Origin of the sequence: Bradyrhizobium sp. SZCCHNS3002 (assembly GCF_032377435.1) — a bacterium.
Lineage (GTDB): Bacteria > Pseudomonadota > Alphaproteobacteria > Rhizobiales > Xanthobacteraceae > Bradyrhizobium.
The window spans coordinates 1-57,144 of the sequence record NZ_JAUHHY010000026.1 but is presented as its reverse complement, the minus strand read 5'-3'; the positions used below and the strand labels follow the sequence as shown (position 1 = coordinate 57,144).

General features: G+C 65.5%; 53 protein-coding genes (1 of these 53 only partly in view). 22 read left to right on the top strand and 31 right to left on the bottom strand.

The window, feature by feature from the left end:
• Positions 1-491, bottom strand: partial view of a cell division ATP-binding protein FtsE gene (ftsE, locus tag QW845_RS33165; protein WP_315805713.1) — the 5' portion only. It extends 169 nt beyond the left edge of the window; the window shows 491 of its 660 coding nt (coding positions 1-491); its start codon is at positions 489-491; its stop codon lies off the left edge, out of view.
• Positions 492-705: 214 nt separating this feature from the next.
• Between ftsE and QW845_RS33160 the strand changes: the two genes are divergently transcribed.
• The gene (locus tag QW845_RS33160; protein WP_315805712.1) at positions 706-1,563 is read left to right on the top strand and encodes an MJ0042-type zinc finger domain-containing protein; all 858 of its coding nucleotides are present in this window, start codon (positions 706-708) and stop codon (positions 1,561-1,563) included.
• A 54-nt stretch (positions 1,564-1,617) separates the two neighbouring features.
• Positions 1,618-1,998: a response regulator gene (locus QW845_RS33155; protein WP_315805711.1), complete on the top strand. Its 381-nt coding sequence runs from the start codon at positions 1,618-1,620 to the stop codon at positions 1,996-1,998.
• A gap of 833 nt (positions 1,999-2,831) precedes the next feature.
• Here the strand turns inward: QW845_RS33155 and QW845_RS33150 are convergent.
• A complete protein-coding gene (locus QW845_RS33150; protein ID WP_315805710.1) occupies positions 2,832-3,701 on the bottom strand; it encodes a LysR family transcriptional regulator in 870 nt (289 codons plus the stop codon).
• A 456-nt stretch (positions 3,702-4,157) separates the two neighbouring features.
• On the opposite strand from QW845_RS33150, the gene QW845_RS33145 reads away from it, so the two are divergent.
• From QW845_RS33145 to QW845_RS33125, 5 genes are all read left to right on the top strand, one after another.
• Positions 4,158-5,234, top strand: coding sequence for an LLM class flavin-dependent oxidoreductase (locus QW845_RS33145; protein ID WP_315805709.1), 1,077 nt, complete (start codon positions 4,158-4,160; stop codon positions 5,232-5,234).
• A complete protein-coding gene (locus QW845_RS33140; protein WP_315805708.1) occupies positions 5,231-5,743 on the top strand; it encodes a flavin reductase family protein in 513 nt (170 codons plus the stop codon). The genes QW845_RS33145 and QW845_RS33140 overlap by 4 nt, the downstream gene beginning before the upstream one ends.
• 17 nt (positions 5,744-5,760) lie before the next feature.
• Complete coding sequence (locus tag QW845_RS33135; protein WP_315805707.1) at positions 5,761-7,251, top strand: sodium:solute symporter family transporter; 1,491 nt, start codon at positions 5,761-5,763, stop codon at positions 7,249-7,251.
• Between the two features lie 61 nt (positions 7,252-7,312).
• Positions 7,313-7,603 carry a hypothetical protein gene (locus tag QW845_RS33130; RefSeq protein ID WP_315805706.1) on the top strand — a complete coding sequence of 97 codons (291 nt, stop codon included), beginning with the start codon at positions 7,313-7,315 and terminating at the stop codon, positions 7,601-7,603.
• 61 nt (positions 7,604-7,664) lie between these two features.
• On the top strand, positions 7,665-8,993 hold the full coding sequence (locus tag QW845_RS33125) for an LLM class flavin-dependent oxidoreductase (protein WP_315805705.1): 1,329 nt from the start codon (positions 7,665-7,667) through the stop codon (positions 8,991-8,993).
• Between the two features lie 108 nt (positions 8,994-9,101).
• Here QW845_RS33125 and QW845_RS33120 read toward each other — a convergent pair whose 3' ends face one another.
• The 7 genes from QW845_RS33120 to QW845_RS33090 form a co-directional block, all read right to left on the bottom strand.
• Positions 9,102-10,271 (bottom strand): mandelate racemase/muconate lactonizing enzyme family protein, encoded by a 1,170-nt coding sequence (locus QW845_RS33120; RefSeq protein WP_315805704.1) that lies wholly within the window; start codon positions 10,269-10,271, stop codon positions 9,102-9,104.
• 34 nt (positions 10,272-10,305) lie between these two features.
• On the bottom strand, positions 10,306-11,013 hold the full coding sequence (locus tag QW845_RS33115; protein WP_315805703.1) for an SDR family oxidoreductase: 708 nt from the start codon (positions 11,011-11,013) through the stop codon (positions 10,306-10,308).
• Entirely contained in the window at positions 11,010-12,080 is a 1,071-nt protein-coding gene (locus tag QW845_RS33110; RefSeq protein WP_315805702.1) for an ABC transporter substrate-binding protein, read from the bottom strand. Before QW845_RS33110 ends, QW845_RS33115 begins: the two co-directional genes overlap by 4 nt.
• A gap of 21 nt (positions 12,081-12,101) precedes the next feature.
• Positions 12,102-12,941, bottom strand: a complete 840-nt coding sequence (locus QW845_RS33105) for an ABC transporter permease (protein WP_315805701.1) — start codon at positions 12,939-12,941, stop codon at positions 12,102-12,104.
• Positions 12,934-13,761 (bottom strand): ABC transporter ATP-binding protein, encoded by an 828-nt coding sequence (locus QW845_RS33100; protein ID WP_315805700.1) that lies wholly within the window; start codon positions 13,759-13,761, stop codon positions 12,934-12,936. Before QW845_RS33100 ends, QW845_RS33105 begins: the two co-directional genes overlap by 8 nt.
• 70 nt (positions 13,762-13,831) lie before the next feature.
• A complete protein-coding gene (locus tag QW845_RS33095; protein ID WP_315805699.1) occupies positions 13,832-14,776 on the bottom strand; it encodes a dihydrodipicolinate synthase family protein in 945 nt (314 codons plus the stop codon).
• Between the two features lie 25 nt (positions 14,777-14,801).
• Positions 14,802-15,617: an IclR family transcriptional regulator gene (locus QW845_RS33090; protein ID WP_315805698.1), complete on the bottom strand. Its 816-nt coding sequence runs from the start codon at positions 15,615-15,617 to the stop codon at positions 14,802-14,804.
• Positions 15,618-15,836: 219 nt separating this feature from the next.
• Between QW845_RS33090 and greA the strand changes: the two genes are divergently transcribed.
• Both greA and QW845_RS33080 read left to right on the top strand, forming a co-directional pair.
• A complete protein-coding gene (greA, locus tag QW845_RS33085) occupies positions 15,837-16,313 on the top strand; it encodes a transcription elongation factor GreA (RefSeq protein ID WP_315805697.1) in 477 nt (158 codons plus the stop codon).
• A gap of 29 nt (positions 16,314-16,342) precedes the next feature.
• A complete protein-coding gene (locus QW845_RS33080) occupies positions 16,343-16,807 on the top strand; it encodes a metallophosphoesterase family protein (protein ID WP_315805696.1) in 465 nt (154 codons plus the stop codon).
• A gap of 57 nt (positions 16,808-16,864) precedes the next feature.
• Here the strand turns inward: QW845_RS33080 and QW845_RS33075 are convergent, their stop codons facing one another.
• A complete protein-coding gene (locus QW845_RS33075) occupies positions 16,865-19,213 on the bottom strand; it encodes a phosphocholine-specific phospholipase C (RefSeq protein WP_315805695.1) in 2,349 nt (782 codons plus the stop codon).
• 199 nt (positions 19,214-19,412) lie between these two features.
• On the opposite strand from QW845_RS33075, the gene QW845_RS33070 reads away from it, so the two are divergent.
• Positions 19,413-20,255: a MurR/RpiR family transcriptional regulator gene (locus QW845_RS33070; RefSeq protein ID WP_315805694.1), complete on the top strand. Its 843-nt coding sequence runs from the start codon at positions 19,413-19,415 to the stop codon at positions 20,253-20,255.
• Between the two features lie 19 nt (positions 20,256-20,274).
• Here the strand turns inward: QW845_RS33070 and QW845_RS33065 are convergent, their stop codons facing one another.
• Positions 20,275-22,917 (bottom strand): TIGR02302 family protein, encoded by a 2,643-nt coding sequence (locus tag QW845_RS33065; protein WP_315805693.1) that lies wholly within the window; start codon positions 22,915-22,917, stop codon positions 20,275-20,277.
• Positions 22,918-23,996: 1,079 nt separating this feature from the next.
• On the opposite strand from QW845_RS33065, the gene QW845_RS33060 reads away from it, so the two are divergent.
• Positions 23,997-26,642, top strand: coding sequence for a hypothetical protein (locus QW845_RS33060; protein ID WP_315805692.1), 2,646 nt, complete (start codon positions 23,997-23,999; stop codon positions 26,640-26,642).
• Between the two features lie 203 nt (positions 26,643-26,845).
• On the opposite strand, the gene QW845_RS33055 is transcribed toward QW845_RS33060, so the two are convergent.
• The 9 genes from QW845_RS33055 to argH form a co-directional block, all read right to left on the bottom strand.
• Positions 26,846-27,823 (bottom strand): ATP-binding protein, encoded by a 978-nt coding sequence (locus QW845_RS33055; RefSeq protein ID WP_315805691.1) that lies wholly within the window; start codon positions 27,821-27,823, stop codon positions 26,846-26,848.
• A gap of 337 nt (positions 27,824-28,160) precedes the next feature.
• Positions 28,161-29,135, bottom strand: a complete 975-nt coding sequence (gene argC / locus QW845_RS33050; RefSeq protein ID WP_315805690.1) for an N-acetyl-gamma-glutamyl-phosphate reductase — start codon at positions 29,133-29,135, stop codon at positions 28,161-28,163.
• 49 nt (positions 29,136-29,184) lie between these two features.
• Positions 29,185-29,478, bottom strand: coding sequence for a hypothetical protein (locus QW845_RS33045; protein WP_315805689.1), 294 nt, complete (start codon positions 29,476-29,478; stop codon positions 29,185-29,187).
• Between the two features lie 135 nt (positions 29,479-29,613).
• Positions 29,614-29,937, bottom strand: coding sequence for an addiction module antidote protein (locus QW845_RS33040; RefSeq protein ID WP_315805688.1), 324 nt, complete (start codon positions 29,935-29,937; stop codon positions 29,614-29,616).
• A gap of 2 nt (positions 29,938-29,939) precedes the next feature.
• On the bottom strand, positions 29,940-30,236 hold the full coding sequence (locus QW845_RS33035; protein ID WP_315805687.1) for a type II toxin-antitoxin system RelE/ParE family toxin: 297 nt from the start codon (positions 30,234-30,236) through the stop codon (positions 29,940-29,942).
• Positions 30,237-30,460: 224 nt separating this feature from the next.
• Entirely contained in the window at positions 30,461-31,615 is a 1,155-nt protein-coding gene (locus tag QW845_RS33030; protein ID WP_315800429.1) for an IS4 family transposase, read from the bottom strand.
• A 176-nt stretch (positions 31,616-31,791) separates the two neighbouring features.
• Positions 31,792-33,057: a diaminopimelate decarboxylase gene (lysA, locus tag QW845_RS33025; RefSeq protein ID WP_315805686.1), complete on the bottom strand. Its 1,266-nt coding sequence runs from the start codon at positions 33,055-33,057 to the stop codon at positions 31,792-31,794.
• A 302-nt stretch (positions 33,058-33,359) separates the two neighbouring features.
• Positions 33,360-33,653 carry an LPS translocon maturation chaperone LptM gene (gene lptM / locus QW845_RS33020; RefSeq protein WP_315805685.1) on the bottom strand — a complete coding sequence of 98 codons (294 nt, stop codon included), beginning with the start codon at positions 33,651-33,653 and terminating at the stop codon, positions 33,360-33,362.
• Positions 33,654-33,735: 82 nt separating this feature from the next.
• Entirely contained in the window at positions 33,736-35,127 is a 1,392-nt protein-coding gene (argH, locus tag QW845_RS33015) for an argininosuccinate lyase (protein WP_315805684.1), read from the bottom strand.
• 98 nt (positions 35,128-35,225) lie between these two features.
• On the opposite strand from argH, the gene tlpA reads away from it, so the two are divergent.
• On the top strand, positions 35,226-35,915 hold the full coding sequence (gene tlpA, locus QW845_RS33010; protein WP_315805683.1) for a thiol:disulfide interchange protein TlpA: 690 nt from the start codon (positions 35,226-35,228) through the stop codon (positions 35,913-35,915).
• Positions 35,916-36,105: 190 nt separating this feature from the next.
• On the opposite strand, the gene QW845_RS33005 is transcribed toward tlpA, so the two are convergent.
• From QW845_RS33005 to QW845_RS32980, 6 genes are all read right to left on the bottom strand, one after another.
• Entirely contained in the window at positions 36,106-36,303 is a 198-nt protein-coding gene (locus QW845_RS33005) for a putative motility protein (RefSeq protein ID WP_315805682.1), read from the bottom strand.
• A gap of 80 nt (positions 36,304-36,383) precedes the next feature.
• A complete protein-coding gene (locus QW845_RS33000; protein WP_315718147.1) occupies positions 36,384-37,262 on the bottom strand; it encodes a 3-hydroxybutyryl-CoA dehydrogenase in 879 nt (292 codons plus the stop codon).
• Positions 37,263-37,361: 99 nt separating this feature from the next.
• Complete coding sequence (locus QW845_RS32995) at positions 37,362-38,306, bottom strand: electron transfer flavoprotein subunit alpha/FixB family protein (protein ID WP_315805681.1); 945 nt, start codon at positions 38,304-38,306, stop codon at positions 37,362-37,364.
• Positions 38,306-39,055 (bottom strand): electron transfer flavoprotein subunit beta/FixA family protein, encoded by a 750-nt coding sequence (locus QW845_RS32990; protein ID WP_315805680.1) that lies wholly within the window; start codon positions 39,053-39,055, stop codon positions 38,306-38,308. The genes QW845_RS32995 and QW845_RS32990 overlap by 1 nt, the downstream gene beginning before the upstream one ends.
• Positions 39,056-39,172: 117 nt before the next feature.
• On the bottom strand, positions 39,173-39,745 hold the full coding sequence (locus tag QW845_RS32985; protein ID WP_315805679.1) for a cob(I)yrinic acid a,c-diamide adenosyltransferase: 573 nt from the start codon (positions 39,743-39,745) through the stop codon (positions 39,173-39,175).
• A 45-nt stretch (positions 39,746-39,790) separates the two neighbouring features.
• Positions 39,791-39,985 (bottom strand): twin transmembrane helix small protein, encoded by a 195-nt coding sequence (locus QW845_RS32980; RefSeq protein WP_015664263.1) that lies wholly within the window; start codon positions 39,983-39,985, stop codon positions 39,791-39,793.
• Between the two features lie 130 nt (positions 39,986-40,115).
• Between QW845_RS32980 and QW845_RS32975 the strand changes: the two genes are divergently transcribed.
• A complete protein-coding gene (locus tag QW845_RS32975; protein WP_315805678.1) occupies positions 40,116-41,009 on the top strand; it encodes a YihY/virulence factor BrkB family protein in 894 nt (297 codons plus the stop codon).
• Here the strand turns inward: QW845_RS32975 and QW845_RS32970 are convergent.
• A complete protein-coding gene (locus tag QW845_RS32970; protein ID WP_409998000.1) occupies positions 40,936-42,078 on the bottom strand; it encodes an ATP-binding protein in 1,143 nt (380 codons plus the stop codon). The genes QW845_RS32975 and QW845_RS32970 overlap by 74 nt on opposite strands.
• 572 nt (positions 42,079-42,650) lie before the next feature.
• Positions 42,651-43,520, bottom strand: coding sequence for a tRNA glutamyl-Q(34) synthetase GluQRS (gene gluQRS, locus QW845_RS32965; RefSeq protein ID WP_315805676.1), 870 nt, complete (start codon positions 43,518-43,520; stop codon positions 42,651-42,653).
• Between the two features lie 121 nt (positions 43,521-43,641).
• Between gluQRS and QW845_RS32960 the strand changes: the two genes are divergently transcribed.
• The 5 genes from QW845_RS32960 (at position 43,642) to QW845_RS32940 (ending at position 49,537) form a co-directional block, all read left to right on the top strand.
• The gene (locus QW845_RS32960) at positions 43,642-44,295 is read left to right on the top strand and encodes a DNA-3-methyladenine glycosylase 2 family protein (protein ID WP_315805724.1); all 654 of its coding nucleotides are present in this window, start codon (positions 43,642-43,644) and stop codon (positions 44,293-44,295) included.
• Between the two features lie 108 nt (positions 44,296-44,403).
• Positions 44,404-45,495: a DUF2855 family protein gene (locus QW845_RS32955; protein WP_315805675.1), complete on the top strand. Its 1,092-nt coding sequence runs from the start codon at positions 44,404-44,406 to the stop codon at positions 45,493-45,495.
• A 75-nt stretch (positions 45,496-45,570) separates the two neighbouring features.
• Complete coding sequence (locus QW845_RS32950; protein ID WP_315805674.1) at positions 45,571-46,545, top strand: peptidyl-alpha-hydroxyglycine alpha-amidating lyase family protein; 975 nt, start codon at positions 45,571-45,573, stop codon at positions 46,543-46,545.
• Between the two features lie 232 nt (positions 46,546-46,777).
• Positions 46,778-47,335 (top strand): HNH endonuclease, encoded by a 558-nt coding sequence (locus tag QW845_RS32945; RefSeq protein ID WP_006610584.1) that lies wholly within the window; start codon positions 46,778-46,780, stop codon positions 47,333-47,335.
• 240 nt (positions 47,336-47,575) lie between these two features.
• Complete coding sequence (locus tag QW845_RS32940; protein WP_315805673.1) at positions 47,576-49,537, top strand: putative bifunctional diguanylate cyclase/phosphodiesterase; 1,962 nt, start codon at positions 47,576-47,578, stop codon at positions 49,535-49,537.
• An 11-nt stretch (positions 49,538-49,548) separates the two neighbouring features.
• Here the strand turns inward: QW845_RS32940 and QW845_RS32935 are convergent, their stop codons facing one another.
• Both QW845_RS32935 and QW845_RS32930 read right to left on the bottom strand, forming a co-directional pair.
• On the bottom strand, positions 49,549-50,826 hold the full coding sequence (locus QW845_RS32935; RefSeq protein WP_409997998.1) for an MgtC/SapB family protein: 1,278 nt from the start codon (positions 50,824-50,826) through the stop codon (positions 49,549-49,551).
• A 25-nt stretch (positions 50,827-50,851) separates the two neighbouring features.
• Positions 50,852-52,081: an APC family permease gene (locus QW845_RS32930; RefSeq protein ID WP_315805671.1), complete on the bottom strand. Its 1,230-nt coding sequence runs from the start codon at positions 52,079-52,081 to the stop codon at positions 50,852-50,854.
• Positions 52,082-52,928: 847 nt separating this feature from the next.
• Between QW845_RS32930 and QW845_RS32925 the strand changes: the two genes are divergently transcribed.
• From QW845_RS32925 to QW845_RS32910, 4 genes are all read left to right on the top strand, one after another.
• Positions 52,929-53,912 carry a phosphotransferase enzyme family protein gene (locus QW845_RS32925; RefSeq protein ID WP_315805670.1) on the top strand — a complete coding sequence of 328 codons (984 nt, stop codon included), beginning with the start codon at positions 52,929-52,931 and terminating at the stop codon, positions 53,910-53,912.
• A gap of 479 nt (positions 53,913-54,391) precedes the next feature.
• The gene (locus QW845_RS32920) at positions 54,392-55,531 is read left to right on the top strand and encodes an RNA ligase RtcB family protein (protein WP_315805669.1); all 1,140 of its coding nucleotides are present in this window, start codon (positions 54,392-54,394) and stop codon (positions 55,529-55,531) included.
• The gene (gene prfH, locus QW845_RS32915) at positions 55,528-56,151 is read left to right on the top strand and encodes a peptide chain release factor H (RefSeq protein ID WP_315805668.1); all 624 of its coding nucleotides are present in this window, start codon (positions 55,528-55,530) and stop codon (positions 56,149-56,151) included. The genes QW845_RS32920 and prfH overlap by 4 nt, the downstream gene beginning before the upstream one ends.
• Positions 56,152-56,237: 86 nt before the next feature.
• A complete protein-coding gene (locus tag QW845_RS32910; RefSeq protein ID WP_409997997.1) occupies positions 56,238-56,420 on the top strand; it encodes a hypothetical protein in 183 nt (60 codons plus the stop codon).
• 226 nt (positions 56,421-56,646) lie between these two features.
• Here QW845_RS32910 and QW845_RS32905 read toward each other — a convergent pair whose 3' ends face one another.
• Complete coding sequence (locus tag QW845_RS32905) at positions 56,647-56,907, bottom strand: hypothetical protein (RefSeq protein WP_315805667.1); 261 nt, start codon at positions 56,905-56,907, stop codon at positions 56,647-56,649.
• Positions 56,908-57,144: the final 237 nt, after the last annotated feature.

The following is a 57,144-nucleotide window of genomic DNA, read 5'->3' as shown; positions in this document are numbered from 1 at the left end:
GGCTCGTCCGCGAGCAGCAGCTGCGGCCGCGAGATCACGGCGCGCGCGATCGCCGCGCGCTGCTTCTCGCCGCCCGACAGGATCGGCGGCAGCGCATCCATGCGCTCGCCGAGACCGACCCATTTCAGGAGGTCGATGACCTCCTTGCGGTAGCTCGACTCGTCGCGGCCCATGACCCGAAACGGCAGCGCCACGTTCTCGTAGGTCGTCATGTGGTCGAGCAGCCGGAAATCCTGCAGCACGATGCCGATGCGCTTGCGCAGATCGGCGATCTCCTCCTTGCTGAGCAGCGAGATGTCGTAGCCGAACAGATTGACCAGGCCGCGGGTCGGCCGCAGCGACAGGAACAGCAGCTTCAGCAGCGAGGTCTTGCCGGCGCCCGACGGGCCGGTGAGAAACTGGAAGGAATGGGCCGGAACCTGGAAACTGAGGTCGCGGAGGATCTCCGGCCCCAGTCCATAGCGCAGCCCAACATTTTCGAACCGAACCAAAGCGTCAGCTCCGTTCGACCGCGTGCGCGGCAGACCCGCACGCTCCAAGCTCAGCGGTACGATGGCCCGATTGAGCGCCCGTTATGGTTTCCGGTTCGTTAACGGTCGCCGTGTACCATTGGCGCGATTGAGTTCCGAAGTTCGTCGACATGGCGGTCCTTGTAGCACGAACTGTCGGAAACAAAGCGGCAATGGCCGTTGGAGAACCGGCGCGATGTTCATCGTTTGCCCTCATTGTACGACATCTTATGCCATCGACTTGGCAACCCTGGGTATGGCCGGCCGCAGCGTACGCTGTTCCCGTTGCAAGGAGGTCTGGCTGGCGCGACCGGAGGATGCGGTCGAGGCGCCCGCCCCCATGCCTGCCATGGCGGAGGCCGGCGCGGCCGCCGCGCCGCGTGACGCCGCCGACGAGTGGGAAGCCCTCGCCCGCCAGGAAGACGACGACGACGGACGCCAGCCCGAGGTGGAAAGTCCGCCGCTGGCCGCCGGCTGGCCCGAGGACGCGCTCGCCGAGCCCGAGGACGACACCGAAGAGGCCGAGCAGCCGGTGCAGAGCGGGGCTTCGCGCCTCGCCGGTCTCCGCACGCTCATCAGGCGCCCGAAATTGCCGGATGTCCCAGGCAATAGGCTGTTGAACCTGCCGGTGCTGACGGCCGCCATGGCGGCGCTCACGATTGCGCTGGTGGTGTGGCGCGCCGACGTCGTCAGGCTGCTGCCGCAGACGGCGTCGTTCTACAAGCTGGTCGGGCTCGAGGTGAACCTGCGCGGCCTGAGCTTCAAGGACGTGAAGGTCGCGACCGAAACCGTCGACGGCAAGCCGGTGCTGGTGATCGAGGGGACGATCGTCAGCCTGACGAAGAAACCGGTCGACCTGCCGCGGCTGCGCTTCAGCGTCCGAGACGCGCACGGCACCGAGATCTACGCCTGGAACACCCTGCTCGAGCAGACCGCGCTCAAGCCCGGTGAGCGCACGACGTTCAAGTCGCGGCTCGCCTCGCCCCCTCCCGAAGGCCGCAATATCGATATACGGTTCTTCAACCGGCGCGATCTCGCCGCCGGCAGTGCATGATGGTTCCGGTCTCGTGGGTCGCCCGCGGGGCCCACGACACGGAGACGAAACGACATGTCGCGCGTGCTGATCGCCGACGACGAAGATTCGATGCGGACCTTGGTCGCGCGCGCCATTGCCATGGATGGACATGAGATCGTGACGGCGCAGGACGGTGCCGAGGCACTCGACATCCTGACGCGCGAGGCCGGCGCCTTCGACCTGTTGCTGACCGACATCCAGATGCCCATCATGGACGGCATCGCGCTGGCGCTGTCGGCAGCACGCGATTTTCCCGACCTGACCATCCTGCTGATGACCGGCTTTGCCCATCAGCGCGAGCGGGCGTCGAATCTCAGCGCAATCGCTCACGACGTCATCACCAAGCCGTTCTCGGTCGCCGACATCCGCACCGCGGTGGCCGATGCGCTGGCGTCGAAGGCGGCGAAGGCGTAGGCGCCTGCGCGAAGCGTCGCCTGCCAGACGCCGGATGGCTCGCGCATTGGGATCTGCCCTTAGCTGCGATCCGTGGTCTTCCTGCATTCCTTCGCTGCCGTCCCTGCGAACGCAGGGCCCCATAACCACCGGCGGCTGTTGAAGCACGACGCTGGTCCCCCATCGTGTGCAATGACATCGTCCTGTGGCTATGGGTCCCGAGTCGGCACCACGCCGTCGCTTCGCGTCGTCGTGGCTTGCCCGGGACGACAGTTACATTTTGGCGCACGCCTGCATTCCCGCGGCGTATCTCGCCCGAGCTCTGCCGGTCGTCGTCGCCCTCAACAGGTCGGAGGGCGCAGGGAATGCCGGGTGAAGGCCTCACCCATGGCCCGCCTGCGAAAAAAATGCAGGCGGCAGGTACCACAGGTGCTGCCGATCATCCGGCATTCCCTGCGCGATGGGTTTAACGCTTACTTCGCGCTCTCCCCGGGGACCGGCTTGATTGCCCCCGTCATCAACGCAGCGCGTCAAGCGCTGGCGTCGACTTGACCTCGGCACCGGGAGGTCAGGACCACACGACTTCACGTCCGCAAGCTGCCGTTCGTCCGCGCAGCAAGCTACGCTGCGGCACCTCGCGGCCATCGCCTCCCCGCCTCGCGTGTCGTGACGATCGCGCGCAACGCCCCTCCGAGTGAGGCGGGATGCGTGGGAACATCGTCCTGATTTGCCCGACGACACAAGGCCGCAACGGTGCGGCAAACTGGCTCGACGGGCAGTTCACGCAGAGCTGTCATGAGCAGATTGCCCGTCGGGCAGTCATCGCCCCTCACCGCGCAGGCGCGCGGCCGGAGCTATTCCACGCGCGCACCGAACAGCGCCACGAACCTGTCGATGTCGTGCTCACGCAGGCCGAACAGCCAATAGCGCACGGGAATCTCCGGCGTTCCGATCCGCACGAGCCGCCCCGACGCCAGCCACGGCTGCGCGGCGCGATCCGACACGAAGCCGATATGGCGGCCGCCAAGCAGCGCCGAGATCACCGCCGTGCTCGACGACAGCTTGAGGACGGGATGCGCCACACGCTCGGGCTCGACCCGGTGAGAGACGAGCGCCGCGGTCAGCGTCTGCGTCAGTTCGCCGTGCTCCCACAACAAGGGCGCCTGCTCGGCCAGCGACTTCCAGCTCAGATCGGCCGGCACGTGCTGCGCCCGCTCGGGATGAGCGCATAGCACCAGTCGGTCGGCGAACACGGCGACCTGGCGGAACTGCGGGTGGCTCGGCATGGCGCTGGTCACCCCCGCATCCGCCGTTCCCCGCATCACATAAGCCGCTACCTCGTTGACGCTGCCACGGACGAGATCGACACCGAACGCGCCGGGACCATTGTCCCGCGCCAGAAGATGCGGCATCCAGAAGTCGTAGGCACTGGCGGTGCATGCCACCAGCGCGGACGGTGAGGCGGGACGCCGGCCTTCGACACGGCGCATCGTCAGCTCGATGTCACGCAGGATCCGCTCGGCCTCGTTCAACAGCACCTGTCCGGCCTCGGTCAGCATCAGCCGGCGCCCGGAGCGGTCGAACAGCGGGACGTCGAGCTTCTCCTCCAGCTTCTTGATCGAGACGCTGACCGCCGATTGCGTGAGGCCCAGCCGCTCGGCAGCATGGGTGAAGCTGCCAAAATGAGCGGCTTCGAGGAAGATCCTCATTTGCTCGAAGGTCATGGACTCTCCTGGGCCTCGGCGACGTCCGGCTCGCCGCCGAATGCGCTCCCACGGACAAATTCGAACCAGTTCCCGAGCCGGCCTGCCGTCAAACCAGTCACTCCCATCGCTTTCGATGAATTCGTTTCATCCTCGCAGGGACCAGCATCAAAAGCGGCGCCGCATCATTCATACACTTCAGTGCGCATGAACTGAATGAATAAGTAGTTCCGATCTGCTTTCGCCGCAGGCACTTCAGGACGTTTTATCGATCAATCACGCCGCTATTTTCAGCACCGACCGCATACGCCTGCGCGCGACCCGGTTTGGCAAGACGCTTGCTAATTACTTCGCACGAAGGCTTTCGAGCGAGGACAGCGAGGATATGCCGCCTGCACCTTCTGCGACACCCACCGACGAGGCACCGATCCATGATCGTGCTCCGCGCGCCTCCTTCGCAGCATGCGGGGTCGCGTGATGGAGTTCGGCATCTGGCTTCCCGTCTATGGCGGCTGGCTGCGTTCGCTGGACGCACCGACCGGCCCTGACGTTGCCGCCTGTCTCGCGATCGCCCAGCAGGCCGAAGCGCTCGGGTTCGACTTCCTTTACGCCTCGGAGAACCTGCTCAACTGCATCCATGGCCCGAGCGAGAGCGTCGCCGACGCCTGGAGCATTCTGGCGGCGATCGCCGCCGTCACCAGCAAGGTCGGGCTTTGCGGCGCCATCAAGCCCGGCTTCCGCTCGCCGTTCCTCGTCGCCCGGATGCTCGACACGCTGTCGAAGATCGCGGAGCGCAGGCTCGGCATGAATATCGTCTGCGGCTGGTGGAAGGAGGAGTTCGACCTGTCCGGCGTCGACTGGCTGGATCATGACGGACGTTACGACCGCGCCGGCGAATTCCTGCGCACGCTCTATGGCCTGTTTCAGCCGCCTGCCGAAATTGCCGGGACGGACGCTCCGCCTGGAGAGGCGCAGCCGGTCGAGCTCAAGCAGCCACCGACCTATGGCCTGGACCAGAACGCCCTGCCGGAGGTGTGGATCGCCGGCCACTCCGGCCGCGCCATGCAGATGGCCGCGGAATGGGGCCATTGCCTGTTCCTCAATGGCATGGGCGACGAGGAGCTGAAACGGCGCATCGAGGCGGTGCGTCAGGAGGCCAACAGCTGGGGCCGGACCATCCTGATCGCGGCGAATGCCTACGTCATCGCGACCGAGACGACCGAGCAGGCAAGGCAGCGCTGGAAGACGGTCGTAGGTCGCCGCAATTCACAGACGATCGACTTCTTCCGCAAGGTGATCGGCAGCTCCGGTGCCGCCGCCTGGGCCGCGCTCGGCGAGGAACAGATGGTCGATTCCAACGCCGGCTTCGAGCTCGGCCTGATCGGTTCCTTCGAGGACATCCGCAACCGCATCCCCCAGCTGCAGGCCTTGGGCCTCGATCGCATCGTCTGTCAGTTCGACGACCCGATGCGTGACGCCGGTCCGTTCATGAAGCAGGTGATCCGCCCGCTCAGGGACAATCGCACACTCGCTTTCGAAGGTCAGATGTCATGAGCGCGCTCGAAGCCACGATCACTTCCGCCGGCGACATACGACAGGGCTTCAAGGACGTGTTCAGCCAGCTCGCATCCGGCGTCTGCATCGTGACGTTCCGGCGCGGCGGACAGCTCCATGGCTTCACAGCCACCTCGGTCACGTCGGTCTCGTTGCAGCCGCCACGGGTGTTGTTCTGCGTCGCGCAGAACAGCCAGAGTTACGCCTGCCTCGGCGTCGGTATGAGCGTTGGGATTTCCGTCCTCAGCGCCGGCCAACGGGCATTGTCCGATCGCTTCGCGAGCAAGCTCGCACCCGGCTCCTATGATGACGTGGCGACGATCGAAGGCGCCGGCCAGGCGCCGCTGATCGCGGGCGCTCTCGGACAGCTGGGCACTGCCATCGTCGACCTGATCCCGTCCGGTGACCACGCCATCGTGCTCTGCAACGTGACCTCCGCCCATGCGGGCGGCGGCGCGCCGCTGCTCTACCACGCCCGCAACTATCACACGCTTCACCAGAGTTCCTGAACCCCGGAGAAATCGCAATGGACAAATCGATCTTTGCCGCGATGCCGAGCCTGACGCCGACCCTCGGGTATGCGTCGATGATCGGACTAGGCCTGTTCTCACTCGCCCTGTCCTATGCCGTGAAGACCCTCCTCGTTCGAAACACTCACGACTTCATCATCGCCGACCGCCGAGTCGGCTTCGGTTTCGGCGTCGGTTCGGTGATCGCCGTCTGGACCTGGGCCATGGCGGTGATGATGAGCTCGGCGATGACGTATCAATGGGGCCTCTCCGGCCTGTTCTGGTTCGTGGTGCCCAACGGCTTCGCGGTCATGGCGATGATCCCGTTCGCCCGCATCCTGCGCAAGAACATGCCGGAGGGCTACACGATCTCCGAGTTCATCGAGTACCGGTTCGGCAGGTCGAAAGCCGCGACCGCAATCGTCACCGTGACGATGGTCTTCGGAATCATCCTGGAGATCCTGATCAATCTCAAGGGCACCTCCGTCGTCGTCTCGACGGTGTTCGGGATCGACTGGAAGGTGGCGACCGTCGTCGGCATCATCTGCGTGCTCGCCTATTCATACTTCGGAGGCTTGTGGACGAGCGTGATGACCGGAACGCTCAACACGCTGATGATCACCGTGCCGGCGGCGATTGTCGTGGCCGCGGTGTATGCCGCGATCCCGGGCGGATCGGAAGCGGTCTTCAACGCCGCCGGCGCGGCCGATGCCCGCAACCTGTCGGTGCTGCGTCCCGATGCCGCCGCGGGCTTCGGCATCACGCTTGCGTTCGGCCTCCTCGCCGCAACGGTCTCGGACCAGACATTCTGGCAGAAGGTCTGGGCCATCAAGAGCCGCGACGTCGGCCGCGTGTTCCTCTGGTCGGGCGCGCTGTTCTATCCGATCCCGATCTGCCTGGGCATGCTCGGCCTGGTCGGCATCGCCTATGGCCTCAAGCCGGCCGATTTCGGCGGCGACATCGTCGCGGTCGGCCCCTACATCGTCTCCCATATCGGCCTCGGTCTGACCCTGGTCCTGCTTTACGTGCTCGTCATCCTTGCCGCCTGCTACTCGACCATCGACGGCGCCAGTGCCGCGCTGTCCTCGGTCGTCGCCGTCGACATCGTCAAGCGCTACTTCCCGCAGACCTCCGAGAGCAGCCTGTTCGTGATCACCAAGCTTTCGGTCCTGCTCGGCGGCATCATCGCGACCCTGATCGTGCTCTCCGGCCTCGACTTCACGACATTGGTGCTGACGACCTATGCGCTGAAGACCTCGATCCTGCTGCCGCTGGTGCTGTCCATCCTGTGGCCGAAGACCAACATGATCGGCTTCGTCGGCGGCATCGCGCTGGCGATCGGCGTGGGCATGCCGATCTACGCCACGGCCGGCGAGCTGATCGGAACGCTGTCGATCGTCGCGATCAGCGGGCTGACCGTCGTCATCGCGGGTCTGATCGGCGGCGAGAACTTCGACCTCACCGGCCTGCAGCGTATCGGCGACGAGGTCTCTGCCCCGGCCGAATAGCTGCGCGAGGCGCGCCGGTCCTCGGCGCGCCCGTCCCTCTGACATCCCAAAGGAGCCAACCATGTACGTCCTGATCACCATCGTCGGCATTCTCGTCACCCTGTTCTTCCTCGCTGGATTCTGGCGCGGCCTGCAGAACGCCATCGCCGAATATCGCAGCGGCGCCGCCGAGCCGACCGACGTGCCCGACTATGGCTATGGCGGGCTGGCAGCGATCTCGGTGATCGCGTCCGCCGTCATCATTGCCGGCGTCGGCTTCACCCCCGCGATGATCTATGCCGGCCCGCTGCTTGCGCTGGTGACGGCGGCTGGATGCGGGCTCGCCTTCTTCGTCGAGCAGAAGAGCGCCTGATCACCGACCACCCGAAGTTCATGACGGACTGGACGAGTTTCGGACGCAAGGAGAGCATTGCATGACGACGACCACGAGGAAGAAGGCTCATCTTCTGGGATTCATCCAGCACGGCGTGAACAGTCACGCCACCGGAATGTGGCGCCACGTCAAGGACAAGATCGGCTGGGATTTCGCCCGGCCGGAATACTGGCAGCACATGGCCCGCACGATGGAACGCGGGATGTTCGATGCCATGTTCATCGCCGATGAGCTCGCGCCCTACAACACACACGAGGACAGCTCCGACGCGATCGTGAAATGGGCTGTGCAGTGCCCGACCCACGAGCCGTCGACGATCGTGCCGATCATCACCACCGCGACCAAGCATCTCGGCGTCGGCGTCACCCTGTCGACGGCGTTCGAGCATCCCTATTCGATGTGCCGCAGGCTCTCGAGCCTGGATCACCTCTCGGGCGGCCGCGTCGCCTGGAACATCGTGTCGTCCTACTCCAAGAGCGAATGGGATGCCTATGGTCACACCATGACCGAGCGCAGCGGCCGCTACGACCGGCTCGAGGAATACATGGAGGTCTGCTACCAGCTGTGGGATTCCTGGGAGCCGGATGCGATCATCGCCGACAAGGTGTCCGGCATCTATGCTGATCCCGCCAAGATCAAGGTCGTGAACCACGAGGGCAAGTACTACAAGTGCCATGGCCGGCATTTTTGCGCGCCCTCCCCGCAGGGACGGCCGGTGCTATGGCAGGCCGGCTCATCCAACCAGGGCCGCGACTTCGCCGCCAAGCATGCCGAGGCGATCTTCGCCGTGCATCCGAACGTCGACCGCATGAGGCAATATGCCGGCGATCTGAACGAGCGGCTCGCCGGCAAGTTCGATCGCAAGCCGGGTTCGGTGAAGCTGATCTACGGCCTGCAGACCGTGGTCGCGGAAACACGCTCGGAGGCGCAGGAGAAGTACGCGCGAATCAAGGAGTGCATTCCGCCGGAGGGCGCGCTGGCCTGGATGTCCGGCCATTTCGGGCTGGATTTCTCCAAGTTCGACGGCAATGCCATCGTGCAGAACATCGAGGTGCCGGGCATTCAGGGTCTGTTCGAGTCGATCATCTACGCCAAGGGCGGCGCGCCGGTGACCGTGAAGGAGGCGGCGATGATCTACGCGCAGGGCATGGGCATGCCGGTCGCGGTCGGCACCGCCAAGGACATCGCCGACCAGATCGAGCACTACATGGATGACGGCGGCGCCGACGGCTTCATGCTGGCGGCGACCTACACGCCCGGCTGCTTCGAGGAGTTCGCCGATCTCGTCGTTCCCGAGTTGCAGCGGCGCGGCCGGTTCAGGACGCGATATACGGGCACGACCTTGCGGGAGAATCTGCTGGAAGATTGAGTCTGGTGAGCCCCGCCGCCGGGCCGCCCTTCGAGATGCCAGCTTCCGTCATGCTGAAGAGTGCGGCTTGCGGCGCGTCTCGAAGGCCCCTGCTCAACGGCGCGCGGCTCAAGCGCTCAGCGCGCGCATCTCCGCATGCAGATCCGACTTGCCCTCGAAGCCGATGCCGGGGAGTTCGGGCATGGTGATGTGGCCGTCGATGACGTCAACGCCGTCGGGGAAGCCGCCATAGGGCTGGAACAGGTCGGGATAGCTCTCATTGCCGCCGAGGCCGAGGCCGGCGGCGATGTTGAGCGACATCTGGTGGCCGCCATGCGGGATGCAGCGCGACGGCGACCAGCCGTAGGTCCTGAGCACGTCGAGCGTGCGCAGATATTCGCACAGGCCGTAGGACAGCGCGCAGTCGAACTGCAGCCAGTCGCGGTCCGGACGCATGCCGCCATAGCGGATCAGGTTGCGGGCGTCCTGGTGGCTGAACAGGTTCTCGCCGGTCGCCATCGGGCCGGGATAGAAATCGGCGAGCGTCGCCTGCAGATGATAGTCGAGCGGATCGCCCGCCTCCTCGTACCAGAACAGCGGATAGTCGCGCAGCATCTTGGCGTAGGCGATCGCTGTCTCCAGGTCGAAGCGGCCGTTGGCGTCGACGGCGAGCTGGTTGCTCGGACCGATCTCGTCGAGCACGGCCTCGATGCGCTGGCGATCCTCCTCGATCGGCGCGCCGCCGATCTTCATCTTGACGACGGTGTAGCCGCGCTCGAGATAGCCGCGCATCTCCCGGCGCAGCGCCGAGAGATCCTTGCCGGGATAGTAATAGCCGCCGGCGGCGTAGACGAACACGCGCGGATCGGCCTTGCGGTTGTGGCGCTCCGCGAGCAGACGGAACAGCGGCTTGTCGGCGATCTTGGCAACCGCGTCCCAGATCGCCATGTCCAACGTGCCGACCGCGACCGAGCGCTCGCCGTGACCGCCGGGCTTCTCGTTCGTCATCATCGCCGTCCAGGCCTTGTCCGGATCGATGTTGTCCTTGGTGGCATCGAGCAGCGAGGCGGGATCCGCCTCGATGAGTCGCGCGCGAAACCGCTCGCGAATCAGGCCGCCCTGGCCGTAGCGGCCGTTGGAGTTGAAGCCGTAGCCGACCACGGGATGCCCGTTGCGCTCGACATTGGTGATGACCGCAACGAGGCTCGACGTCATCTTGGTGAAATCGATATAGGCATTGCGGATCGGCGATGAGATCGGCTTCGTCACCTCGCGGACGTCGACGATACGAACGGTCATGGTCAATCTCCTGATCGTGGTCGCGAGCGCCGCGTCAGAGCGAGGCGCCGGCGCAGATGGTGATGGTCTGTCCGGTGATGGCAGCCGCTTCCGGCGACAGCAGGAAGGCGGTGAGCGCGGCCACTTCGCCTGGATCGACGTAGCGGCCCATCGGCGGCAGCACCGGCGCGGTGCCGGCGCGGCTGCGGTCGCGCAGGAACGGCGTGTCCGTGGCGGCTGGCGCGATGACGTTGACGGTGACTTGGCGCGGCGCCAGCTCGATCGCCCAGGAGCGCGCGAGGCCGGTGAGTGCCGCCTTGGTCGCGGCGTACTGGCTGCGGCCGGCCGCGCCGTTGGCGGTGCGGCTGCCGATCAGCACGATCCGCCCGCCCTCGCGCATATCAGGCGCCAGCGCATTGGCCAACGCCTCCGCAGCGCCGACATGGACGCGCCACATGCCCTCACTGTCGTCAGGTGCGAGCTCGCCGAGCCGGCCGACCCGCATGTAGCCTGCGGCATGGACGAGCGCGGTGACCGTACCAACCTCAGCCAGGACCTCGATGAGCACAGGCGGGTCCGACAGATCAGCCTGCAAGCTCGCAAAACGCGGATGCGACAGCGCCGAGGCTGCACGGTCGATGCCGGTTACGCGCCAGCCGCCGGCAAGCAGGCGCTCGGCAACCGCGCGGCCGATGCCGGAGCTGGCTCCGGTCACCACGGCATGGCCGCGATCGGTGCTGCTGTCGTGGCTCTCCCCCGTCATCCCTTGTACGCAGCCGCCTCGGTCTTCACCTTCACGGCGTCGAAATTGTTGATCTTGTCGATCAGCTCGTTGGTGTAGAGCGCATCGTAGTCCTTGATGTCCAGCCCGTTCATCGCGGCCTCGGTGCGGAACTCCTGCTCGTTGATCGCGCCCATCTTCGTATCGGCATAGGGCGGCGCGTAGAGCTTGATCCGGCGGCTGATCGACTGCAGCACGGCCTTGACCGCCGCGTCCTCGCTGGCACCGCGCGGCGCCGTCTCCGGGTACATCTTGAGAAAGGCCCTGGCGCCGGCGGTCGGATTGGCGAGCAGGAATTGCGACGCCTTGCACACCGAGCGACCAAAGCCAACCAGGAGATCCCTGTCCTTCTCGAACGTCTGCGGCATCGCCATCAGGAACTGACCGCCGACCATCGGGATCGTGGTCGGACGCGGCAGATAGGCCAGCTCGATGCCAGCCGCCTCGATCTGGCCGAAGCCCGTATCGAAATAGGCGAGCGCATCGATCACGCCGCGCTGCAGGGCGACGCCCGCCGGCGTGCCGTTGCCGACCGCGACCCAGCTCACATCCTTGTCCGGATCGAGGCCGAGCGCCTTCAGCACGTTCTTGGTCACCGGATATTCGGTGGCGCCGAAGTCGGACACGCCGATCTTCTTGCCCTTGAGGTCCGTGTAGCTCTTGAGCGCGGAGCCGGGCGGGACGGCGATGTCCCATTTGTACGGATAGGTATATTGATAGAACAGTTTCGCGCCACCCCATTCGCCCTTGGCGAGCAGCGGCAGCGCCGTCGACGGCACGCCGACGCCGATGGTGACGGAGCCGCGGTCGGTCGCGACCTGGACGTTGGCATTGGTGCCGAGCGCCTGGACATCGAGCGAGAACCCTTCCTGCGCGTTGTAGCCGAGCGCCTCGCCGATCACGCAATTGATGATGGTGGCGTTGAGCGCCTTGAGCCCGACACCGAAGCGAATCTTCTTGGCGTCCGCCGCCATCAGGCCGGCCGGGGCGCCGCTCACCAGCAGCGCCGCGCTGGCGCTGCTCTTCAGGAATGACCTGCGCGAAACCATCCTACGTTCCTCCCTGCTGTCCTATTTTTTCCGATTGGCGCCCCAGTGCACGACCTTGGCCTCGCACCAGCGCACGATCCCGTGCAGCACGATGCCGAGCACGCCGAGAATGATCAGCGCGGCGAACACGCCGGCGACATCGGAGACGGCTTGCGCCTGGGTGATGACCACCCCCATGCCGCGCTGAGCGCCCAAGAACTCGGCGACGATCGCGCCGAGCAGCGCGTACACCACCGCCATGTCGAGGCCAGCGAAGATGAAGGGCGCGGCGTTGGGCAGCTTGACGATGCGATAGGTCTCGAACCGCGACGCCGACAGCGAGCGCATCAGGTCGATGCGCTCCGGCTCTACGGCGCGCAGCCCGGTGAAGCTGTTGATCAGCACCGGGAAGAACGACAGCAGCGCCGAGATCGCGATCTTGGAGCCGTCGCCGAAACCGAACCAGATCACGATCAGCGGTGCGATCGCCACCTTCGGCAAGCTCTGCAGCGCGAACGCATAGGGCATCACCAGCCGTTCGATGGCCTCGACCTCGGCCATCAGCGAGCCGATGACGAGGCCGAGCCCGACGCCGATGGCGCAGCCGACAGCGGCGTTGCTGAGCGTGCTCCACAGCGGCAGGTAGTAGCCGAGCGGACTGGCCGGGCTGACCGCGAGCCCCGACCAAAGCGCGCGGACCACCGCTTCGGGCTTCGGCAGGATGTAGGACGGGATGTTCAGCAGGTTGACCGCGGCGATCCAGCTCAGTATCAGCACCGCGAGACCGGTCCAGGCGATCGGCGATCCCAGGCTGATGCCGCGGCGTGGACTCGCTGGCTTCTGCGACATGGCTGACACGGCGACGTTGGCAAGATCAGTCATGGCCATGCTCCTGCGCATTGAGCAGCCCGCGGACCTCCCTTGCGAGCCGCGCATAGTCCGGGTGCAGCACGATGTCGTCGAACGACCGCGGCCGCGGAATGGGAACGGCGAGATCGGCCAGGATGCGGCCGGGACGCGCCGACATCACGATGACGCGGTCGGCGAGGAAGATGGCTTCCGAGATCGAGTGGGTGATCAGCAGGATGGTCTTGCGGTTCTCCTGCCAGATGCGCTGCAGCTCGAGGTTCAGACGCTCGCGGGTCAGCGCATCGAGGGCGCCGAACGGCTCGTCCATCAGCAGGATCTCGGGATCGCGCGCCAGGGCGCGGCAGATCCCGGCGCGCTGCTGCATGCCGCCGGACAGCTCATAGGGATATTTGTCGCCGAAATCGCCGAGACCGGTGACGGCGAGCAGACGTTCGATGCGATCGCCGGCCGGCGCATGTTTGCCGCCGACGCGCAAGGGCAGCCCGACATTGTCGCGCACCGTCATCCACGGCAGCAGGTTGGCGGCCTGGAACACGACGCCGACCTTGCGCGAGGGACCGGCGACGGGCTCGCCATCGAGCAGCAGCCGGCCATCGCTGTAGCCGTCGAGACCGGCGAGCAGACGCAACAACGTGCTCTTGCCGCAGCCGGACGGGCCGACCACGCACACGAACTCGCCCGGCTTGATATCCAGCGAGACGCGGCTCAACGCATGCACCGCCGCACCGGAGGCCGAGACATAGGTCTTCGAGACCTGGTCGATCGCGATCAGCACATCGTCGGGCGTGTCAGCAGCGCGCCGTTGCGCATCGTCGACATCCATCATCAGCATGAGCGTCCACCCGGTCTCTTGTTTTTATGATCACAGGCAGCGGCCGTCACCGGCCGTCGCCTCTCGTTGCTCAGGCTGCAGCCTGCACCGTCAGCCCGGCCGCGGCCACTGCGGCGCGGATCGCGGCCATCTCCTCGGCGCTCGGCGCATGCGTCGGCGGCCGCACGGTGGCATCGCGGATCACGCCGGCGACCTGCATCGCCGCCTTCATGCGGCCATGCGCCTCTCCGGTCGGCTCGCCGCCGCCATACACCGCGTCCTTCAACGGATCGATCATGGCCTGCAACTTCATCGCCAGCTTGAGATCACCGGCCGTCACCGCGGCGAACAGATCGTAGATGAGATCCGGAATCAGCGACGCGAAGCCGACCAACGCGCCGTCGACGCCCTGCACCATCGACGCCAGCAGGTATTCGTCGTGGCAGGTCAAGAGCGCCTTGTCCGGGGCCGCCGCGCGGATTGCCTTGAGGTCGCGGGCATATTTGTTCATCTCGCGGGTGCCGATCTTGAACGCCTGGACGTGGTCGAGCCGGGCGAGCTCGGCGAGCAGCTCGGAGGAGAACGAGGCGCGGGTCCAGGCCGGATAGACGTGCACGATCAGCGGCAGCCTGGTCGCATCGCCGATGGCGTTGAAATAGTCCAGGCAGTGCTCGCGCTTGAAGCCGAAGCGCAGCCAGTGATGCGGCGGCATGATGTCGAGCGCGGTGGCGCCGGCCTCCTTGGCCATCAGCGCATGCTCGATGCCGTCCTTGATGCCTTCGCAGACGACGGAGGAGATCGTCGGGCAGATGCCGGTCAGCGCCCTGGCGACGATGCGCGTCACCTCCGCGCGCTCTCTTGCGGTGAGGCTGAACACCTCGCCGGTGTGGCCGTTGGTCATGATGCCGACAATGCCGCGGCGCCTGCCGAGCCACGCCGCATAGCGCGTCAGCTCGGCCTCGTCGATCGAGTGATCGGCGTTGAAGGGGACGGCGATCGCCGGGATGATCCCCTTGAAGTTGGTCATGACGTTCATGTCGGACTCCTGATGAGTTCTGGTGTCATCGGCTGGAAACGGTGGCGGTGGCGCCGCCCATGGCTTCGAGCGCGCGCGACAATTGCGCCGCGGCGCGCAGCAGCGGCGCGACGCCGGTGCGCTCGAACTCATCGGCTGACACGCGCATGGTCGGGGCGGCGACGCTGATCGCTGCGAGCGGCACGCCGTCGCGATCGACGACCGGTGCGGCGAGCACGCACAGTCCCGGTGCATTCTCCTGATTCGAGAGCGCGTAGCCGGCGGCCTTCACCTGGCGCAGGCGCTGCAGCAGCGCGTCGAGATCCGTGATCGTGGTTTCGGTGCGCTTGATGCGCGGCTGCGCTTCGAGCACCTCGATCTGCGTCTGCACCGGCAGCAGCGACAGGATCGCCTGGCCGACAGCGGTGGAATAGACCGGCGCGCGGCTGCCGATCCGGACGTCGACGCCGAGCCGGACGAGGCCCGCCTGGATGCGCTCGACATAGACGATGTCGCTGCCGTCGAGCACCGCGAGCGAGGCGGCCTCGTTCATCTCGCCGACCAGGCTGCGCAGGATCGGGCGGGCCTGGTCGCGCAACTCCGAGCGAGCGATCGCGTTGAAGCCGAGGTCGAGGCATTTCAACGTCAGGCGGAAGCGCCTGGTGTCGCCGACCTTCTCGACATAGCCGAGCATCACGAGGGTGTTGAGCAAGCGGAAGGTGGTGCCCTTGTCGAGCGTGGCGCGGCGCGCGACGTCGGCGAGCACCAATTCGGGCGCGTCGCTCGTGAAGGCGTTCAGCACCTGAAAACCCTTGGCCAGCGACTGCACGACGCTTTTGCCAGCCTTGCTGTCCTCGTCCACGGGGGAGCTCCGCGTTTCCTGCTTGGCGCCGGGCCTTGACGACCCGCATCTTGTTTTGCTATGGTTCGGATTGCGAACTATAGTTCGAATATTAGAACGCGCCCAGCCGCATCTGTCAAGCGCGCTCGCACGCCGTATGCGCACGGCTTGAAATCCGCACAGCCGGCATGATCTCTCCTGAGGGCCGCGATATCTCGCGGCCTTTTTCAGGAGTCCCGCGTGAGCGTCGCATTCACCAAGGAAGAGAGCGCCGAGACGGCGGCCGAGACGCAGCTGCCCGACCGGCCGGTCTCGCCGCATCCGAACCTCGTCACCGACGCCGGCCTCAAGGCGCTGGAGGCGCAGCTGCTTCAGGCGCAGACGGCCTATGAAGCGGCGCAGAAAATCGAGGACGTGAATGAACGGCGGCGGGGGTCGGCGCTGCGCGACGCACGCTACTTTGCAGCGCGTGTGCGGACCGCGCAGGTGATGCCGGCACCGGCCTCGACCGATCAGATCGCGTTCGGCAGCACCGTGACGTTCAAGCGCGGCGACGGCCGCGTGCAGACCTACACTATCGTCGGCGAGGACGAGGCCGATCCGAAGCGCGGCATGATCTCCTACGTCTCACCGGTGGCGCGGCTGCTGATGGGCAAATCGGTCGGCGACGTCGTCGAGGTGACCGGACAAGAGCTGGAGATTCTCACGATCGCCTGAGGCGATGCCCATCACCCCGGCGGGAAACGATGCTCAAGGTTGGAATCATCTCCGACACTCATAGGCTGCTACGACCGGAGGCCGTGCGACGTCTGGCCGGCGTCGACCACATCATCCACGCCGGCGATATCGGCCGCCCCGACATCGTCGAGCAGCTTCGCTCGATCGCGCCGGTGACTGCGATCCGCGGCAACATCGACACGGCAGACTGGGCGAATGCCTATCCTGCGACCGAGACCATCAGGCTCGGCACACGTGCCGTCCATGTCGTGCATGACGTCCACGATCTCGCGATCGATCCTGCAACGGCGTGTATCGACATCATCGTGTCCGGCCATTCGCATCGCGCGGGCGTCGAGACACGCGACGGCGTGCTCTACCTGAATCCGGGCAGCGCAGGGCCGCGCCGCTTCAGGCTGCCGATCACGCTGGCGACGCTGGATATCTCCTCAGCCAGCCTGTCGCCCGTGATCCACGACCTCGGCAGCGGCTGACGCAAAGCGAAAGGGCGCCCATGGGCGCCCTCCCCGAACTCAGATGAGATCCATCGATCAGAAGCGATCGGCCAGCGCCATGCCGGGATCGCTGAACGAGGGACGGCCGGTCTCGACGTGGCCAGCGACGCGGCGATAGAAGCTGTCGTCGGTGTCGCTGGTGACGACGAAGTCGTACCACAGGCCGGACTTGCGCAGGTGCCAGTACAGCTCGCCGTGGCGTCCGGGTGCCGACACCTTGACGGTCCACGAGGTCGACGGACCGCCATGGCTCGGCCCCGGGAAGAACGTCGGCGCGCCAAAGCCGAAGCCCGGAGCATCGAAGTCGGGCGCCGAGCGGAAGCCGGGCACCGCGCCGAAGCCCACCGGATGGAAGCCGGGCAGCGGACCGAAGCCCGGACATTGCGGCTCCAGCGCGGCCGAGACCGAGGCGGTGACGGCCTGCAACGGCCCGTAGATCTCGTTCGACTTCACCGTGAAGCTCACGCGGGCATGGCCGTCATTGCGCAGCTGCATGTGCAGGCCGCCCTCAAAGACGTTGTAACCGACGAAGATCTCGGGGTTGGCGGCATTCGACGGCCTGACCTTGTCGAGGTCACCCTTGAAGTGACGGTGGAAGCCGTTCGGGCCGAGCACCCAGAGATCATACAGGCCATCGCTGCCGACGCTCCATTCGTCGTCGATCATCTTGCCGGCCTCGACGGTGTAGCGGCGCGGAATGAGATCGAGACGCTGCTTGTCGTAGACGTGGAACACGGCGCCGGCAAAGCCGGTGTTGGCGAACAAGAGCTTCACCTTGCCCGCGGCGGCGTCGACCTTCGCGGTGGCGTGCAGGATGTAGGGCAGCGGGCGCGAATAGCGCGCGCCGCTCTCCTGGAACAGCGGCTGCGGCGTCGCGGGCGCAACCGGGGCCGGCAAGGTCTTCTGATGCGCGTCCGAAGCCTGCCAGTTGCTCTGGTCGGGCAGCTCCGGGAAGCGCGGATCGTTGGGGCTGGCGAAATCGAACGCCGAGGTGAGATCGCCGGAGACGGCGCGGTGCCACGGGCTGATCGCCTCGACCTTGATGCCGAAGCGCTTCTCCAGGAAGCGGCCGACCGAAGTGTGGTCGAACACCTGCGAGTTGACCCAGCCGCCCTTGCTCCACGGCGACACCACATACATCGGCACCCGCGCGGACAGACCCCAGGGGCGGATGTTGCCGCTGACCGTGTCGGTCGCGGTCAGCACGTTGCCGACGGTGTTGGAGAAATACTCGCCGTCGAGCGGCAGGGTCGCCTTGCCCATCAGCTTGCCGTTGATGTCGTAGGACGGCACCGCGGGGGCCGGCAGATGATCGAAGAAGCCGTCATTCTCGTCGAAGGTCAGGAAGAAGACGGTCTGGCTCCAGACGTCGGGATTGGCCGTCAGCGCTTCCAGCACCTGGTCGGTAAAATTCCCGGCACGGGTCGGGCTGCCGCCGCCGGGATGCTCGGAATTGGCCTGCGTCGGCAGGATCCACGACACCTGCGGCAGGGTGCCGGCCATGACGTCGGCCTTCAGCCGGTCGAGATAGTCCGGACCGCCGGTCAGGCCGTGCACGTAGTTCGGATCGTCCGGCTGGGCGTGACGGAAGCTGGAGAACGCCAGACAGCCGTGCATTGCGCCGGTCCAGTTGTCGTTCATGTCCTGATAGATGTGCCAGCTCACGCCGGCCTTGTTGAGCAGATCGGGCAGCGTATCCCAGGCGAAGTCGCTGCCGACGTATTTGTAGTTGGCCTGCGGCTGCGGCTGGCCGGCGACCCAATTGTGCGGGTTCGGCCAGCAGCGCAGGTTGTTGGGCTCGGAATCGTTGGTGGTGGAGTTGATGCCCTGCGCGCGCAGCGCCGGGTTGAAGTTGGAGCCCGACCAGAACACGATGCGGTTCGGATCGGTGCCGGTGGTGATGGAAGCGTGGTAGGCGTCGCAGATCGTGAACGCTTCGGCGAGGGCGAACTGGAACGGGATGTCGTCGCGGCCGAAATAGCCCATCGCATAGGGCGTCTTGTACTTCGCCCAATAGCCCATCTTGCCCTGATTCCACGCCGCCTGGCTGTCGCCGAAGGAGTGCGGCGTGCCATAGCCGACCAGCGCGTTGGAGGTCGTGGAGTCGCGGTGATAGGGCGGGATCTCGCGGCTGCCGTCGGACTGGAACCAGACCGGCTTGCCGCTCTCGAGCGGGATCGGGAAGCGGTCGCCGAAGCCGCGCACGCCGCGCAGCGTGCCGAAGTAATGGTCGAACGAGCGGTTCTCCTGCATCAGGATGACGATGTGCTTGACGTCCTGAATGGTGCCGGTCCGGCGCCGTGCCGGAATGGCGAGCGCCTGGCGGATGCTGGCGAAGGCAGCCGCCGCCGTGGCGCCTGCCAAGAAATCGCGACGTGTTGTCATGCTGATACGACCTTTTGAAATCCTGAAGACCATCGTCAGGATTGGCGGGGCGAGCCCGGCCTGCTCCTGCGAACGTCCCTGGCGTATCAGCGCGGCTTGACAGCGCTGTGAAATTTTTATTTACGGAATGAGTCTGAATGAGATTTCCTCAGTGTCGGGGCGCAGCGTGACGGAATCGACCTTTCGTTCTGGACCGGGCGTGAACGGCATCCTGGCCCGCGTGCGCGAGCTGCAGAACGAGCTGCCGCCCAAGGCCAGGCAGATCGCGGAGCTGGTCATCGCCCGGCCGGAGCCGTTCATCCACATGTCGATCACCGAGGTCGCGGAGGCCTGCGGCGTCAGCGAGGGGACGATCGTGTCGTTCTGCCGGCGGGTCGGGGTGCGGGGCTTCCAGGAGCTCAAGATCATGCTGGCGCGCGACCTGATCGAGCCGGTCAGGCTGATCCAGGAGGACCTGCATCGCGGCGACGATCCGGCGACGGTCACGGACCACATCTTCGCCGCGCATGCCGCCTCGCTGCAGGAGACGCGGCGGCTGTTGTCGATGGACGCGCTGGCGCAGGCGGCGACGCTGCTGCGGCAGGCGCGGCGGGTCGAGATCTACGGCATCGGCAGCTCGGCGCCGATCGCGCAGGACCTGTCGTATCGGCTGCTGCAGCTCGGGCTGGCGGCCAATGCCATCGTCGACTCCCATGTCCAGGCGGTCAGCGCCGGGATGACCGGGCCCGAGGTCGCGACCGTCACCGTGTCGCATTCCGGCAGCACGGTCGAGACGGTGCTGGCGACCCGGCTGGCGCAGGCGGCGGGCGCGCGCACCATCGGCATCACCCGGCTCGGCAAGTCGCCGCTGGCGGCGCATTGCGAGGTGCTGCTCTACACCGTCGCCAACGAGACGCGCTATCGCCCGGAGGCGATGAGCAGCCGCGTCGCGCAGCTTGCGATCATCGACACGCTGGTCAGCTGCTGCGCGCTGACCGACACCGAGCGCTCGGTCGAGAAGCTGCAGCACGCGGCGCGCATCCTGTCCGAGAAGCGCTACTGACATCCGCGCCGCGCGCGAACTAATAATCCTTCAGCAGCCGCTCGATGTAGTCGAGCTCGAGCTGCGGCCGCGACTGATCGCCGAGCCGGCGGCGCAATTCTTCCAGGATGCGGCGGACGCGCTGGACGTCGATCTCGCCCGGGATCTTCGGCGAGAAATCGTCGATGTCGCGGCCGGGATGCATCGGACGGCCGAGCGGATCGGTCTGCTGCGCGCCCTGCTGGCGGCCGGCGCGCTGGCCCGGGCCGTCGCCCTGCTGGTCGCCATCGCCCTGCTGCATCGCCTCGGCGAGGCTCTGCGCGCCCTTCTTCAGCGCATCGAGCGCCTTGCCCTGCGACTCCACCGCGCCGTCGGCATTGTTGTCGCCGAGCTGGCTGCCGGCATCGCCCATCGCGCTGTCGGCATCGTCGAGCCCGTCGCCGGAATCGCCCTGGTCGCCTTGATCACCGGGCTCGCCTTGCTGGCCCGGCTGCCCCTTCTGGCCTTTCTGACCCTTCTGTCCCTTTTCGCCCTGCTGGCCCATGCCGCGCTTGGCGAGCTGCTCCTGCAACTGCTTCAGCCGGTCGCGCAGCGCCTGCTGGTCCTGCTGCAGGTCGCCCATGCTCTGGTCCTGGTCGCCCTGCTGCTTGTTGCGGTTGCGCCGGGAGTCCTGGCCCTGTTTGAAGGTCTTGTCGCGGAGCTGCTGCTGCTTGCGGATCATGTCGCCGAGCTCGTTGAGCGCCTGCTCCATGTCGTTGTCGCCGCCCTGGTTGGGCTGCGCCATCTGCAAATTCTCCAGCATCTGCTGAAGCTGCTCGAGCAGCTCGCGCGCGCCCTCCTTGTCGCCCTGGCGCGACAGCCGCTCCATGCGGTCGATCATGTTCTGCAGGTCCTGCTGGCGCAGCACCTTGGTGTTCTGGTCGAGCGGCCGCTGCGCCATCTGCGGGTTGTTGCGCAGCTGCTCGGCGAGCTGGCGCATGTAGTTGTCCATCGCCCGGCGCAGGTCCTCGGCGAGCTTCTTGATCTCCTCGTCGCTGGCGCCACGCTCCAGCGCCTGCTTCAGCGCGTCCTGCGCCGCGCGCAGCGCCTTGTCGACGTCGCTGATATTGCCATCCTCGATCGTGACCGCGAGCGCCCACAGGCTGGCGACGACCTCGCGCAGCGCGTCGTCGGTGCGCGCGGCCTCGAGCTGCCGCGTCACCGCGCGCAGGCCGAGATACTGGCCGAGCTCCGGAGAGAACAGCTCCGGCGCGATCGCCAGCGCGTCGAGCGCGGTGAAGACGTCGCCATTGCGGTTGCCGTCGAGCGCCAGCAGGCGCCGCTGCTCGATCAGCGCCCGCGCCAAGGGCTTGGTGAACAGCCGCTCCGGCAGCCTGGTCTCGAACGGCTCGCTGGTGCCCTCGTTGCCGGCCTCGTCCTTGGCGGTCAGGGTCAGCGTGACGTCGGCGCCGGCATAGGGGTCCTCGCTGAGGTCCTTGACGGTCTGGCCGACGCCGTTGCGGGTGCGCGCGTTCGGCAGCACCAGCGGAAACTCCGGCGGCTGGAACAGCGGCCGCGCGGCGGGCGCATCCGCCGTCTTGGCATCCGGCTTGGAGTCTGCCTTGGCCTCGGGCGCACGCGCGGCGACCTTGGCGCGGGCTTCGGTGACGCCGTAATCATCCTCGATCTTGTAGGACAGTTTCAGCGAGCCGCGCGCCTGGCGCTCGGGGTCCTTGGCCATGCTGATGACCGGCGGCTTGTCCGGCGTCGCCGAAAACACCCATTGCGGCTGGCCCGACGGCGCGCGCACATGCACGGTGCCGTCGGCCTTGATCGTGTAGTGCTTCTCGGTGGTGCCCTTCGGCGCGGCGTCGCCGGCCGCGACCTCGTTCGCCGCGGCCTCGGCGACGCCGCCACCGGTGATGACGTCGAGATTGCCGCCGCTGGAGCGGATGATCAGGGTCGAGCCCGCGGGCACCACGATCGGGCCGTTCGCCGGCACCGCGCCTTCCTTGTTGGCGGCGGAGAGGATGATCGGCGGCTTCGCGGTGTAGAGCGGCGGCTTGATCCAGGCATCGACGCGGACCGTGACCGGCGTCAGCACGCCGTTCCAGTCGAACGCGGAGGCGATGCGCATCGGCCGCTCGTCGCCGGCCGCAAACCAGGTCGCGACCAGCAGCACGACGACCAGCGCACGCACCGCCCAGGGATCGTGCAGCAACAGCCGCGGCCGCGGCGTGCCGGCGCGGATGCGCTTGACCGAGGCGAGCGTGCGCTCGCGCTGCGCCTGCCACAGCGCCTGCGCGATCGGATCCTTGGTGGTGAGCGTATCGGTCAGCGCGGTGGCCGGGCGATGCGCGATGCCCGAGCCGCGATCGAGCCGCGACAGGCCCTCCTCGCGGCTCGGCCAGCGGTAGCGCAGCATCGGCACGGCGGCGCCGAGCAGCAGCAGCAGAAACAGCGCGACGCCGATCATGCGCGCCGCGAACGGCAGGCCGAGCCACAGCCCGGCCCAGGACACGATCAGGAACAGGCCGACCACCATCAGCAGCCGCGCGAGATGCGGCCAGCCGCGCTCCCAGGCGATCGCGAGACGCGCCCGCTTCAGCGCCTGCGCCAGCTTCAGCCGCGCAAGGCCGTCTTGGGTCAAGCCATCGGGCGTGCTGCCTGCCGGCCCGGCCGGCTCGTTCGTGATGCCGCTCAACAATCTCTCCAGGTTGCCTGGATGTTCACCCTATCACAAAGGCATCCATGAGGCACGCACCGTGCCAAGACTTTCCCGCCTGTGCAGCCGCTTCACACGGGAGTGTGACCGGGGCGGGTTCCCGGAAAGCTACGGGCGTTCGGGGCCAACACCTGCGCCCTCCCCCACGACAGCGCGGCCCAACCCACGGCGGCCACCCCAATCTCCGTCATTGCGGGCGAAGGCGGACACGTCGCTGCGCTCGCAATGACGCGAGTGGCGAGATCGCGACCCAAACTCCCGAGCAGCGCGCAGAAAAAGCAAGACAAGCCCTATCGCTCCCGCGACGCCATCCGCGCCCGAGTGATGCCCGACATCTCACCCTCCTCGAACAGAGGGCGCAGGGAAGACCGGGCGCCGGCCGGCGCCCATGGTCCGCGTGCAACAAAAAGCACGCGGCAGAACCACAGGCTCAGCCGAGATCACCCGGCCTTCCCTGCGCGATGGTGTTACGACTTATACGCGCTCTTCCCGGGGACCGGCTTGTTGGCCCCGTCGCGGACGACACGTCATCGCCCACTTGGCATCAGCACCGGGATGCCAGAACCACGCGACTTCCTCGTCGCACCGGGATCGTTCGTCCGCGCGAGCAAGCCCGCGCTGCGTCCCTATGCGCCCACCGCATCCCGCACCCGACGTCCGTGACGATCGCGAAGCGCCCCCTCAACGGGACGGGATGTGCGGAGTAGAGCATGATTTCGGATAATGCGCAATAGCGTTTTTCTTGGAGAACACCCGAACGAGCGCAAGCGTCCTGAAGTTGTTCGTGAATTTTGCTGTTCGCCGCGAGAACTGGCTCACGCCGCGCTCGATCCGGCGGTAGCTAAGTGCAGCGTCGCCACAGTCTTGCAATCGCAATGGCCATGAATTTTGCACGGGGCCTTTCCAGCCGCCGCCATACGACCCAAGCGCGTCCCCCCCCGAAAATCTCGAATTACAACTCTGCCGCTGCGACAAGGTTGAAACGCCGACTAACGGCTTGCTCTTCAATTCACCCCCCGGTTGTGATAACAATACCTAAACGCCACAGTGGGGGATTCATGGCAGCAGTAGAACACGCAATTGACATCCGGGCCGAGGCGATCCTGAAGGGACTTAGCGAACTACAAGCGCTATTACAGGAGCCCATAACTCAGAATGCGTTGGACTTAGATAACAACGCTAAAACCGCCCATCAGCACAACATACTAAATCGAACGCATCGAAGCCTAACGCAATATTTGAAGTTGGAGGGCGACCTCTTCTACATCGGCCTGCTGGGCCATTTCTCGACAGGAAAATCAAGCACAATAAATTCGGTTCTTGAGACGTGGGGCTCTGAGTTCGAACGCCCGACTGACCTGAATCCCACCGACGACACAATTAGCCTGATAACGCGCCCGGCGAATGAGCAGTATTTACTTGGAGTCATACGTGAGGGGACCGTCCCTATACGATCCAAGCCAATCGACAACCAACTTCTTGACAACATTGTGCTTGTTGACACTCCGGGCACGGGCGATCCGGCGTTAGTCGAGGAGATTGCAAGAGATTTCCTACCCATATGCGACGTAATATTGTTCTTCTTCTCAGCGGCTAGCCCGCTCGATAAGGACGACATGCCCCTGCTTGAGGAACTTCACAAGCGCCTACCGTTTGTGCCGATCTATTTTGTTGTTTCGCGAGCAGATGAATTGCGACGCAACATGCTGGCCCCAGCGTCCGATGACAACATAGATACAAACAAACGCACCAGATTTTTCGATGATGTCCTAGGGCGACTGAACAAACTACTAAAGCCCAAGCTTTATACGGAGGAGCAGTTTATCCTTATCGATAATCGGTACCGATATAACATCGATGAAATTAGAGAGTTTATGCGATCCCGTTGCGATCCGACGAACACCAGAGCCAAGCTTGCGATGCATAGCCACAAGCTCGGTTACTTCGCAAGAATTGCAAAAGACCTCAGGGGATTTTTCGAGACATTTTTGGATCACAAGCTCGTTGAACTTAATAGGATCGTCCATACCGCCGAACAAAATCGTGTCCGCTACAATGAAAACGTGCGGATATCAAACAACAATCTAACGAAGACGTGGATAGACCAGTTAAGCACTGTCAACTTAGAGGGCGAGCGCGTTTCGAACGGCCTGACCGATCCCGAGTCGCTACCGACTGCTCTCGAGTGGTTTGAACCAATCAAGAAGAGACGGCAGGAGATCGCTGCCGACAATTTAGACGATGCACGGCTCACGGCTCGACACATCAGCGAGACGTTGAAGCTCAGAATATCTGGCAGCATCTCCGAACAGATACACGAATATGAGATGGCCAGCCTCGAAGACTTGGTGGCGAGCGCGGAAAACGCTGCGGCTCCAATCTCACTGAAGCTTCCTCAGATGGATATAAGCGCGACAATGCCTTTGATATCGTCAAGGATGCTGACGCGGTGGGCCAATTTTAGAGAGACAAAGGCGAGCACTCTGCGCGATGCGGCGGCCAAACTCCGGAAGATTATGGAAGATGCAAGCGCGCTTATACAGGCTGGCTCGCCTTTTGTTGAATGTGAAAAGATTGTTCTGGCCGCGCAAAATTCGCTCGCTGGAGATCTGACGCGTTTTTTTGGGAGTGCCGAATTATACCGCGCGGGAGTCTTTACTCACACAACAAAAGAATCAATCGGCGCGCTCGGGCTCGGGAAAGAACTTGATGCACTCGAAGTCGAACTCGACGAAACGGATAGAGCAAAATTCACCTCAGACGCAACGAATAGCCTTTTTCCCGGATTTTCCGAAACAACGAGCAGTGCTCGCACACATATGTTGGCAATGGAAAAGAAGCTACGACCTCTCGTCGTCAAAATAAATGAGCTCAAAGTTCCATCTCCGAACAACAACTATACACTCCTTGACAGCCTAGTCGCGACAGAAAGTCATCTGCTCGTCCAAGATCTATTTCGAGAACTACGCGACGACGTCGGCTTATTCCTTGGAACGCTAGAAACGAAGCTGTCGAGTATCGCCGTAGATAGGAGGCGCGCTTATAAACTAGAGATTGCCGATGCGCGACGCCGTCGTCGCCTCCTATACGGCGGCACATTGTTGGCTGGCGTTCTGTTGGGTGTATGCACGTATTTTGGATATACTCACTCTGTCGACATACCGCAAAATGACTTCCACGCCGTTGTTTGGAACATTGTTGCTCAGTTGATTTGGGCGCCAATTGCGTTTTTGACGGCAAAAGCGATTGACAAATTCCCCAAGCGATCAGCGACAATAAGGAGCGAGCACCAAGCACTGCTTCGGAGTGAGCTTGAAAGCGCCGCTCAAAGAGAAACAAGCACCCACGAGTTCGTCGCGATTAGCATACCCGTCCTCATAAAGCGACTAGAAGGAGTATATCAGACTGTCATCGACTACGATCCTGATAGTTGGAGTACGGCCGCGACTGAACGACTGAGCGCGTTATGTGATTTGCATTCTGAGTTCATCGAAATTCGAAGAGAATATGCTGAGCTGGTAGAGTCGGTAACAGACAAGATCTCTTCGTATTTCAGTGATGCGACTAAAAACGTGCAACTCCTCAATTCGGTCGCGGACAAGATTAAAGCGCAAGCGATCGAACCATCCTTCAAACTGCTTGGTGACACCCGGGAGTCACTGAATCGGATCAGACAGCAGGTCCACGAAGTCGAGTTTGGATAACCGGCACGAGGAATGACCCGTCAGCTTCCGATCGTCTACAGACTGAAGGCGATCAGGCAAGTCGAGCAAGGCGAAGGCGCTCTGCACGTCGCTCGTGACCTCGGCATAACGCCCAAGCTTTTGCACGACTGGATCAAGGGGCGGGGCCCAAAGGCCATGCTGTTACGAGGCCTCACTGAGCCCTCGGGTGAAACGTTGAGTATTCAGCTAGGCCTGCGTTTAAAGGTATGAGGACTGTTAGGACGATGTAGGACCAAAATCGGACCGTTGGCAACGATTGACCAATTCTCTTGCCGAGAGCATCCGGGAGCCAATACCCGCACGGTCAAATCGTGTATTTCTTGATTAGAAATGTGATCCGCGTTCATTGTCAGCATAATAGCTTGATTGTTGAGAGATCGCGGATGTTCTTTGAAGACGGGTTGACCGGGTGGGGCGGCCAGTTCCCACCTGAGCCAATTGAGAGGCGTTTTGTCGACCTGCTCTTTGGAGTCAAATCGAGTGAAGCCTCCCAACCCGACGATATTGAAATCAGTATCGATCCCTATCTCCACCACAACATGAAATGCAGGTTGTGGAGACCTATTCTCGATACGAGCGATTAGATTAAAAGGCCTCGACTCTTCTTCTAAAAATCGGAGGGTCTCTCTATTTCCTTCTAAGAATGATAGATTCACAAAGAGATCAGGCGTTGCGGTCCGCCGCATGACGTCCTTGATCTGATAATCTTCCATCGCCCGGACTTCGAGTCCGAACCTCTGATAGTACCGGTGATCCGGCGCCTGATGCGGCCCGATCAATGACTGAGGAACCGAGATCACGAAGCCGAATTGCGCTTCACTCAGCGGCACAGGGTCAATAGAATACTCGGGGAGCCTAGGTTTTATGCGGGCGTTCAATATCTGACTTATCCAGTCCCGGGTAATCGACGGGTCCGCAACTCCATTGTCGACCTCGATCGGCCCATTTGTCTTTTTGTTCTCGTTAATTCCGTAAATGATCTGACCACCTGCTGAGTTGGCCAGAGCTGAAACATTGATACAGAGTTCCGTAATCTTCTCCTCGTCGCGGCGAAGAGACCGAGAGTCCTTGAACTCCAACGTTGTGCCTTCGACAGCACCGTCAGTCAGCAACCGCTCCAAGTCGGCGCGTGCTTTAAAGGTTCGAAACTGATTGACCATCAGCGAATCCAGATTGAGCCTCTTACCGAGGTCAGCTTTGCCCTGTAGACAGAAATGCATTTAGCGTAGATCGATTCGAGAAGTTAAGGCGAGGCCTCGATGTGCGTCGGGATAGTATTGGGTCAAGTCGGTACAGGTTAAAGCGCAACTTCAACGGCTCCGTCGGTAATTGGTTGCGAAATCCACGTCGGGTTCGGCGCTATGGAAGTGATGGACCTTTATGCGGCCTACGGTTTGCTGCGAAACCAAAGAATTGCGGGAACAGGCAGAAATAGGAAGACGGGCCATTCGGTAGGCGATCGACTCGAGCACCCTCACCGTAACGCTAGCAAAGACCTCACGGCCAAACCGGCGCCCCCTCCAGCCCTGCCGTCTCCTCCAGCCCGCACATCAAATTCGCGTTCTGCACCGCCTGCCCCGCCGCCCCCTTGCCGAGATTGTCGACGACGCCGAGCGCCATCACCAGGTTGCGGTCGGGGTCGGCGGCGTAGCTGACGAAGGCGAGGTTGGAGCCGGTGGCCCATTTGGTCTGCGGCGGCGTGTCGGTGACGCGGACGAAGGCGCTGTCGGCGTAGAAGCGGCGGGCGGCGTCGAGGCATTGCGCCGTCGTGGCGCGGCCGCGGGCGTAGATGGTGGCGAGGATGCCGCGGGTCATCGGCACCAGATGCGGCGTGAACACGAGGCCTGTGGCGCTGCCGCCGCTGATCCGCGCGATGGTGCTTTCGATCTCGGGCATGTGGACGTGCCTGAGCAGGCCGTAGGGGATCAGGTTCTCGTTGCTCTCGGCGTAGCCGAACTTGGCTTCGCCGCCGCGGCCGGCGCCGGAGATGCCGGTCTTGGCGTCGATCACGATGTTCTCGGGCGAGATCAGCTGCGCGGCGAGCAGCGGCGCCAGCGGGGTCAGCGCCGCCGCGGGGAAGCAGCCGGGATTGGCGATGCGGGTCTTGCCCGCGATCTCCCGTGGCCAGACGTCGGCGAGGCCGTAGGTCCAGCCGTCGGCGTAGCGGTGGTCGCCGCCGATGTCGACGATCTTCACGTGGCCGGGCACGCGCGCCAGCGCCTCCCGCGAGGCGCCGGTGGGGAGCGAGGCGAACAGCACATCAAGCGGCGGCAGGCGCGCGGGGTCCCACTTCTCGATCACGAGATCGGCGAGTTTTGCCGGCACGCCGGGGAAGCGCTCCGCCAGCCGCTGGCCGGCGCTGCCCTCGCCCGCGGCGTAGACCAGCTCGAACGCGGGATGCCCCGCGACCAGGCGCATCGCCTCGCCGCCGCCAAAACCGCTGATCCCGACGATGCCGATGCGAATGCTCATGGGTGGGGTCCTGATGCTTGCTCAAGGGAGAATTTCGGGAGCGCGACGCTTACTCTGAATGCGACGCCCATTTCGATCGTGTTGAATTGAGAATGGGCCTCATTTCATCATTGATATCAGCCGCAGATGAATGTCCGTCCGGGAAGACTTCAAGCGCGCCGACGGTGCTGGCCTCGGGCAGCGGCAAGAAGAACGCCTCACGCATATAGGCAATCGCGTAGAGGCGAAAGTTGGTATCGAGGGCATCCAGGTGGCGACCGATCATCATCACGAGCTGCGATGCGGGAGCGCCGACCTCGGCTGCGTTGCGCAGCGCTCGAACCAGGGTCGGATCGAGGTTCATCCTGTTGTTTCCGGTTTTTGGACGCGCACGAAACCTAAGGGAGTTGCTGGGCCCCTGTGTGAAACTCACGACTGCCTGCTGCCGTTCGTCTCCATCAGTCCGAGCGGCAGCGAAAATTTCTTGCAGTCACTGGGGTCACCGCAACGCCGCGGCTTTCGTCTTCGGCTTGGCGCGGGCCGGCTCGGCCGTCAACCGGATTCCCATCGCATTGATGATCCGCAGGACGGTCGCGAACTCCGGGTTGCCGTTCTCGCCGAGGGTCTTGTAGAGACCCTCCCGCGTCACGCCGGCGGCCTTGGCGACCTGGCTCATGCCCTGCGCGCGGGCGACGAGATTGAGCGCGTCGCGGACCTCGGCGGGATCGCCGTCGGCGAGCACGAGGTTGAGATACTCGGCGCGGGCGGCGGGGGTGCGGAGGTGCTCAGCGGCGTCGAATGTCTTGAGCTTGCTGATTTTCATCCTCAATCCTCCAATGTCGCCGCGAGGTCCTGGGCCTTCTTGATGTCCTTGTCCTGGGTCCGCTTGTCGCCGCCGCAGAGCAGGATCACGACGGTCTTGCCGCGCCTCGTGAAATAGACGCGATAGCCGGGGCCGTAGTCGACGCGTAGCTCGCTGACCGCACCACCGACCGACTTGGCGTCGCCGAAGTTTCCCGCGGCCACCCGGCTGATCCGCCGGACGATGTGCAAACGGGCGCGCTGATCGCTCAACGCAGCCAGCCAACGCGAGAAGCCGGGCGTTTCGCGAACGTCGACCATGCGGGGAGTGTAATCTATGGATTACAAAGACGCAAGTACACGATGTGCGAGGCTGGACTAGGCAATCGCGGTAGAACGGCTGCCAATGAGTTACTCCGTCATGCCCGGGCTTGTCCCGCCTGCGCGGCCATAGCCGCTTCGGCGCGGCGAAGGCCCGGGCATCCACGTCGTTCCCAGGATGCCGGACGACGTGGATGGCCGGGACAGGCCCACGGCTGTCCGGTTCAGCTTCCGCATATTGCGAGGCTCAACTGTTGTGGGTTTTTGGCAAGTTGGGGTGGCCCCGTGAGCAATTGATCGATGGGGCGGCGATGCATGAGGTTGGTGCGGACCAATCTGGCAAAGACCAAGGGGCTTTGGATTGCCTTCTGAAGGTCTTGCGCGAGGCGAAGCAAGAGGAAGGCGATCAGGGCAACGGCGATCTGGATACGAACGGCGTTCTCAGAAGTCCCGAGGAACCTGGTGATCTTGAGGGTCTGCTTGACCCAACGAAAGAACAACTCGATGGCCCAGCGGCGACGATAGAGGTCGGCGATCTCTTGAGCGCTGGCATCGAGGTCGTTCGACAGGATGCGCAGGATCTTTCCCGTTTCCAAGGTGACGCGCACTTCGCGCACCGCAGTCTGCATTGGATTGCGGCGGCTGTAGGCTTGGCGTTGTGGAAGGAAGCCGATGCGGTCGGAGAGGATGTTGCCATCCGCGATGACAGGCAACTCCTCCACGACCCGCAGCGGCGTATTGGATTTGAACCGGGTCACGATTCGACAACCGGCGGCGTCCAGTTGAGCCCACCAAGCATATTCATAATAGCCGAGATCGAAGACGTAGGTTGCTCCCGGCTCGATGGGCATCTGATGCGCTGCAGTATTGTCGTTGACGTTGGCTCCGCTGATTGCCGCATAAATCGGCCGGTCGGCGTCGGCATCATAGATCACATGCACCTTGGCACCGCAGACACCGGTAGAGAACCGTGCCCAGCCAGCGCTGGCTTCTGTCAGCCGTACGCTGGTCGAATCAATCAAATACGTCGTCTCGGCAAGCTTGCGGCGTAACCGGCGATGGGCCTGCTTCATCATGATGGCCAACAGGGCGGCAAACATCTCCGCAGGCCGATTCATATTGGCGTCCGCGAAAGTCGAGCGGCGGACAGGGCCCCCACCCAGGTGATAAAGCCGCGCGGTGTGGCTCGACAGCCCGGTGACAATCTCACGCAGACTGGAAGCCCCCGAAAGCTGGCCGTACAGCAGCGCCACAAATTGGTCTTTGGTGGAAAGCCGTCGAATCCGCGCGTCCGTGCCATGCTCGTCCACAAGCGCCTCGAAGCGATGCCAGGGGACCAACTTCAGAATGTCTCGGAATACTGTATTCTGATGCGGCATGGCGGGACCTTCCTGGTGTGTCTCGAACATTTGGCGATGCTCAAGACCGCAGAAGAATCCACGCCATGCACCATGTCCAGTCTGTCTGAACCGGACAGCCGTGGGACAGGCCCGGCCATGACGATGTGGAAACGGATGAGCGTGGACGCGCGAGCTGCGTGCGCGTCAGGCCCCCCTCACAGCCACGGCGCCGGCGTGTCCATCGCGATCAGCTGCTCGACCTCGATGCGCGGGCGGATCACGGCCGACTGGTCGCCCTTGACCAGCACCTCGGGGACGAGAGCGCGGGTGTTGTAGGTGCAGGCCTGGACGGCGCCGTAGGCGCCTGCGGTCATGATGGCGAGGAGGTCGCCGGGCTGGGGCTCGGGCAGCGCGCGGTCCAGCGCGAGGTAGTCGCCGCTTTCGCAGACCGGGCCGACGACGTCGGCCACGAAGGCGGGCGCGTTCGGCGCGGGCTGCTTCACGGGCAGGATGTCGTGGTGCGCCTCGTAGAGCGTCGGGCGGATCAGGTCGTTCATCGCGGCGTCGATGATGACGAAGTTCTTGGCCTCGCCATGCTTCACATAGATCACCTTGGCGACAAGGATGCCGGCATTGCCGACGATCATGCGGCCGGGCTCGAACATCAGCGTGCAGCCGAGATTGTGGCTGACGCGCTTGACCATCGCGGCATAGGCGGCGGGCTCCGGCGGCACGGCGCGGTCCATGTGATAGGGGATGCCGAGGCCGCCGCCGAAATCGACATGGGAGATGTCGTGGCCGTCGGCGCGCAGGGTCTGCACGAACTCGGTGAGGATGCGGAACGCGGTCTCCATGGGACCGAGATCGGTGATCTGGCTGCCGATATGGACGTCGACGCCGGTGACCTTGATGCCCGGCATCTTGGCCGCGCGGGCGTAGACGCGGCGGGCGTGGTCCAAGGGAATGCCGAACTTGTTCTCCGACTTGCCGGTCGAGATCTTGGCGTGCGTGCCGGCATCGACGTCCGGATTGACGCGGATGGAGATGCGGGCGGTGTGGCCGGTCTCCACGGCGAGGCGCGCCAGCAGGTCGAGCTCGGGCTCGGACTCGATGTTGAGGCAGTGGATGTCGGCCGCGAGCGCGGCGCGCAGCTCGGCCTCGGTCTTGCCGACGCCGGAGAACACGATCTTGCGCGAGGGAATGCCGGCCGCCAGCGCGCGCTTCAATTCGCCGCCGGAGACGACGTCGGCGCCGGCGCCACACTTCGCCAAGGTGCGCAGCACCGACTGGTTGGAGTTGGCTTTCATCGCGTAGCAGATCAGCACGTCCTGGCCGGCGAAGGCGTCGGCAAACACGCGGTAGTGCCGCTCCAGGGTGGCGGTGGAGTAGCAGTAGAACGGGGTGCCGACGCGGTCGGCGAGGTCAGAGAGGTTGACGTCCTCGGCGTGCAGCACGCCGTCGCGGTAGTCGAAATGGTTCATGGGTCGGGTCCGCGCGCGGGGCTGCGAGATTGAGTGATTGTGGCGGCGAATTGCCGGGAAATGGGTGGGATTGTCAATTGAGGTGCCACCCTCCCCTCGAGGAGGGGGAGGGGCGATCGCCCGCGGAGTTCGCTTGTGGCCGGCTATCTCTCCGGCGTCATGCCCGGGCTTGACCCGGGCATCCACGTCCGTCCCAGGATGCCACACCACGTGGATGGCCGGGTCAAGCCCGGCCATGACGGTGGAATTAGGCGGGCTCGATCTCGGATGCCCAGCTGGTCAGTTGAGGAAGGCCGCAGCCGCTATTTGCTGTCGAGCAGCGGGTCGAGAATGAAGGGTTTCTTCTGGCCGCGGGTGGCGGCGGGGGCGGCGTCGGCGCCATAGCCGGAGTTGAACAGGCCGGGCTTGTTGGCGTTTTCCGTCGCGGTGTCGGCGGGGGCGGCCGAAAGCTGCGGCGCTGGCGGGGAGTTGGCCGGCAGGTCCAACGGGCCCTTGCGGCCGCAGGCGGCCAGCAGCAGGGCTGTGGCGCCCAGGACGAGGACGACCCGGGCGGCGGAGGTTGGACGGCGAGCGCTAATCACGTGTGAGATCCCCATGCGGGCGGCACCATACAGAGATTGGACCGGCCTGACGAGTGCGGGAGTGCCACGCCGGGCCGATCAAATTTCAGACGGAGCCCTACTTTCGCTGTTTTTCCAGCCGCTTCAGCCAGGCCTTGGCCTGCGCGGCGACGTTCTTCGGCGCGGTGCCGCCGTAGCTGGTGCGGCTCTTCACCGAGGATTCCACCGAGAGCACGCCGAGCACCTCGGCGGTGATCTTGGGCTCGACCTCCTGCATCGCCTTGAGCGGCAGCTCGTGCAGCGCGACGCCCTGCTTCGAGGCGAGCGCGACGATGCGCCCCGTGACGTGATGGGCCTCGCGGAACGGCATCTTCAGGCTCCGCACCAGCCAGTCGGCGAGGTCGGTCGCCGTCGCATAGCCCTCGCCGGCGGCGGCCTTCATGCGGGCCTCGTCCGGCACCAGGTCGAGCGCCATGCCGGTCATGGCGCGGATCGCCAGCGACAGCGCGGCGAACGCCTCCATCGCGCCCTGCTTATCCTCCTGCATGTCCTTCTGGTAGGCGAGCGGCAGGCCCTTCATGACGATCAGCAGCGCGTTCAGCGCGCCGATGACGCGGCCGGTCTTGGCGCGGACGAGCTCGGCGGCGTCCGGATTGCGCTTCTGCGGCATGATCGAGGAGCCGGTGGTGAACTTGTCCGACAGCTTGATCAGGCCGACCAGCGGCGAGGTCCAGATCACGATCTCCTCGGCGAAGCGCGACAGGTGCACGGCGCAGATCGAGGCGGCCGACAAGGTCTCCAGCACGAAGTCGCGGTCGGACACGGCGTCGAGCGAATTGGCCATCGGGCGGTCGAAGCCGAGCGCTTCCGCCGTGGCGTGGCGGTCGATCGGGAACGAGGTGCCGGCGAGCGCGGCCGCGCCGAGCGGGGATTCGTTGAGGCGCTTGCGGGCATCGAGGAAGCGGCCGCGGTCGCGCCCGGCCATCTCGACATAGGCCAGCAGGTGGTGGCCGAAGGTGACGGGCTGGGCGGTCTGCAGATGGGTGAAGCCGGGCATCACGGTGCCGGCATGGTCGAGCGCGCGGGAGGCGAGCGCGTGCTGGTAGGCGGCGAGCGCCGCGTCGATGTCGTCGATGGTGTCGCGGACGAACAGGCGGAAGTCGGTCGCGACCTGGTCGTTGCGCGAGCGCGCGGTGTGCAGGCGGCCGGCGGCGGGGCCGATCAGCTCGGACAGGCGGCTCTCGACATTCATGTGAATGTCTTCCAGCGCCCGCTTGAACTCGAACGAACCCTTGGTGATCTCTGACAAAATCGTGTCTAGACCCTTCCCGATATTTTTCGCATCACCCGCCGTGATGATGCCCTGGGCGGCGAGCATGGCGGCGTGCGCCTTGGAAGCGGCGATATCCTGCGCGTAAAGGTGGCGATCGACGTCGATCGAGACGTTGATGTCCTCCATGATCTCGTCGGGACGCTCCGAGAACCGTCCGCCCCACATCGTGTTGCTCATGCCTGAACCGCTTCCAAGACCTTGCTGATCGCCACGGGATGGGACACACCGTCCGGACTCCCGACATTCGCGCCTCTGATAGCCGCAACCGACCCGAGATGACAAACGATAAGCCGGATACGTCCCCTGCCCGCCCCGCTTCCTCGCGGCGAACGCTGCTCGCGGCCGGTGCCGTGGCGGTGGTCGCCGTGGCCGGCCTCGCCGCGGCGACCTTTGGCGGATTGCTCAAGGGACGGCCGGCGGGCGACCAGGCCTGTCAGGCGGCGGTCGCCACCGCCAAGCGGATCTCGCCGCTGATCAAGGGCGAGGTGGCGGCGCTGACGGCGGCCACCGTTCCGCTGCGACTGCCGGACCTCGCCTTCGAGGACGGCACGGGGGCAGCGAGGAAGCTGTCGGATTTCCGCGGCAAGACGGTGCTATTGAACCTGTGGGCGACCTGGTGCGTGCCCTGCCGCAAGGAGATGCCGGCGCTGGACGGGCTGCAGGCCAAGCTCGGCGGCGACGCCTTCCAGGTGGTCGCGGTCAACATCGACACCCGCGATCCGGAGAAGCCCAAGGCGTTCCTGAGCGACGCCAAGCTGACCCGGCTCGCCTATTTCAGCGACCCGAAGGCCAAGGTGTTCCAGGATCTGAAGGCGGTCGGCCGCGCGCTAGGCATGCCGACCTCGGTGCTGGTCGATGCCCAGGGCTGCGAGATCGCGACCATCGCGGGACCTGCCGAGTGGGACAGCGCCGACGCGGTCAAGCTGATCCAGGCGGCGACGACGAAGACAGCGGCGGGGCTCTGACACTCAGCGTTTTGCAGGAAGCTATTTCCAGGCCGTCATGGCCGGGCTTGTCCCCGGCCATCCACGTCGGCCGGCATGCGCAGAACCGCGTGGATGCCCGGGACAAGCCCGGGCATGACGAGTGATCGATTGGCGGGAGGCGGGCCCTTCATTTCCGGCCGGTGGGGACCAGACCGACGGCCCGTCCCGCTCAGGCGGCGATGTTGAGGTTGCCGCCGACGCCGGGGCCGGCATTGGCGAGCGACAGCGTCTGCTGCGCGCCGCCGAGCAGCGTCAGCACCGCGTCCTTCTGGGCATTCAGGTTCTGCTTCAGCACCGACGTGGCGACCTGCTGCTGTGTCGCACCCGCCTGCTGCGCCATGACCGCAGCCACCAAGCTCATGTCCATACGCGTACAACCTCTCGTTACGGCGAGGTTAAGCCGCGTCCCTTAACGAAGCGTATCGATGGCGCCCAGCGGCGGTAAAATCAGCGGGTCGGCACCGGCTTGGGGCCGCGATAGTCGTAGAAGCCGCGCTGCGTCTTGCGGCCGAGCCAGCCGGCCTCGACATATTTCACCAGCAGCGGGCACGGCCGGTACTTCGAATCCGCCAGCCCTTCGTGCAGCACCTGCATGATGGACAGACAGGTATCGAGGCCGATGAAGTCGGCCAGCTCCAGCGGCCCCATCGGGTGGTGCGCGCCGAGCTTCATCGCCGCGTCGATCGCCTCGACATTCCCCACGCCCTCATACAGCGTGTAGATCGCCTCGTTGATCATCGGCAGCAGCACGCGGTTGACGATGAAGGCCGGGAAATCCTCGGACACGGCGACCTGCTTGCCGAGCCGGCCGACGAACTCCTTGGCCGCCTCGAAGGTGGCGTCGTCGGTGGCGATGCCGCGGATCAGCTCGACCAGCTCCATCAGCGGCACCGGATTCATGAAATGAATGCCGATGAAGCGCTCGGGCCGGTCGGTGCAGGCGGCGAGCCGGGTGATGGAGATCGACGAGGTGTTGGAGGCGATGATCGCCTCCGGCTTCAGCACCGCGCAGAGATCGTGGAAGATCTTGCGCTTGACGTCCTCCTTCTCGATCGCGGTCTCGATGACGAGATCACAATCGGCGAGGCCATCGAGGGTTTCGCTGATCGAGATATGGCCGAGCGCCTGGTTGCGGGCGTCCTCGGAGATCACCTTCTTCGCGACCTGGCGGGTCAGGTTGCCGTTGATGGTCGCCATGCCCGATTTCAACCGATCAGCGGTGACGTCGTTGAGCACCACGTCGAGCCCGGCCAGCGCGGCAACGTGCGCAATGCCGTTGCCCATCTGTCCTGCGCCGATCACTCCGAGCTTGTTGATCTGAGCCATGTTGTCATCCACCCGAACGGCACGCCTGCTGCGCCCGTCCATGCCCTTGGAAGTGAGAACACCGGCCGCCGCGGTCCCATGCGGCCGGTGTCTTGAGCGTTACTTGCCGAGCTTGCCGAGCGCGTCGGTCAGCTCGGGAACCGCCTGGTAGAGGTCCGCCACCAGGCCGTAATCGGCCACCTGGAAGATAGGCGCGTCCTCGTCCTTGTTGATCGCGACGATCACCTTGGAGTCCTTCATGCCGGCCAGATGCTGAATGGCGCCTGAAATGCCGACGGCCACATACAGTTCCGGCGCGACGACCTTGCCGGTCTGGCCGACCTGCCAGTCGTTCGGTGCGTAGCCGGCATCGACCGCGGCGCGCGAGGCGCCGACGCCGGCGCCGAGCTTGTCGGCGAGCGGCTCGATGTACTTGGCGAAGTTCTCGCGGCTCTGCATCGCGCGGCCGCCGGAGACGATGATCTTGGCCGAGGTCAGCTCGGGACGATCGCTCTTGGCGACCTCCTCGCCGACGAAGCTCGACAGCGCCGGATCACCGGCCGCCGCCACGCTCTCCACCGCCGCGCTGCCACCTTCGCCCGCGGCTGCGAACGTGGAGGTGCGCACGGTGATGACCTTCTTGGCGTCCTTCGACTTCACGGTCTGGATCGCGTTGCCGGCATAGATCGGCCGCTCGAACGTGTCGGGCGCCACGACCTTGATGATCTCCGACACCTGCATCACGTCGAGCAAAGCGGCGATGCGCGGCATCACGTTCTTGAAGCGCGAGGTCGCCGGCGCGACGATCGCGTCGTAGTTCGCGGCGAGCTTGACCACGAGATCCGCGAGCGGCTCGGCGAGATCATGCGCATAGGCAGCATCGTCGGCGAGCAGCACCTTCTTGACGCCGGCGAGCTTGGCGGCGGCGTCGGCCGCGCCCTTGGCGCCCTGACCCGCGACCAGCACGTCGACATCGGCGCCGAGGGCTGCAGCCGCCGTCAGCGCCTTGTTGGTCGCGTCCTTGACGGACGCATTGTCGTGTTCGGCAATCAGCAGCGTGGCCATCAGAGCACCCCCGCCTCGGTCTTGAGTTTGTTGACGAGCTCGGCGACGTCCTTGACCTTGACGCCGGCCTTGCGGCCCGCGGGCTCAGCGGTCTTGATCACCTCGAGCCGCGGCGTGAGATCGATGCCGGTGTCGGCGGCGGTCTTCTCGGCGATCGGCTTCTTCTTCGCCTTCATGATGTTCGGCAGCGACGCGTAGCGCGGCTCGTTGAGGCGGAGATCGGTGGTGACGATCGCCGGTCCCTTCAGCTTCACGGTCTGCAGGCCGCCATCGACCTCGCGGGTAACCTTGAAGTCGGACCCTTCGACCTCGAGCTTGGAGGCGAAGGTCGCCTGCGCCCAGCCGAGCAGCGCCGCCAGCATCTGGCCAGTCTGGTTGCTATCGTCGTCGATCGCCTGCTTGCCGAGGATGATCAGGCCAGGCTGCTCTTCCTGGGCGACCGCCTTGAGGATCTTGGCGACTGCGAGCGGCTCGACATTGCCTTCGGCCTTGACCAGGATGCCGCGGTCGGCGCCCATCGCGAGCGCGGTGCGGATCGTCTCCGAGGCCTGCGCGGGCCCGATCGAGACCACCACCACCTCGGTCGCCTTGCCGGCTTCCTTCAGCCGCAGCGCTTCCTCGACGGCGATCTCGTCGAACGGATTCATCGACATCTTGACGTTGGCGAGTTCAACGCCCGATCCATCGCTCTTGACGCGGACCTTGACGTTGTAATCGACCACCCGCTTGACCGGCACCAGAACCTTCATCGATCCTCTTTCGCTCTAAATTGTCCGGGGTTGACCTTTCGGGCGCGGAACCTAAAGCGCCCATCCCCCCCGGTCAACGCGCGACGGGCGAAAAAAGCAGGCCCGCACGCCCCCGGGTTAACGGTTTTGCCCCGGCACCCACAACACGTCGCCGGCGCCGTTCCGGTTCGCCGCCCTGCTGGCGACGAACAGGAAATCCGACAGCCGGTTCATATAACGAATGGCGGCCTCGCTGACCGGCTCGTCCGGCTTGCCGGCGAGTTCCGTCATGATCCGTTCCGCCCTGCGGCAAATGGTACGCGCCACATGCAGATGCGCCGCCGCCGCGGTCCCTCCGGGCAGCACGAACGAGGTCAATGGCGCGAGCCGCTCGTTCAGTGTGTCGATGTCGCGCTCCAGACGGTCGACCTGGCTGGCGACGACGCGCAGCCGCTCGGCCTTGCCCTCGCGCTGCGGCACCGCGAGATCGGCGCCGAGGTCGAACAGATCGTTCTGGATCAGGCCGAGCATCGCATCGATTTCGGGCGCATCAGCCAGATGCAGCCGGACCACGCCGATCGCGGCGTTGGTCTCGTCCACGGTTCCATAGGCGGAGACGCGCAGATCGTATTTGGGACGCCGCTCGCCATTGCCGAGCGCGGTCGTGCCGTCGTCACCGGTCCGCGTGTAGATGCGATTCAGGACCACCATGCTGCGTTCTCAACGTCCGTTTCTCGACGCCTCGGCGTCTCGGTCTCAGCGCCCCATCGCCCAGATCGCCGCCATGGCAATGACGACCGCGACGAACTGCAGGATCACCCGCCAGCGCATCAGCTTCTGCGACAGGTTGGGCGAGCCGCCCCGCGTCATGTTGACGAGGCCGAGAAACAGCACCAGCGCGACCGCGCCGACGGCGATGGGAAGGATGAATTTACCGAGAAGTGAAGCCATTCGGGCTAGATAACACCGCAGACGCAGGAGCGCCATGCCGGATCGGACCGCCAGAGGCCGCAACTTCTGGCTTTTGGGCCCGTAATATCGGATTGTACAAATCACATCGTTTCGCGGAGTGCAGGAACAGGTGAAGGCGCTTCGCTACATCTTCCACGTCGTCATGGACGCGTTCTACACCTTCCTCGCCGACGACGGCTGGGCGATCGCCAGCCATATCGCGCTGTCAACCCTGATGGCGCTGTTTCCGTTTCTGATCGTCCTGACCTCGCTCGCCGGCTTTCTCGGCTCCAAGGATCTGGCCGACCAGGCTGCCACCCTGATGCTGCAGACCTGGCCGGCCCAGGTCGCGGATGCGCTGACCGGCGAGATCCACGACGTGCTGACCACGACCCGGACCGACGCGCTGACCATCGGCGCCGTGCTCGCGGTCTATTTCGCCTCGAACGGCGTCGAGGCGCTGCGGGTCGCGCTCAACCGCGCCTATGGCGTGATCGAGCAGCGCCGCTGGTACTGGCTGCGGCTGGAATCGATCGGCTACACCCTGGTCGCCGCGATCACGGCGCTGGCGATGTCGTTCCTGATCGTGCTCGGCCCGCTGATGCTGGCCACCGCCCGGCGCTACCTGCCGCTGGCGGTCGAGGCCAACGAGCGCTTCGTCAACCTGTCGCGCTACGGCATCACCATCAGCGCGCTGATTGTGGCGCTGTTCATCCTGCATGCCTGGCTGCCGGCGGGCCGGCGCAGCTTCATGCAGATCATGCCCGGCATCGTCTTCACCTTCATCGCCTCGCTGGTGTCGGGCATCGTGTTCGGCCAGTATCTGGCGCGGTTCGCCAACAACTACGTCACGATGTATGCGGGGCTCGCATCGGTGATCATCGCGCTGGTGTTCCTGTATTTCATCGCCGCGATCTTCGTGTATGGCGGCGAGTTGAACGCCTCGATCATCAAGTCGCGGCTGCCGCGCGGCGTGTCGCTCCAAGAAGCGCAGTCGCTAGTGCCCGCGGCGAAACGGGCTTGAGCAGGAACGCGTCGGCGCCGGCGGCGCGCGAGGCCGCCTCGTCCTCGCCGCGTCCGGAGACGCCGATGATCGGGATCGTGCCGTGGGGCGCATCCAGCTTGCGGATACGGGCAATCGCCTCGACACCATTGATGCCGGGCAGCACCATGTCCATCAGCACCGCATCGTAGCTGCCGGCCATGATCCGCTCCGGTGCGGCCTCGCCGCGGCCGATGAACTCCGCCTGGTGGCCGAGCTCGTTGAGGATCGTGTTGAGCACCACGCGGCCGAACGGATTGTCCTCGACGCCGAGGATGCGCAAGGGCCGCGTCGGCCCCAGGGTGACGCCATCTTCCGAGCCGCCCGCCGTGGTGTGCGGCGCGGCCGCCACGGTCAGCGCCACGGTCAGCGTGAAGGTCGTGCCGCCGCCTTCATGCGGCGCCACCGCGACGTCGCCGCCCATGGCGCGCGCGATTTGCCGAACCGAGGACAGGCCGAGGCCGGCGCCCCCGAAGCGCGAGGCGATCGAGACATTGGCCTGGCTGAACGGGCGGAACAGCCGCTTGATCTCCTGCAGGGTCAGGCCGATGCCGGAATCGGAAACACGGAAGGCGACCGCGACCTTGCCCTTGGCGGCGCGCCTGATCGGCCTGCCGCGCCCGGCCTTGCCGGCCAGCGCGATGTCCAGCGCCACGCCCCCCTGCTCGGTGAACTTCACCGCATTATCGATCAGATTTTCGAGTGCGGCGCGTAGCCGCACGGGGTCACCGACGACGAGCCCCGGCAAATCGTCGGAGACACGGACCTTGGCCTCCAGCCCCTTGGCGGCGGCGCGGCCGGACAGCGAGTCCCCGGCGGCGCGCGCCAGCACGCGCAGGTCGAACAGATCCTCGCGCAGCAGCGTCCCCGCGGTCTCCTGCTTGGCGGCATCGACGAACAGGGTCGCCAGGCTCGACAGGTGCTCCGCGCCAGCCTTGATGGTGTCGACCCAGCGCCGCTCGCGCTCGCCGAGTTCGGATGTGGCGAGCAGGTCGCTGATGGCGAGAATGCCTGTCAGCGGCGTGCGGACCTCGTGGGCGAACACCGCCAAGGCGGCTTCGACGACTCCCGCACCTGGTCCGCCAGGCGCGAACGCCGCCCCTTTCGCCGAGACGGGCTTGGCTGATCCAGGCTTGGCTGATCCAGGTTTTGCTGATCCGGCCTTGGCCGCGCTGCGCCGGCTCCCCGCCATCGCCGTGACCTGAGGAACGTGCTTCTTGAGCGGTCGCGCCTTGGCGCGCTCCTTGACCGGCGGCGCCTTCGCGGCGGGCGTCTTCGGCTTCCCTGCTTTGGACGAGACCTTCGACGGCGCCATTCCAGAGGGCGTCTTTCCACCGGCCGGCCTCGACGCCGCGGCGGGCCTGGGCGCAGCCGGCTTGGCCGGTCGGGCCCGGCGCCCCGTACTCATGTTCCGAACGCGCTTCATCATGGCCCCTGTGACATGAACTCCGAAAAACGAAGGGGCACTTCTACTGTCATGTCTCGTCGTGCCGCTTTCGATTGAAGCTCCCGATTACCCGCGCCACCGAGCAGCATGGCACGGTCGTTTCCGGGTGTCACGATGCCCCGGAGGTTGTCCCCGCCGGAAACGTGGGAAGACATCGGGCTTGCGGCAGGACGCGGCTAGACCATGCCGATCCTGTGTCGGATTTCCGCCGGCGAGACGCCTTCCGCGCGCAAGGCGCGCAATCCCGTCGCCTGGGTGGACTTGGACAGCTTGTGGCCCTGTGCGTCGCGAATCAGTTGGTGATGCCGATAGGCCGGCGCCGGCAGGCCGAGCAGGACCTGCAGCAGCCGGTGGACGCTGGTGGCATGAAACAGGTCCTGGCCGCGCACCACCTCGGTCACCCCCTGCAGGACGTCGTCGAGCACTACGGACAGGTGATAGCTGGTCGGCGTCTCCTTGCGCGCCAGAACCACATCCCCCCACGCCTCCGGCCTTGCTTCGACCCTGCCGCTCTCGCCCGAAGGCCCGGCGCCCTGCTCGTCCCAGGCCAGCCGGCCCACGCGCGCGATCGCCGCGGCCATGTCCAGCCGCAAGGCATAGGGCACGCCACCGGCCATCAGCCCCGCACGTCGCGCTTCGGAAAGCGAGGTCGCCGTCCCCGGATAGAGCGGCGCCCCGTCGGGGTCGCGCGGCCAGGCCCCGTCCGCATCCCGTTGCGCGACCAGCCGCGCGATCTCGGCCCGGCTCTCGAAGCTCGGATAGACCAGCCCCATGCCCCGCAGCCGGTCCAGCGCAGCGCGGTACTCGGCAAGGTGCTCCGATTGTCGCCGCACCGGCTGCTCCCACGCGATGCCGAGCCAGGCGAGGTCCTCATAGATCGCCTGCTCGAACTCCGGCCGGCACCGGGTGGGGTCAATGTCCTCGATGCGCAGCAGGAAGCGGCCGCCGCTCTGCTGCGCGCATCGGACGTTCAACAGCGCCGAATAGGCGTGGCCGAGATGCAGATAGCCATTCGGACTGGGGGCAAATCGGAAAACGGGTGGCATGACATCTTGTCATTGCCGGACTTGAGCTGGCGCGATCCGACAATCATCCTTCAATTACGTTCGATCCGAGATGGATGCGCGGGTCAAGCCCGCGCATGACGACGCAGAAAGCTTTAGACACATGACCCTCCATCTCGACAGCCAGGACATTCTCGAGGACGCGGTCCGCGAGCTGGTGAAGCAGGACAACCGCCTCGCTCCGATCCTCGCCGCCACCGGCATGCCGGCGTTGCGGCGGCGGGAGCCGGGCTTTGCCGGGATCGCGCACATCGTCTGCGGCCAGCAATTGTCGACCGCGAGCGCGGCGGCGATCTGGGGCCGGCTGCAGGCGGCGTTCGATCCGTTCGATGCCGACGCGATCCGCCGCGCCCGTGCCGACCGGCTGGGCCGGCTCGGGCTCTCGGCCGCCAAGATCAAGACGCTGAAGCACATTGCGCGCGAACTCGGCGCCGAGCGCCTCAATCTCGACGTTCTCGCCAATGAGGACGCCGACGCCGCGCATGCGACCCTCACCGCGCTGCCCGGCATCGGGCCGTGGACAGCCGACGTCTACCTGCTGTTCTGCCTTGGCCATGGCGATGCCTGGCCGGCCGGCGACCTCGCCGTGCAGGAGGCCGTCAAGGTCGGGCTCGGCCTTGCGGCGCGGCCGACAGCGAAGCAGATGATGCCGCTTGCAGAAGGCTGGCGGCCGCTGCGCGGCGCGGCCGCGCATCTGTGGTGGAGCTATTACCGCGTGCTCAAGAAACGCGAGGGCGTCATCACGCCGGCGAACTAACAACTTCGGCGAACGCCGTTTCAAACAAAGTTGGGGTTGCAAAACGGTCATCGATGTCGGCCAGGATCGCACCACGACGCACATCATCGCATGGCCGGGGTCTTCATCATGCAATCGTCCGATTTCATCGTCGCACGCAGCGATCTGCAGCAGTGCCAGACGATCGTCACCGAGCTTCCCGGCAGCGACGCGCTTCCGGCCGAGGCGCTGCTGGTCAAGGTAGACCGCTTCGCCTTCACCGCCAACAACATCACCTATGCCCTGCTCGGCGAGCAGTTGAAATATTGGCAACTGTTTCCTGCGCCCGGCGGCTTCGGCATCATCCCCGTGTGGGGCTTCGGCGACGTGATCGCCTCTCGCCATCCTGCCGTGGCGGAAGGCGAGCGCCTGTTCGGCTACTTCCCGATGGCGACGCATCTCGTCATCGAGGCCGCCGACGTCGGCAAGCGCGGCCTGCGCGACGCGGCCGCACACCGCCAGGGCGTCGCGCCGGTCTACAACGCCTATGCACGGGTGGGCGACGATCCCGCCTTTGCCGGACGGCAAGGCGACTACCAGGCGCTGTTGCGCCCGCTGTTCATGCTGTCGTTCCTGGTCGACGACTTCCTCGCCGAACATGCCCATTTCGGCGCAACCACCGTGATCCTGTCCTCGGCCTCGAGCAAGACCGCGTTCGGACTCGCCCATCTCCTGCATACGCAGCGCAAGGGCATCCGCGTGATCGGGCTGACCTCGCCATCGAATGCAACCTTCGTCCGCTCGCTCGGCTGCTATGACGAGGTGGTGACCTACGATGCGATCGACATGCTCGACGCGGGGACGAGCGCGGCCTTCGTCGACATGGCCGGCAATGCCAGTCTGCGCGCCGCGCTGCATCGACGCTACGGCGACAACCTGGTCTATTCCGGCCGCATCGGCCTGACGCATCAGGACGTCATCGACGACGCAGACGCGCTTCCCGGTGCCCGGCCCACCTGGTTCTTCGCGCCCGACCAGATCAGGAAGCGCGCCAGGGAATGGGGACCCGGCGGCATCGAAAAGCGGCTCGGCGCGGCGTGGCAGGACTTTGCGCCGCGGCTCGACGGCTGGCTGACGATCGTGGATGGACGCGGTCCCGACGCGGTGCAGCGGATCTATCTCGACACGCTGCAAGGACGCATTCCGCCGGATCAGGGGCACATGCTGACAATGACGGCATGAGGCGCTTTCCGCCGGGTGCCGGTCGCGTGTAGCCTTGCGGCAGCTCAGATCAGGCGAATTCCCGGAGGCTGCTTCATGTCCATCACTCTCGGCTCCGGCGAGCACAGCTATCGCGTCGTCAAGGGCTGGGCCAGGCTGCCCGACGGCTGGGCGCTGACCGACGTCGCCTCGGTTGCCGTCGACAGCAAGGACCGCGTCTACGCCTTCAATCGCGGCGCCCATCCGATGATCGTGTTCGACCGCGACGGCAATTTCATCAGGAGTTTTGGCGAGGGGCTGTTCAGCCGCGCCCACGGCCTGTCGATCGACGCGGACGATAATCTCTACTGCACCGACGACGGCGACCACACCGTGCGCAAATGCACGCCCGAGGGCAAGGTGCTGCTGACGATCGGCCTGCCGGAGCGTCCGACGCCCTTCATGAGCGGCGAACCATTCAACCGCTGCACCCACACCGCGCTGTCGCCATCCGGCGAGATCTACGTGTCCGACGGCTACGGCAATGCACGGGTCCACAAATACACACCCGACGGCCGGCTAATCCGCAGTTGGGGCGAGCCCGGCTCCGATTCCGGCCAGTTCAACATCGTTCACAACATTGCGACCGATGCCGACGGCTTCGTCTATGTCGCGGACCGCGAGAACCACCGCATCCAGATCTTCGACGGCGACGGCCGCTACGAGACGCAGTGGAACAATCTGCATCGGCCCTGCGCGCTGTGCGCCTGCGGCGCCGGGCGCAAGACCTTCATCATCGGCGAGCTCGGTCCGGGCATGCCGGTCAACCTCAACGTTCCCAACCTCGGACCGCGGCTGACCATCACCGACGCCACCGGCCGGCGCATCGCCCGGCTCGGCGGCGAGCATGGCCCGGGCCTGGAAACCGGGCGTTTCCTGGCGCCGCACGGCCTCGCGATCGACAGCCGCGGCGACATCTATGTCGGCGAGGTCGGCGTCACCAATTGGAGCACGAGCTTTCCGGACCGGCCGATGCCGGACGAGGTCAGGATCCATCGCTGTCTGCAGAAGCTGGAGCGCGTCCCTGGCTGACCTTGGCCACCAGCGGATGCTGGCCCCGGCCGAGGACATGCAACTGATTTGCAGTGCAGCGGCTGAGCGCTCTGCCACGGTTCTGACGCGCTTTGACCGCAGCTCGAAAGGCGGGAGAAGCCAGGTCAAACCATGTGTCAAGCCATTCTTGGGGCTTCACAATCCCGTCACGCTGCATGTAGTATGTCAGGGCATGCTGCTTCGCAGCCGTTATGGAGGCCAGGAGCGTTACTTGAACGCACATGTCTCGCAAGGCGGTTGGCCGGTGTTGGTGCTGAACGCGGACTTCCGGCCGCTGAGTTATTACCCGCTGTCTCTCTGGTCGTGGCAGGACGCGATCAAGGCGGTGTTCCTCGATCGCGTCAATATCGTCGAGTACTACGACCGCGCGATCCGAAGTCCATCCTTCGAGATCCAGCTGCCCAGCGTGGTTTCGCTGAAATCCTTCGTGAAGCCGTCGACGCATCCGGCCTTCACCCGCTTCAACGTCTTCCTCCGCGACCGTTTCGCCTGCCAGTACTGCCACTCCGGCGACGACCTGACCTTCGATCACGTCATTCCCCGCAGCAAGGGCGGCCAGACCACCTGGGAGAACGTCGTCGCCGCCTGCTCGCCCTGCAATCTGAAGAAGGGCAATCTGACGCCGCAGCAGGCCAAGATGTTCCCCAAGCAGGCGCCCTATGCGCCGACCGTCCACCAGCTCCATCGCAACGGCCGGCTGTTCCCGCCGAACTACCTGCATGATAGCTGGCTCGACTATCTCTATTGGGACACCGAGCTCGATCCGTAGCAGATCGGCACGTCGTCGGAGCTGGTGCGGACGTCGCCCTGGGCGCGGCGACGCTTTGGCTGTTGCCCGCGCATGCCCCGCCGCCCGATCCGCTGGCCGAATGGCGCGGCCGTCCGGCGGTATAATGGACTGGATTAACCCCGCCTTAGGCCCCTGTTCAGCATGATCGCGCGTTGCCGCGTGGGCCCCATCATGGCTGCCCGCTTCCGTCATTGTTCGAGCAGGCTGTCCGTTCCGCGCATGCAGACCGCAATCCCCGAGTGCAAGGCGGCGGCGCTCGCGAAAGCCCAGGCGGCGAGCTCGCTGCAGAACATTTCCCTGACCCTGTTTGCCAACGTGGCGATCGCAACCTCGCTGGCGCTGCTGCTGTATCTCAGGGAGGGCGGCACCCTCATCTTCGGCTGGCTGGGCGCCGCCATCGTTTTCGCCGCATTCCGCGCCGGATGGGTGTCGTACCTGAAGGCATCCGGACGGATCGAGCGCGATGCACAGCGCGTGCTGCGCAATCTCACCATCATGGCCTTCGCCAGCGGCGTGCTGTGGGCGATCGTCCCGATCGCGCTGCCGGCCTTCTCCCGCGCGCACAACGTCAACGACGTCGTCTTCATCATGGCCGGCACCACCACCGGCGCCATCATCCAGAGTCTCGCTTATTCGCCGATGGCGATCGCCTTCGGCGCGCCACTGATGGGCGCGACCGTGCTGCGGATGCTGATCTCGGGCAGCGACGTCGACTACGTCGTCGCGGCCGACGTCGCGTTCCTGACCTTCATGCTGTTCCGCGCCTCGCGGCTCGGCGAGCGCAACTTCATCGCGAGCCAGAATACCGCCATCGAGGCGACGGTTCTCGCGGAGTCGGTGGCCGAGGCCAATCACGCCCTGGAGCGTCTGGTTCGCACGGACTCGCTCACCGGGCTCGCCAATCGCAGTCACTTCCGCACCGTGGCCGCCGCGGCGTGCCGTTCCGGACGCGGGGTCGCATTCCTCCTGATCGACGTCGACAACTTCAAGACCATCAACGACGCGCGCGGCCACGATGCCGGCGACCGGGTCATTCAGGCCATCGCCGCGCTGCTGCAATCCGCCTGCCGCGGCGAGGATCTGCCGGTCCGCCTGGGCGGCGACGAGTTCGTCGTCGTCATGCAGGGCGACGATGTGGCGAGCCGATCCGTCGCACTCGCCGAATGGCTGATGGCCGCCCTCGCGCAGCCGCTCGCGATCGCGGGCCAGTTGCTGCCCGTCAGCTGCTCGATCGGCATCGCGACGCATGCGGAAGGCCCGATCGATCTGGAAGAGCTCTCCGCCCGCGCCGACGTCGCGCTCTACCGCGCCAAGGACGACGGCCGCGCCTGCATGCGCGTGTTCGACGCCAAGATGCAGTCCGAGCTGACACTGCAGCGCCGGCTCGACGCCGAGCTGCCGGCGGCGCTGGCCCGCCGCGAGCTCCACGTCGAATTCCAGCCTCAGGTGGCGATGGCGACCCAGGAGGTCATCGGCTTCGAGGCGCTGCTGCGCTGGAAGCATCCGAGCGCCGGATTGATCCCGCCGCCGGACATCGTGTCCGCGGCGATCCGGTTGCGCCTGTCGGGCCAGCTCACGGAGTTCGTGGGCGAGCGCGTCTGCGCGTTCCTGCGCGCGCTCGACCGCAAGAAGGCGCACGGCATCCGGGTGTCGATCAACGTCTCGCCGCGCGAATTCCCGCTTCACTCGCCGGCGCAGACCCTGAAGACCGTCTCCGAGCGCTACGGCGTCGATCCGCACCGGATCGAGATCGAGGTGACCGAAGAGGCGATGTTCGATCCCAGGCGCTGCGCCGACGAATTGAAGCTGATCGACCAATATGGCTTCGGTCTTGCGATCGACGATTTCGGCGTCGGCCATTCCTCGATCGCCAACCTGATGGCGGTCGAGATCGACACCATCAAGATCGACCGCTCCTTCATCCACGGCATCGCCGCCAACCGCCGGGACCAGCAGCTCGTCGCCGCGATCACCGCGGTGGCGCTGCCGCTCGGCCACCGCATGATCGCCGAGGGCGTCGAGAGCGAACAGGATGCCGAGTGCCTTCGCATGCTCGGCTGCTCCTACGGACAGGGCTGGCTGTATGGCAAGCCGATGAAGGAGGACGACGCGATCGCGTGGCTCGTCCAGCATCGCAGCGGTGCTGCTGCCGCGGTCGAGCCCTTGCCGCGCAGCGCGTAGGCGCGGCGCGCTCACGGAAGGACCAGCATCTGCGCAAGGCCCGGACCGAAGGCGCCGGCCCACGCGGCGGCAATCACGAGGATGAGTCCGGGAACGAGGCGAAGGGCGAAGGACGATCCGCCGCTGGTCCACGCCACCACGATCTTGCTGATCGTGTTCGCCGACAGCGCCGCCAGCACCGGCGCCACGGCATCGGCCGCGCCGATCTTGCCCGCCGCGGCAAGCGTGGCCGCAGCCACCGCCGGCGCATGGGTGTCGACCAGACCGGCGACGGCGGCGCTCGCCACCAGGCCGGCTTCGCCGAACGCCTCGCGCAACGCGGCCGAGAGCACCAGCACCGCCGAGATCGTCAGCGCCAGCAGCAGCGCGCCCGGCAGGCTGAAGGCGCGCCCCGTCGGCAGGTCGGCGGCGCCGCTCTGCCGCAGCCCGGCGATCGTGAAGATCGCACCATAGACCGCCGCCGCCGCGCCGGCACAGAGCAGCGGAATCAGCAGCGCGTGCAACGCCGGCAGGCTGGTGACGGCCAGCACCGCGGCGAGCTGGGCGATGGTCGCGACCGTCGACAATGCCGCGCCCGCGGCCGCGGCACCGCCAAGTTCCGGAGCCTTGCGCGCCCGCGCGCCCATCGCGCCGATCGTGGCGGTGCTGGAGACGAAGCCCGAGGCGAAGCCGGACACCGCGAGCCCGCCGCGGGCGCCGAGCAGACGCATCGAGATATGCCCGGCGGCGCCGATGGCCATCATCAGCACCACGAGCGTCCAGATGCCGCGCAGGTTGAGCGCCCCGAACGGACCGATCGGCTGATCCGGAAGCAGGGGCAGCACGACCAGCGTCGCCGCGGCAAAGATCAGGCCGTCCTTGAGCTCGCTCTCGCTGAGCACCGAACGGACGAAATCGTGCAGCATCGGCCGCGCCGCGAGCAGCACCGCCAGCACGACGGCGACGCCGGCCGCCAGCGCGGGACGCTCGGTGGCGAGGCCGCCGAGCAGGACGGTCAGGATCAGCGCCGCCTCCGAGGTCAGTCCCGGATCGTCGCTGCGCGAGCGCCAATAGGCGATCGCCGTCAGGACCATGATTCCAGCGGTGACGACGGCCAGCAGCAGCTTGCCGCCGATCAGCATGCCGATCGCGCCGGCCAGCGACGCCACGGCAAAGGTCCGCAACCCCGCGGACGAGCGACCGGGTCCCTCGCCCTTGCGGCGCTCGCGCTCGAGGCCGATCAGCAATCCGATGCCGAGTGCGACGACGATCGCGATGATCTCGGGGCTGAGGCTCATGACATCCGGCATCGCCATCGTCCTGAATCACACCTGTTCACGGCGCGACGAATGCGCTGACGATCATCAGCAGACATGTGATGAGACCGAGTGCGGGAATCCATAGCGGCACCCTGACATGGGGAGCATCCGACCCGATGCGCCGGATGCGAATCCGGAGCAGGCACAGATTGACGATGGCAAAGATCGTCAGCGTCGCGAGCGAGGTGCCTTCCGCCAGCCGCTCCAGCGGGAAGGCCAGCGCCAGGATCGCGACCGCCAGCATGACGAGGCCGGTTGCGATCAGCGGCGTTCCGGTGCGGGGATCGACCCGGCCGGCGATGCGCGGCAGGTCGCCCTGCCCCGCCATGCCATAGACGACGCGGGCCGTCATCGTCATCTGGGCGAGAATGGTGTTGAGCGTCGACACGATCGCGATCGCATTGAACGTCGCCGGACTGATGCCGGCGACGGCATTGAACACCAGGCTGAGCGGCGCCGGCGAGGCCGACAGCACGGCCGGCGGCACCGCGGTCACCGCGATCGCGGCAATCAGCACATACAGCGCGGAGGTGATCAGCAGCGTCAGCGCCATCGCCCAGGGAATGTTGCGCTGCGGGCGCTTGGCCTCTTCCACGACGTTGGCGAGGTCCTCGAAGCCGACGAAGGCGAAGAACGCCAGCAGGCCGGCGAAGGTAATGCCGGAGAGAACGCCGAGCTCGAGCGGCGGCGGGATCAGCAAGGCCGGGCCGAACGCGACGCCGGAGTGGACGGCCGAGACGATGATCCACAGCAGGCCGCCGGTCTCGATCAGGGTCAGCAGTCCGGCGAGCATCACCGATTCGAGAATGCCCCAGGACGCCACCATGCCGAGCACGACCACGATCGCCATCGCGATCAACGGCGTCGGCAGGTCGATGAGCTGCCGGATGTAGCCGGCGCCGCCGAGCGTCACCGCCGCCGCCGCAATGATGCCGGTGGCGAGCCGCAGCGTGCCGACCGCGGTCGACAACAGCCGCGACTTGAAGGCCGCGCGGACATAGGCGGCCTCGCCGGCGCTCACGGGATAGCGGGTCGCAAGCTCGGCATAGGAGGCGGCGGTGAACGTCATCACGAACGCCGCCAGCGCAAACGCCCAGGAGGAATGGATGCCGGCATGGCCGGCGACCGCGCCGATCAGGACGTAGATGCCGGCTCCGACGGTCACGCCCGTGCCGTAGAGCACGAGCAACGGCAGTCCGAGCCGACGCCGCAAGCCGGACGCAGGCACGATTGGATCTTGCGGCACCACGAATTCCATTCCTGATCACGACGAGCAACCGAGTTGTAGGGGCTTAAGGGAGCAGGCGCGAGCCCTGTTGATCTCGGTCAACCGGGACCTGCGCAAGATCCGCTCGGCTGCGGCATTCGACCGCCTGTCAGCGCAACGCGGGTCGCCGACGCACCGGCGCCCAGTCGCGTTCGTGCTACATGCGTCTGCCGAGACACGCGTCTGCGCTCTCGCGGCGCAATCCGCCCGAGCCGTGCTGATAGAACTCCCTCTCTGCAATCGAGAGGGTGCAGGGAAGACCGAGCCTCGGCTGAGGCCCGTGGCCCCCGTGCGGAGAAAATGCACGGGGCAGGAACCACAGGTACAGCCGGATCGACCCGGCCTTCCCCGCGCGATGGTTTTCACGGCTGCTCCGCGCTCTCCCCGGGGACCGGCTTGTTTGCCCCCGTCATCCGCACGACACGTCATGTCGCAGCAGACTTGACGCCAGCGTCGGGGCGCCAGGACCACACGGCTTGACCGTCCGTCACGGCGTCAGTCGTCTGCGCGCGAACGCGCCCGACATCGCAACGGCCACCACTCCCCACCCCAGCGTATCGTGACGACGCGTACGCCCCTCTGCATGAGGCGGGATGGCGATAGATGACCACAAATTCCGAAAACAAGAAACAAGAATCTTTTTCGTCGAGGCTCTGGACAATGTCGGCCGATTGCGCGCGAAACATTTGACTGATTTGGCCGGCGGGCAGCCCCGCACGACCTGAATACGCCTGAGCGATTCCATCACACGCGCGTTCGCCGCCTTCCACCGCGAGCCGCAGCGGCTTAGGATGCCACAACATCGCATCATTCCGGAACAGGCACTGTGCCCGAATTCGAGCCGCTCTACACGACAACCAGCGCCGAGAGCATCGGACGCTTCGTGGCCCATCACTACGTGCTATCAGAGCCGCTCGCGTGCCGAATGGTGAATCGCGGTTTCAACGACGTCTATCTTGTCACGACCGCGAGCGGCGACCGCTACGTCTTTCGGCTGTCGCATCACCGCGCCCGAGGCGCGGCCGATGTCCGCACCGAAACCGACTTTCTCGCGCATCTGGCGCGCTGCGGCGTGCCCGTAGCCGCGGCCGTTCCGGCGCGCGACGGCAACCTGTTCGTGCGCGGCGAGGCGGCGGAAGGCCGACGGGAAGGCGTGCTGTTTCCCGCAATCGATGGACGAATGCCGGACGTCGCCTCGCAATCCGATGCTCACGCCAACGGCGTCACGCTTGCGAGAGTCCACGATGCGGCGATGTCTTATCAGCCGGAAGCGCCGCTCTACCGGCTGGACCTCGACCATCTGTTGCACCGGCCGCTCGCGCGCGTTGAGAATCTCTGTCGCACCATCGGATCCGACGACGGCGGCTTTCTTCAGGAGGTCTGTGCGCGAACAGCCGCCGGAATCGAGGCGATGCAAGGCCTGGCGTGGACGCATTGTCACGGCGACTGCCATGGCTTCAATGCGCGTATCGGCGCCGCTGGCGAGGCCGTCTTCTTCGATTTCGACGATGGCGGCCGCGGCTATCTGGCCTATGACCTGGCTGTGTTCCTGTGGGCCAAGCTGTCGTTCGGTCGGCGCTTTCACGCGGCGTGGCATGCTTTCGTCGACGGCTATCGATCGGTCCGCCCGATCTCGGCGGCGGATTTCGAGGCCGCGCATGCCTTCGTGATCGTCAGGCACATCTGGCTGATGGGCGAACAGGCCAGCCGCTCGCGCGAGTGGGGCAGCGAGCCGGTCCGCTGGATCACGCAGCAGCGTGAATTCCTTGAAGGCTGGGAGGCGCAGCAGCTGGGGGCACGCCTTATATGAGCTTGACCGACGGCAGCATGGGAGACTTTGAACCATGACTGATACGATCGTTCGGGTACGCCGGCTCGGCATCATCGGCTGCGTGGCGGACATGTCGCTCAGGTCGCAGCGCTTCCGTCGCATGGGGTGCTCCCGGTAATCGATCCGCCACCGTCCTTCGACAAGGTCATCATCGACGCATCGATTTCCTGACGTTGTTCTGATCGCTGCGGCGGTTGCCGTGTCGCGTCCGCCACAGCCAGCAGATCAACTCATCAGACGCATTGTCAAACCACGAACGATGTGATTAGTACGTCACCGGCGTCGAGCATTCCGCTCCGCCGATTGGAGAAAGACGATGACTGCGATCATCCGTTGCTCCGCCAGGAGCCGCCGGGCCTGATCCTCGCGTGAGGCGAGGTGTGGCGCGGCCTGCGTGCGCCTTCGCGCGCGCTGATCATCCCTGACCATATCTCCCTGTCTGTCTCCAAGGTACTCCCATGGGCATTTCCCATCGCGTGGACGGCCGTGCGCCGATTCACGGTTACTACTCGTCCAGCTCCTGGATCGAGGGCGCCGCCGTGCGCCAGCTCGAAACAGTGGCTGCCATCTCCGGCGTGCGTGCCGTCGCCGGCATGCCGGACCTGCATCCCGGCAAGTTCGGCCCGGTCGGCTGCGCCATTCTCGCCGACCATATCCACCCGGCCTTCGTCGGCTCCGACGCGGGCTGCGGCATGGCGCTGTTCGCGCTCGACCTCGCGTCGCGCCGCATCCGCGTCGACAAGGCGGCCGACCGGCTGCGCGACGTCGCCACACCCTATGACGGCGACATCGCAAGCGAGCTCGCGAGATGTGAGCTGGCACCGTCCGACTTCGATGCCTCGCTCGGCACGATCGGCGGCGGCAATCATTTCTGCGAGCTGCAGGCGGTGGAGGAGGTGTTCGATCCCTCCTGCGGCATCGATCGCGACCGCGCGCATCTGCTGGTGCATTCGGGCTCGCGCGGCCTCGGCCACGCGCTGCTCGAACGGCACGTCGCGGACGGGCTGAAGCCGCTCGCCCCCGACAGCGAAGCCGGTCAGGCCTATCTGGCCGCGCATGACCACGCGCTGCGCTGGGCGTCGTTGAACCGCCAGGTGATCGCTCGCCGGGCGGCAGCGGCCTTGCGCTGTGAGGCCGATCCGGTCTGCGCGTGCTCGCACAATTGCATCGAGCACCGCGCAGACGGCGTGCTGCACCGGAAAGGCGCGGCGCCGTCCGACCAGGGGCTCGTCGTCGTGCCGGGCTCGCGCGGCGCGCTATCCTATCTGGTCGCGCCGCTCGCGTCAGCGCCAAACGAGGCGTTGTGGTCGATCGCCCATGGCGCCGGTCGCAAGTTCGACCGGTCATCGATGATCGGCCGTGTCGGCGCCACGCGATCGGATCGCGAGCGTCTCGCGCGCAATCCGTTCGGCGGCCGCGTGATCTGCGAGGACCGCGCGCTGCTCGCCGAGGAGGCGCCGGAGGCCTACAAGCCGATCGCCGGCGTGATCGCCGATCTCGAAGCATTCGGGCTCGCGCGCGTCGTCGCCAGCTTCCGCCCGCTGGTGACGGTGAAGAAGATCGCCGTCGAGCGGCCGCGCAAGGAGGACCGGCGATGAGACGGCTGCTCCTCACGGCGGGGCGCGGTCCCGCAGAATGCCGGCTCGCGGTGGCGCATGCGCTTCAGCGGCTCGCCGACGAGGCCGAGGCGGCGGACTGCGCATGCGCGATCGCGCGAGAGCAGACCGACCGGCATGGGCCGGCCAGCGCGATCGTCGTGCTGGACGGGCCGGCGGCGTCTGACCTCGCGCGGCGCTGGACGCAGGGCTCGCTGCTCTGGGTGTGCCGCAGTCCGCTGCGGCCGCATCACGGCCGCAAGAACTGGTTCGTCGGCATCGTCGATCTGCCCCTGTCGGAGCGGCTGGCGGCGTTGGCGGCCACCGACGTCCGGTTCGAAAGCTTTCGTGCCGGCGGGCCCGGCGGCCAGCACCAGAACAAGACCGAGAGCGCGGTGCGCGCGGTTCACGTTCCGACGGGGCTGGTCGCGATCGCGCGCGACGGCCGCTCGCAGCATCGCAATAAGGCGCTGGCGCTCGCGCGTCTCGCTGCACTGCTGGACGGCCGCGCGCGCCTGGCGGACGCCGGCGAGGCGCGCCTCATCCACGCGGCGCATGACAGCGTCGAACGTGGCGCAGCCGGGCTGCGCTTCGAGGGACCGGCGTTCAGGCCGGCGGGATGATCACCGGACAGCCGGGGGCGTGAGAGCCCCCGACTGCACCTTCGACAGGCAGGGATGCACAGTCATCTCTCCGCCAGACGACCGCCATGCGCGCCATCTCCGCGGCCGACTTCGAGGCCGCGCATTCCATCGTACGGCACCTCTGGGTGATGGGTGAGCACGCCAGCCGCTCGCGCGAATGGGGCAGCGAGCCGGTCCGATGGACCGCGCGCGGGCGTGAATTCCTGGAGAGCTGGGAGGCGGAGCGGCTGACGGGGCGCTTCTTCTAATGCTCGATATGGCCTCGGTGGATCTGGGGCATATCTGGGCCCACGGTCATTGATACAGTGTGATATGCCGCCTTTTTGCCCGTTGAGCCTCGAACCGGACATTCCGCCCGTCGGCCAGAGCGTCGGATATGGGCGATATGCGGACCTTGGCATCGATGGATGAACGCCCGATGTCGGCCAAGCTCCCACGATGTCCGGTCGCTCAAGCGAGGCCACCAGCGCTGCCTCATCTCCGGTCATCTTGACGTGAACTAAAGACCACCTGCCCGTCGATCGAAAACGTGATGTCGTCATCGATGCCGATGAAAGCATCACCTCTTTCGGTGATCGTGAATTCCAAGGTCCGATCCAGATCATTTTCAAAGGCGAATTCCGCGCGCGATCCGGGCGCGATCCGTTCATACATCGCCCATGGCTCGATCTGTATGCCCATCGGCGTATGATTTCTGTTCTCGATTACGATCACTCGTGGAGTATTTCTCTTCATGAAATCGTCTTCCCCTCTGTCATGCCTCGGTCCGCTACGATCGTCGTATTCGCTCGGGGGCGGAGCTCACGGCCCGAGCTCTCAGGCGTTGGCCCTGCGCGGAATAGAACCTTTCACGCAATTCGTCCAAAAACGGTTCCTAGTTCTGCTTCGGGTCAAGGGACTAAACCGCTCGCGCGGTAGGGCACGACGGCCGGCAGCACGGCTGAGAGGATAGCGCAGCGAGGCGTCCTGTCT

Coding starts and splice junctions, on each gene's coding strand:
- QW845_RS33160 (WP_315805712.1), top strand. CDS start 706: ATGTTCATCGTTTGCCCTCATTGTACGACATCTTATGCCATCGACTTG.
- QW845_RS33155 (WP_315805711.1), top strand. CDS start 1,618: ATGTCGCGCGTGCTGATCGCCGACGACGAAGATTCGATGCGGACCTTG.
- QW845_RS33150 (WP_315805710.1), bottom strand. CDS start 3,701: ATGACCTTCGAGCAAATGAGGATCTTCCTCGAAGCCGCTCATTTTGGC.
- QW845_RS33145 (WP_315805709.1), top strand. CDS start 4,158: ATGGAGTTCGGCATCTGGCTTCCCGTCTATGGCGGCTGGCTGCGTTCG.
- QW845_RS33140 (WP_315805708.1), top strand. CDS start 5,231: ATGAGCGCGCTCGAAGCCACGATCACTTCCGCCGGCGACATACGACAG.
- QW845_RS33135 (WP_315805707.1), top strand. CDS start 5,761: ATGGACAAATCGATCTTTGCCGCGATGCCGAGCCTGACGCCGACCCTC.
- QW845_RS33130 (WP_315805706.1), top strand. CDS start 7,313: ATGTACGTCCTGATCACCATCGTCGGCATTCTCGTCACCCTGTTCTTC.
- QW845_RS33125 (WP_315805705.1), top strand. CDS start 7,665: ATGACGACGACCACGAGGAAGAAGGCTCATCTTCTGGGATTCATCCAG.
- QW845_RS33120 (WP_315805704.1), bottom strand. CDS start 10,271: ATGACCGTTCGTATCGTCGACGTCCGCGAGGTGACGAAGCCGATCTCA.
- QW845_RS33115 (WP_315805703.1), bottom strand. CDS start 11,013: ATGACGGGGGAGAGCCACGACAGCAGCACCGATCGCGGCCATGCCGTG.
- QW845_RS33110 (WP_315805702.1), bottom strand. CDS start 12,080: ATGGTTTCGCGCAGGTCATTCCTGAAGAGCAGCGCCAGCGCGGCGCTG.
- QW845_RS33105 (WP_315805701.1), bottom strand. CDS start 12,941: ATGACTGATCTTGCCAACGTCGCCGTGTCAGCCATGTCGCAGAAGCCA.
- QW845_RS33100 (WP_315805700.1), bottom strand. CDS start 13,761: ATGCTGATGATGGATGTCGACGATGCGCAACGGCGCGCTGCTGACACG.
- QW845_RS33095 (WP_315805699.1), bottom strand. CDS start 14,776: ATGAACGTCATGACCAACTTCAAGGGGATCATCCCGGCGATCGCCGTC.
- QW845_RS33080 (WP_315805696.1), top strand. CDS start 16,343: ATGCTCAAGGTTGGAATCATCTCCGACACTCATAGGCTGCTACGACCG.
- QW845_RS33075 (WP_315805695.1), bottom strand. CDS start 19,213: ATGACAACACGTCGCGATTTCTTGGCAGGCGCCACGGCGGCGGCTGCC.
- QW845_RS33060 (WP_315805692.1), top strand. CDS start 23,997: ATGGCAGCAGTAGAACACGCAATTGACATCCGGGCCGAGGCGATCCTG.
- QW845_RS33055 (WP_315805691.1), bottom strand. CDS start 27,823: ATGGTCAATCAGTTTCGAACCTTTAAAGCACGCGCCGACTTGGAGCGG.
- argC (WP_315805690.1), bottom strand. CDS start 29,135: ATGAGCATTCGCATCGGCATCGTCGGGATCAGCGGTTTTGGCGGCGGC.
- QW845_RS33045 (WP_315805689.1), bottom strand. CDS start 29,478: ATGAACCTCGATCCGACCCTGGTTCGAGCGCTGCGCAACGCAGCCGAG.
- QW845_RS33040 (WP_315805688.1), bottom strand. CDS start 29,937: ATGAAAATCAGCAAGCTCAAGACATTCGACGCCGCTGAGCACCTCCGC.
- QW845_RS33035 (WP_315805687.1), bottom strand. CDS start 30,236: ATGGTCGACGTTCGCGAAACGCCCGGCTTCTCGCGTTGGCTGGCTGCG.
- QW845_RS33030 (WP_315800429.1), bottom strand. CDS start 31,615: ATGCCGCATCAGAATACAGTATTCCGAGACATTCTGAAGTTGGTCCCC.
- lysA (WP_315805686.1), bottom strand. CDS start 33,057: ATGAACCATTTCGACTACCGCGACGGCGTGCTGCACGCCGAGGACGTC.
- lptM (WP_315805685.1), bottom strand. CDS start 33,653: ATGGGGATCTCACACGTGATTAGCGCTCGCCGTCCAACCTCCGCCGCC.
- argH (WP_315805684.1), bottom strand. CDS start 35,127: ATGAGCAACACGATGTGGGGCGGACGGTTCTCGGAGCGTCCCGACGAG.
- tlpA (WP_315805683.1), top strand. CDS start 35,226: ATGACAAACGATAAGCCGGATACGTCCCCTGCCCGCCCCGCTTCCTCG.
- QW845_RS33005 (WP_315805682.1), bottom strand. CDS start 36,303: ATGGACATGAGCTTGGTGGCTGCGGTCATGGCGCAGCAGGCGGGTGCG.
- QW845_RS33000 (WP_315718147.1), bottom strand. CDS start 37,262: ATGGCTCAGATCAACAAGCTCGGAGTGATCGGCGCAGGACAGATGGGC.
- QW845_RS32995 (WP_315805681.1), bottom strand. CDS start 38,306: ATGGCCACGCTGCTGATTGCCGAACACGACAATGCGTCCGTCAAGGAC.
- QW845_RS32990 (WP_315805680.1), bottom strand. CDS start 39,055: ATGAAGGTTCTGGTGCCGGTCAAGCGGGTGGTCGATTACAACGTCAAG.
- QW845_RS32985 (WP_315805679.1), bottom strand. CDS start 39,745: ATGGTGGTCCTGAATCGCATCTACACGCGGACCGGTGACGACGGCACG.
- QW845_RS32980 (WP_015664263.1), bottom strand. CDS start 39,985: ATGGCTTCACTTCTCGGTAAATTCATCCTTCCCATCGCCGTCGGCGCG.
- gluQRS (WP_315805676.1), bottom strand. CDS start 43,520: ATGCCACCCGTTTTCCGATTTGCCCCCAGTCCGAATGGCTATCTGCAT.
- QW845_RS32960 (WP_315805724.1), top strand. CDS start 43,642: ATGACCCTCCATCTCGACAGCCAGGACATTCTCGAGGACGCGGTCCGC.
- QW845_RS32955 (WP_315805675.1), top strand. CDS start 44,404: ATGCAATCGTCCGATTTCATCGTCGCACGCAGCGATCTGCAGCAGTGC.
- QW845_RS32950 (WP_315805674.1), top strand. CDS start 45,571: ATGTCCATCACTCTCGGCTCCGGCGAGCACAGCTATCGCGTCGTCAAG.
- QW845_RS32940 (WP_315805673.1), top strand. CDS start 47,576: ATGCAGACCGCAATCCCCGAGTGCAAGGCGGCGGCGCTCGCGAAAGCC.
- QW845_RS32935 (WP_409997998.1), bottom strand. CDS start 50,826: ATGCCGGATGTCATGAGCCTCAGCCCCGAGATCATCGCGATCGTCGTC.
- QW845_RS32920 (WP_315805669.1), top strand. CDS start 54,392: ATGGGCATTTCCCATCGCGTGGACGGCCGTGCGCCGATTCACGGTTAC.
- prfH (WP_315805668.1), top strand. CDS start 55,528: ATGAGACGGCTGCTCCTCACGGCGGGGCGCGGTCCCGCAGAATGCCGG.
- QW845_RS32910 (WP_409997997.1), top strand. CDS start 56,238: ATGCGCGCCATCTCCGCGGCCGACTTCGAGGCCGCGCATTCCATCGTA.
- QW845_RS32905 (WP_315805667.1), bottom strand. CDS start 56,907: ATGAAGAGAAATACTCCACGAGTGATCGTAATCGAGAACAGAAATCAT.